Below are 57,671 nucleotides of genomic sequence, written 5' to 3' on the forward strand. Positions count from 1 at the left end.
TATGATCATTGATTTACAGGGGAATTATGGCCTTCTCTTGCTCGGTTCTTGAGTTTCTTCAATCATATCACATCAAGATTTACAGGGGAATTATGGCTCTTGATCTCGTTTAACTCACGCTTGAGATATCATATCACATCAAGATTTACAGGGGAATTATGGCCTTTCATAGATCCCACTCGTCCTTATAATATCATATCACATCAAGATTTACAGGGGAATTATGGCCAAGGATGAAGGTTATACTTGGGAAGAAATATCATATCACATCAAGATTTACAGGGGAATTATGGCGGGCGCATTGTTCAGACGCTTAAAAGGTTGATCATATCACATCAAGATTTACAGGGGAATTATGGCCCCATTGAGCGCCACCGATTGGCTTTGCTTATCATATCACATCAAGATTTACAGGGGAATTATGGCAAATCCACGACGCACCACACGTTTTCTATTATCATATCACATCAAGATTTACAGGGGAATTATGGCCAGGCATCATGAATAATGCCTCGAATTTGATCATATCACATCAAGATTTACAGGGGAATTATGGCCTTCCCCTGATGTCTAACTATAGTATAATAATCATATCACATCAAGATTTACAGGGGAATTATGGCCAGCGGAAACTAATAACAACAGTGGATTTCATCATATCACATCAAGATTTACAGGGGAATTATGGCAGCACTAGCGGCGGCCAGTATATCAGCCAAATCATATCACATCAAGATTTACAGGGGAATTATGGCTTAACCAGTAGTATCTTTTGGACAACGTAATCATATCACATCAAGATTTACAGGGGAATTATGGCTTTTCCGCAGCAAGTCTTAACGTTTCATGAATCATATCACATCAAGATTTACAGGGGAATTATGGCTCTTGATCTCGTTTAACTCACGCTTGAGATATCATATCACATCAAGATTTACAGGGGAATTATGGCCTTTCATAGATCCCACTCGTCCTTATAATATCATATCACATCAAGATTTACAGGGGAATTATGGCCAAGGATGAAGGTTATACTTGGGAAGAAATATCATATCACATCAAGATTTACAGGGGAATTATGGCGGGCGCATTGTTCAGACGCTTAAAAGGTTGATCATATCACATCAAGATTTACAGGGGAATTATGGCCCCATTGAGCGCCACCGATTGGCTTTGCTTATCATATCACATCAAGATTTACAGGGGAATTATGGCAAATCCACGACGCACCACACGTTTTCTATTATCATATCACATCAAGATTTACAGGGGAATTATGGCCAAGAACATCTTTAACTTTTAACTCATTCAATCATATCACATCAAGATTTACAGGGGAATTATGGCAGTACCAGAGCAAGGGAAACCTTATCGGCAATCATATCACATCAAGATTTACAGGGGAATTATGGCTATATTTGTGTTTGTAAGGTTCATAGTTTCATCATATCACATCAAGATTTACAGGGGAATTATGGCGCGTTATTCGCTATGCGCTCAACGTACCCAATCATATCACATCAAGATTTACAGGGGAATTATGGCCCGATAGAACTTGCCCCGTTGTCCGGTTAAATCATATCACATCAAGATTTACAGGGGAATTATGGCTTCTTCATTGCCTTTAGCTTGATCTGACAAATCATATCACATCAAGATTTACAGGGGAATTATGGCAAAACTTTATGAATGAAAATGGCATTGATTATCATATCACATCAAGATTTACAGGGGAATTATGGCAGCGGCACTGCCATTCCATTCAAATTAATAAGCATATCATATCACATCAAGATTTACAGGGGAATTATGGCCAATCCAAGACGTTTAAGTCTAAGCAATCAATCATATCACATCAAGATTTACAGGGGAATTATGGCACGACAAGAAGTCATCCAGCCCGCAATCGGATCATATCACATCATGGTTCATAGTGTTTTTATGACTGTCTTTTAGTGGTTTATTTTCGGAGGTTCTTTTATCTCATTTGCGATTCCTAAATCCTATCACTATCTAACCCCCTTCTTTACAGAGGTTTTAAGTGACATTAAATTAAACTAACTATATACTTATATATAATAATGATTTTAGTGTGAAGGGGCGATTACAAAATGATTGATATTTCGCTCTGGGAACGAGACACTAAAAGTCAGGCCTCAGGTACGCGGACAAAATACTGGTTATTGGAACCAGGAACGGATTCAGAGCATGCTGCAAAGTATCTCTTTAAAATACCTGTTGAAGGAACTGGTGGCCATTGGGCGGAATATATTGCGAGTAAAGTGGGCTCAGAACTAGGTTTTAATACGGTTGAAGTAGAATTAGCTATAAATAACGGAGTTGTGGGTACTATTTCAAAGAATTTTCGTGCCACAACTGAAGAATTTTATGAGGGTGGCGACTTATTTTTAGCACGATTTGAAGACTTTAATCGTCACTCATTAAGGTATTATGAATTGCCTCATATTATTGATATCCTTTCTGCATATAGTTTAGAAAAGAACTTTATAGCATTTCCTTTCTTTGATGCCTTGATTGCGAATAATGACCGACATTGTGATAATTGGGGTGTTCTAAGTGGTCCTAGAGGAATACAATTATCGCCTATTTACGATAATGGGTCTTCCCTTGGTTTTAATGAAGTCAATCTCAAAAAGAGGAATATGCTGACTGATATGCGTATGCTGGAAGGCTTTTGTAACAGAGGGAAGTCTAGTATTGGTTTGCCAGGTAGAAAAAAGCCGAGGCATCTAGAATTATTGTCTTTTTTGTATACACACTTTCCTCATGAGGTCAGTATAATAATGACGAAATTTGATAAATTAACCAGTGAACTGTTATTAGACATCGTTGAGGATATTCCAAGTGAAATAATGAGTGATTTAAGTAAAGATTGGGTGGTCCATCTTTTAATATATCGAAAGAAGTGGATTAAAAGCTGGTATGAAAGGAGTGTGAGGTCATGAAAAAGAGGCCGTTTGAACTATGGTTGATCTGGCAAAACGTCGAGACGCGACAACGATACCACATTGGAAGGTTGCTTCATCAAGATGATGTTTACACTTTCTCTTATGAAAATAGCGGCTACAGAAGGAAGCTACAAGAAGCAATGGATAATGGCTATCATCCCCATTTAGCCTTTCCTGATACGGACAAATTGTATACTTCTAGTAAACTTTTTGGTCCTTTCGCTCGGCGTTTACCTGATCCTAGGAGACCTGATTATCAACAAGTTCTAAAAGAGCTAGGTCTCTCACTTGATAGTACTGATATGGATGTCCTGAGAGCTACAGGTGGGATGTTGGCAACCGATTCTTATGAGTTTGTTTCGCCTGTATTTGTAGAGGGCGACCATTTTGATTTAGACTTTTATGTAGCTGGCTGGCGTTATTACGATGGAGAAAATGTAATCGATCAGCTGCAAAAAGGAGATCATGTCAGATTCACCTTGGACCCTGACAACCCGGAGGATCATAAAGCAGTTGTGGTGATGACTGTAAACGGAAAAAAACTGGGCTACATTCCTGCGTTTTACAGTGGATGGATGTTTGAAATTATTAGAAGTGAGTGTAACTATAGAGCCAGAATTGAAAGCATTCATCCCGAAGCTGTACCACACCGAAAAGTTAACATTTCAATCGTAGGTGAGTTAAATCATCCGATTAACTTTGATAGCGTATTAAACGATAAAGAGCAATTGCGATTGGTGATGTGCTAAGCAAACTAATTAGTGCTTTATAGAGGTGGAGTTGATAATAATGGGGGTCTTTTGGGAGAATAAAATCGCTGAAAGGATAAAATATGCTGACGAGAATCCTGAAGAACGTTATTCAATAGACCAAGTGATGTCAGCAGAAGAATATGAAAGTTTTCGGCGGATTGAACCAGACTCTATAGCCGACGAAGATTTTTTTGAAGATGAGTAAAGGACTGCATATATGCGGTCTTTTTCATTTTGATCAACTAAATCCCACTTCTATATGCTAAAATAACTATAAAACAACAATTCGGCTCAAGGGAATGGTAGAAAATGACAAATCAACTGCAATATCGGTCGACCATTAAATCCCGACCATTTCTTTACATAGAAACAAAAAAGCTTGCAGAGCTGATGCTGCAGGGGTTGAATGACTTGGAGATAAAGGAGCAGGTCATCCACCAAAATATTTTCCAGGTGAAGTCTGAAACCAGGAAACGTGATATTGCCGCAGCGGTTCGAACCAGATTGCAATCACTTGATGACTATTTGCTTGAGCGGATTGTTAAAGCACATACCAATACGAGCAAATACATCGTTTTATATGCTATTGCTAAAACGGACCGTCTGTTCTATGAATTCTTGCTGGAAGTGATTGGTGACAAGTTTGTATATAAAGACCTCATCCTTCAGCCGGGAGATTTTAATATTTTCTTTGAGGCTAAACGCCAGCAGAGTGAACATATGGCCTATTGGAAGCCCTATACATTCTACAAGCTGCAGCAAGTATATACCCGCATACTATATGAGGCTGGGCTGATAAAAAAAGACCACAATCAACTTGAACTCGTTGTGCCGTTTGTAGAGCCAGATGTAATTGAGCATTTACGGAAAATAGGATCAGAGCGTTTTCTTGAAGCGACAATGCAGGGGGGAACATCGTGAAGACCATTCATGAAAGATTGGACGCCATCTTACCGAAAATTAAAGATCCATCATTCAGGCAAAATCGGGGATTGGGTAATGAAATCGGTTATCATATTTTTGATTACGAGCCGCAGTATGAAATGCTCGTCAGGGATCATATTGCCTATTTAAAAGATCAAATTAACAATGATCCTTCATCTTCCCAGCGTATCACTGAATTTGACCTCTATGAAATGGTACTCGAGATTCTTGATGAAAAAGGGTACTTGGAAAAGAATTTCGTCATGGAGGAGAAAAAAGGCAGTCAATATGTGCTCAATGCCACAAGAAAGGCGTTGCGTCTGACGCTGAACAATGATCAGATCATACGCTATATGGCAGAACGGATTGAACCTCATGATATTGTATTCATTACAGGCATCGGGAAAGTGTTTCCAATTATCCGTTCACATGTCGTTTTGAATAACCTGCATCATGCAGTTGGGCAAGTTCCAGTGGTGTTGTTTTTCCCAGGTCGTTATGATGGGCAGGAACTTGTCTTGTTCAATGAGATTAAAGATGACAACTATTACAGGGCTTTTCAGCTCGTAAGTGATTAACTTTTAAAGGAGGATCACCATGCAGATTAAAGACATGTTTAAGCGGCGCATTAACAGAGATATTAAAGGCGTCATAAAGATTGGACAGGATGACGATGCGAACATGTATCAGGAGCTTGAGGAATATGTGGTGACAAATGAGCTGCATAAACATATCGGCTCCTTTTTTGAAGCGTATGCAAAAGGCATTGAGACGCCGACGGATAAGATTGGGGTATGGATTTCCGGCTTTTTCGGATCTGGTAAATCACATTTCCTTAAAATCCTTTCTTACCTAGTGGAAAATCGCGCTGTTCAAGGCAAGCAGGCCATTGATTTTTTCGAGGATAAAATCCATGATCCAAAGACGGTTGACCATCTTAAAAAAGCAGGCAGCATTACGACCGATGTCGTCCTGTTTGACATTGATGCTAAAAGTGAATCAGATTCAATGGCTGATAAGGAATCCATTGTTAAAGTGCTGAACAAAGTCTTTAATGAAATGCAGGGGTTTTGCGGTGCGATTCCGTGGATTGCCGAAATTGAGCGGAACATGCAGAAAGACGGTACATACGAAACCTTCAAGAAAACATTTCACGATATTGCCGGCACGTCTTGGGTAGAAGCACGTGAGGATTTTTATTATGAAGAAGATGCGATTATCGAAGCGCTGAGCAAGACAACACAGATGAGTGAAGCGTCTGCCCGGAATTGGTTTGAGCGAGCAGAAGAAGAATATACGATTAGTATCGAGCGTTTCGCAGGCCGCGTGAAGGAATACATAGACGACAAAGGTCCAGACCATCATGTAGCATTTTTCATTGATGAAGTGGGTCAGTATATCGGTGACAATTCCCGCGCCATGCTCAACCTGCAGACCATTGTGCATGAACTTGGGCGGCAGTGTAAGGGTAAAGCCTGGATCATTGTGACATCTCAAGAAGACATCGATTCCGTCCTGACTGTTAAAGGCAATGACTTTTCCAAGATTCAAGGGCGTTTTGACACGAAACTGAGCCTCTCCAGTGCGTTTGTCGATGAAGTGATTAAGAAGCGTATTTTAGAAAAAAACGAGCCTGGCGCCCAGACGCTTGATGAAGTGTATCGGAAGAAAAATTCGATCCTTCAAAGTGTGCTTTCATTTACCCAAGACAGTGCAGAGATGAAGACATATGCAAATGCGGATGATTTTATCGATGTCTATCCGTTCATCCCGTATCAGTTTAACTTACTGCAGAATGTTTTTACCGGGGTGCGGATTCATGGCGCGGCAGGAAAGCACCTAGCAGAAGGTGAACGTTCCCTGTTAAGTGCTTTTCAAGAATCAGCGATCCAGTATGGAAATGAGCAAGAAGGGACGCTTGCGCCTTTCTCAGCATTTTATGAAACGATTGAGGCGTTTCTTGATTCCAGCATTCGAACGGTGATCATCCATGCCTCACAAAATGAAAAGCTTGAGGAATTTGATATTAATGTCCTTAAACTATTGTTCCTGATTAAGTACGTGAAAGAACTGCCAGCCAACATGGAGAACATTGCAACGCTCATGATCGACCACATTGATGTTGATAAAATTGAACTCAAAAAGCGAATTGAAACAGCGCTCATCCGTTTAACAAAACAAACCTTGATTCAGCGTAATGGTGATGCTTACATTTTCCTCACCAATGACGAACAGGATGTAAACCGCGAGATTAAACATATGCACGTGGAAACCTCTGAAGTCGTCCAGAAAATAGGCAACGAGGTTTTTGAAGGGATCTATACAGATAGAAAATACCGTTATTCCAATAAGTATCACTTTGCGTTCAACGCCTACATTGATGACCGGCCAGTAAGGACACAGGCAAGCGACTTGGGGGTCAGAGTGCTGACGCCGTACGCAGATGAAGCACTTGATTTTAATGCTTCCGAACTCAAGATGGTCTCACTTCGGGAAAACAACGTCATTTTGAAGCTGCCTCAGGATACGTCCTATCTTGAGGAGATGGATGAAATTCTGCGTATCCAGGCTTATTTAAAATTAAAAAGCGGTACAGCAGTCTCCCAGGCAGTGGAAGATATTAAAACGCGGAAGTCCCGTGAAGTAACAGAGCGGCAGGAACGCATCCGCACATTTCTGACTGAGGGCTTAAAATATGCCGAGATCTATGTTAATGGCCAGCAGATGGATATTGGACCTAAGAACCCGGTGGACAGGATAAATGATGCATTAAGAATGCTTGTCAGAGCGGAATATAACAAGCTCGATTATGTCACTGAATTTGTCGATACAGTAAAAGATTTGCAGAACTTTGTAACAGAACCGGAGCAGATGGCTCTAGAAGGTGTCAAGCAACCAAATGCCAATGCATTAAAGGAAGTGATGGTTTATATTGATCGCCTTGCAAACCGCAATCAAAGCATGACTGTGAAAGATCTTCGTGATTACTTTTCTGCAAAACCTTATGGTTGGCTTGAACTGGATATCACAGCACTTCTGGTTCAGTTGTTCAAATCACAAGATATCCACTTCCGGCTGAATACGAAAGAGTTGCAGCTGGACGATCCGAATCTCGTCAACTACCTGACCAAGCGGGACAATATCGATCGCGTCATTGTGAAAAAGCGGGAACGTGTTTCCCCAATTCTCTTAAAAACAGTCCGTGATGTGAGCAAGGATCTGTTTGGCATCTCAGCCCTGCCAACAGACGAAGACGGTTTGAGAAATCGTTTCACGGAATTGTTGCAAAGTGAACGGGAAGTACTGATCGACCTTTTGGCAAACTACCGCCAGCATGGTGTGTATTATCCTGGGGAAAATGTGCTCAGAAAAGGCAAAAAGTTGATTGATGATTTGCTGGAAATCGGGGACACGGCGACATTCTACAAAGCCGTCCGGGAAATGCGCCGCGATTTGCGAGCCTATGCCGAGGATTCCAAAGAAGTGAAAAGCTTCTTTAAGAATCAGCAAGAAAAATTTGATGAAGCGGTTAAACGGTTGCAGATTTTTGATAAAAACCGAACTTATGTGACAGATAAAACGATTACCCAAACGGCCCACCAAATGGAGAGAATCGTTAACAATACCCAGCCATATGACATGATCCAGGAACTTCCTGGACTGTATCAAGCGTTTGACAATCACTTTGTTGATTTGCTTGAAGAGGAATGCAAACCCGTGAAAGCATCCATCCAAGAGGATATGGCTGAAGTTGAAACAGAACTGGCCAAAGATGACGTTCTGAAAGACAAACTCTTGCTTGATTTCAGGGAAGCCTTTCGCACTTTGGAGGACCGTCTTGACCGTGTCAATGACTTGTATGAGGCGATTGCCATGCAGGTAGAAAGCGACCGGTTGAAGGTTAGATGCATGGAAACGATCAACAGGGAGCGGGACAAACAGCACATCCCTGAGCCAGACCCAGATACGGATCAGCAAGCACCAGAAAAGCCGAAACCGAAACCTGTTCGCAAAACGAAGACCTTAAGCAAAAACATGATGATCAAAGGCACACGCACATTACAATCAAAACATGATGTCGACAATTTTGTAGAAGAACTTCGGAAGCAACTACTGGATGAGCTTGATGAAGAGACGACCATTCATTTGGTGTGAATCGGAACAGACGGGTCTTTGTGATGACCTGTCTGTTGCCATAAAAAGGAGGAATGCAGTATGAACAAAGGTGCGATAAAGCGTTTTGCCACCACGGCCCGACGAAAACTGATTGCGGACGTGGGTCAGAAAGCGTTTGAACTCGGCATCTCGCCTGATCATGTGAAGGAAGCGGAGATCTATGAAGACGGGTTTATGATCAACGGCCAGTTCTATAGTCAGCCTGAAATACGCCGGCGGGACAGACTAATTAATGAGATTGAGCAAAAAGGGTATGGCCAGGTGATTGATGAAGTGGCCTATACGTGGTTTAACCGGTTTATTGCCTTACGGTACATGGAAGTGAATGATTATCTGCCGAGCGGGATTAGAATCCTCTCTTCAATCGAACCTGATAAAAAGCTGCCAGATGCTTTGAGTGAGGTCATGCTGTTAATCGATGACCTCGGCCTTGATGAAGAAACAGTTTTTGGCCTTCAGGACGTGAATGATGATGAAGGCTTGTTCAAATACATATTGGTTAAACAATGCAACCAGCTCGGTGAATGGATGCCGGTCATGTTTGAAGAAATTGCTGATTACACAGAACTTCTTCTCCCAGGTAATTTGCTTGCCGACACGTCTGTGATCCGGGATATGGTGTCATTGATTGAAGAAGATGACTGGACAAAGGAAGTCGAAATCATCGGGTGGCTGTATCAGTACTATATTTCCGAGAAGAAGGATGACGTCTTTGCAGCCCTCCGGAAAAATAAAAAAATCACGAAGGAGAACATTCCGGCCGCAACAGAATTGTTTACGCCAAGGTGGATCGTTCAGTATATGGTCGATAATTCCCTGGGCCGCCTATGGTTGGAATCCCATAAAGACGAAGCGTTCAAGCAGACACTGCCCTATTACCTTGAAAGCGCAGACCAGCCAGAAAATGTTAAAGTTCGTCTGCAGGACATGAAGGATTCAAACCTTGATCCGACATCGATCACCTTCCTCGACCCATGCATGGGATCGGGTCATATCCTTGTCTACGCCTTTGAAGTTCTGTTCGACATTTACAAATCAGTAGGCTACCGTGAGCAGGATATCCCACATTTGATCCTAGAGCACAATCTCTATGGCCTTGACATCGATCCACGTGCCGGTCAGCTCGCCTATTTTGCCGTGCTGATGAAAGCCATGCAATATAATTACCGTTTGTTCGAACGTCCAATCAAGACAAACCTGTATTGGATTGAAGAAAGCAACACCCTGACCGAAGATGATATAGACGTTTTTGCAGGAGAATCAGGTCTGAAAAACGATGCTGCATTACTCGTACAGACCTTCAAGGATGCAAAGTTATATGGTTCTGCTGTCATCATGCCTGATTTGGATCTTTCTGGTTTAAGAGAGCGACTCGATGAATTGAAGCAAGGGCAGGGAGATGACATGTTTTCCATTGCCTTTCAGGAAGAAAAGATTGAGTTGGTTGAACAACTGATTAATCAGGCAGAGGTTATTACGCGTCAGTATCAAGCCGTTGTAACCAACCCGCCGTATATGGGCCGTAAAGGTATGAACGCCGAACTGACGACGTATTTAAGGAAGCATTATAAGGATTCGAGTGCTGATTTATACGCCGTCTTTATGGAAGTAGCCAGCCGAGCTGTAAAAGATAATGGGTTTATAGGCTTAATCAACCAGCACTCATGGATGTTCTTATCATCATTTGAGAAACTGCGCGAAAAAATGCTCAAATCTCACCAGATCTATTCCATGGCACACCTTGGCACACGCGCCTTTGCAGAAATCGGCGGAGAAGTCGTACAAACGACAGCCTTTGTCTTGCGGAAAAAGGTCATACCAAAATTTGTTGCGACGTTTGTAAGGTTGGTAGATGTGAATAATGCTGAGGGAAAGATGGAACGGTTCTTTGATAAGAGTCTAAGGTATGAACGGACACAGAATGGATTTTCGGATATACCTGGATCACCTGTGGCTTATTGGGCGAGTGAGCGGGTTAGAAATATATTTAAAAATGAAAAATTACTGCAAGATATAGCAGAACCAAAAGCAGGATTATCTACTGGTAACAATTTATTGTTTCAAAGGGTATGGACAGAAGTAGATATTTTAAAAATTGGATTTAGATATAAATCAGACAGTGATACAACAGATTTAAAATTTAAATGGTTTCCTTGTGAAAGTGGGGGAGATTACAGGAAATGGTATGGAAATAGCAATGTAATTTTAAACTGGTTTGACAATGGAACAGATATTAAGAACTTTAGAGATAAGCAAGGAAAACAAAGGTCGGCAGTTCGTAATTCAATGTACTATTTTCAAGCAGGGCTTACCTGGAATAAATTGAGTTCTAGTAAATTTTCAATAAAACTTAAAAGAGATGATTCGATATTTGATGACACGAGCAGGTCTGCTTTTCCTATCAATAGATCTCAAACTAAATATTTACTGGCAATGTTGATATCAAAACTATCTACATACTTTATTTCTTACTTGAATCCAACTCTTAGCTTTACTAATAACGATATTAAGAGAATTCCAGTTGTACTATGTAAGGGCGATCTGTTAAAGCGTGTTAATTCAATAACTGATAATAGCATTTCGATTTCCAAATCCGATTGGGACTCTTTCGAAACCTCATGGGATTTCAAAAAACATCCGTTCCTTGAATTCCAAAACGGAGCAGCAAAGCTATACGAGGCGTTTGATAATTGGGCGTATGAGGCAGATGGACGATTCTGTCAGTTGAAAGAGAATGAAGAGGAATTGAATCGTATTTTCATTGAATTATACGGTCTGGAGGATGAGTTGACACCGGATGTGCCGGATGAAGAAGTGACGGTGAACAAAGCTGATCAGGAAAGAGACGTCAAATCATTCTTGTCCTATGCTGTTGGAGTTATGTTTGGTCGTTATTCACTGGATGAAGAGGGTCTTGCATTTGCTGGAGGCACATTTGACCCGGATCAATATCACACATTTCAACCCGATCAGGAGAATGTCATTCCGATAACAGATGATGTGTATTTTGAAGACGATATTGTCACACGGCTGATCACGATTCTCAAATTGACGTTTGGGGAAGAAGATCTTGAGGCAAACCTGGACTTTATCGCAGACACGCTGAAAAAGCGTGGGAGCGAAACATCAAGGCAACGAATTCGTCGTTATTTCTTGAAAGAATTTTACAAAGACCATGTCAGAACCTATCAAAAACGGCCCATCTACTGGCAGTTTGAGAGTGGAAAACAGGACGGGTTTAAGGCGCTCGTGTACTTACATCGGTATGATCCGGGCTTGGTGGCACGTGTCCGTACACAATATCTTCATGCCCAGCAGCGGAAGTACGAGGATGAGATCCGCCGGCGTGACGATGTGCTCGAATCCGATGCATCACGTCCGGACAAGACTCGTGCCGCCAAAGAGAAAGAGAAACTGCAAAAACAACTGCAAGAATGCCGACAGTACGATGAAATCATCGCACACGTCGCAAACCAGGCCATTGATCTCGATCTTGACGACGGCGTCAAAGGTAACTACGCCAAATTTCAAAATATCCAAGTCCCACAAGGAGAAGGCAAAAAACCTCTCCAAGCCAACCTGTTAACGAAAATTTAATCGTTTAAAATTGTATTTAAATATTATGGCAGGATATTTTTGTGTTTGTTATAGAAGAAAGATGCTTGCTTACCAGCAGTGGAAATATACGGAGACACCAGTGGGAGGAAAAGATTTGTCCCAAATGATCCTAAGACCATTATCTAGGAACATCACGCAGCGTCCAACCATTTGGCATAAGATGCAGGTTAACTTATTTATGAAATAGGCGCACATACTAAGTTACCTGGAACGGAAGGCGGCGACTCCAGCGGGAACAGCACGAGTCCGAAGACCCCGCAGAGGTGGTCTTCCTCGAGGAGGCTGAGGCCGTGCCCGCGGAAAGCGACCGCCTGCAGTGAAAGGTAACGGCGTTATGACCGGTTGTTTGCTTAAAGAACCTTTAGAATAAATAGGCTTAAAATAAAGCCTAAGCATAATATACAAGGAGGGCAGTCATGAATTTATCCGAAACACAGCGCGTATTGGCAGATTTTTTCCAAAAAGAACTGACTCATAACAAGAAACGCCATCTCGTCTTCTGGTATGACGAGAGCGGCGAATTCGCTGAAGACATCGAACAGATCGACATCCCAGGCGTCCGCAAGTGGATCATTCGAAAAGACAATTTGTTCGCAACGAAATACGAACTTGAAAAGCGCGATCCTGACTCTCATTTCTTGCTATACGCCAATATGCCAAAACCGATACCGCGAGAGGACTGGCTGTATGATCAATTTTGCATGGGACAGGAATTCGCGACAGACAAGATCACGGTCATTATGCGCGAGTTGGGCCTTACTGACGACGCCCTTAGAGAAACGTTTAAAACGTTTCAGTCATTTTTTAACAACAAGGAACGGCTCAGGGCCTTCCGCAAATATGATGTGCATGATTGGACGGAAGAGGCCATTGAACTAACGGTTCTTGCTGCTCTGACTAAGAGCAAGACAAATACCATCGATGATATTATCAAAGCCCTCATGCATGAACATTCAGAGGATAGGACTCAGCTGTGGGAAGTTATGGATAAATATGCCGGGTCAGATGTGTTTTGGCAGTTGGTTGAAAAATACTATGGCTATATGTATCCTGACAAGTCACTTGAAAGTCTTGCTTTGTCTTTTATCATGACATACATGGCAGAAGCAGCCGAGATGATTGAAGTGCCTCAAACATGGAAACCATTCATTAGCGGCCGGACCGCCAATGTGGTTGTGTTCATGGATCAGTGGATGAATCACCGTGAAGATCGTCATGTGTACGACAAAGTGGCCGGACAATTGGAACGGCACATTGATATGGAAGCATTGCTCGCACAATGGGACGTGCGTGAACGTTTGGCATTTGATGCTTTCCGTATATTCGATAGAACGACGATTGATTATGTGGTTCATCAGCTGATATCGGGCATGACGTATTTCAAAGCATATGCTGACATGCTTGAAAAGCGCCGGCACAGTCATTGGTATTCTGAGTTCGAACAGGAATATGGGGCGTTATCGGGGGCTATAGAGCTGTTACAGCTCGTTCATGAGGAACTTGCATACATCCCTGAAATGACAGGTTTTGATCTTTTTACCACGTATGAGAAAAATTATTATCGGCTTGATACGGCTTACCGAAAATTTTACGTGCATTACGACAGGGTAAAAGATAAGGATGATTTACTTGGTCTGCGCGATTATGTTGAAAAGGTCTACACCAACCAATTTATGAATGAGCTTGCTATTAAGTGGGCCCATGCGCTTGAAGCAACGGAGAAGGAAGGATGGCCGATTCCTGGCATTTCCCAGCAAGGTGATTTTTACAGGGATTGGGTGATGCCGTATCAGCATAACAATGAGCGTGTGTTTGTCATTATTTCCGATGCACTTCGCTTTGAGGTGGCGAAAGAGGTCATGAATGCGTTAAACCATGAAAGAAAGGCGTCTACGGAGCTCAAAGCAATGCAGGGTGTCCTGCCGTCATTCACAGCGCTTGGAATGGCCGCACTTTTGCCACATAACACGCTGGCGCTGACTGAAGACGGCAAAGTACTTGCAGACGGTAATAGCACGGTAGGTCTGAAGAACCGTGAAATGCTTTTGCAAACAAGGACGCCTGAAGCTATGGCCATATCATTTGATGAGGTTGTCGAAATGAATCGTGGCATGATGCGTGAGGCGTTCCAGGGGAAAAAGATGATCTATATTTATCATAATGTGATCGATGCTACTGGAGACAATGCCTCGACAGAGCAAGATGTTTTTCAGGCAGCGGAAACGGCGGTTGATGACATTACACAGCTCGTTAACCAGCTGGTGGTGAATCTAAGTGTCTCCAACGTCCTAATTACGGCTGACCATGGTTTTATTTACCAGAGGGACAACATCGCCGAAAGCCAGAAGACACCGCGTTATAAGGGGGAGTCGTTACTGTTAAAGCGCCGGTTTATGTTGACGGACGGGCCTATTAATGTGGAAGAGACGCTGTCATATGAGATGAACCAAACAAATGGGGGCAAACCCTTATTCATTACGGTTCCCAAAGGCATAAACCGCTTCCCGATTCAGGGGGCAGGAGCGAATTTTGTTCATGGGGGTGCCATGCTGCAAGAAATTGTCGTTCCGGTGATTAAATTTAAAAACGATCGCAGCCGTTCTGATGAGAATGCGGTGAAACAGGTCATTGTCCGTTTGACGACACCTACCCGGAAAATTACGCATGAAGTGACCTACCTGACTTTCCTGCAAACCGAACGTGTTGATGATAAACGTCGGCCATTAAGATTAAATGCTTATTTTGTTGATGAAGCTGGTATGCGTGTTTCCAATGAAAATGTGATCATCGCCGACCGGACAGCAAATCACCCAGCTGAGCGCACATTCCGTGAGAAGTTCGTGTTTAAACGGATGAACTATGACAAACGTAAAACCTATACACTTGTACTGGAAGATGAAGAAGACAAAGCAGGTGCTGCTTACGAACGCTATTCGTTTACGATTGATATAATTGGGTAGAAGAAAGTATACGAAACAGAGACTAGCAAAAGGGAGGTCAATGATATGCAATACGTAACATTAAATAACGGTGTAAAGATGCCGCAGCTTGGGTTTGGCGTTTGGCAGGTAGAAGACACGCAGGCTGAGTCGGCTGTTGCAAAGGCGCTTGAGACTGGTTACCGGTCCATTGACACGGCAAAAGTTTATGGTAATGAAGCAGGTGTTGGACGGGCGATTGCACAAAGCGGTATTCCGCGTGAAGAACTTTTTGTGACGACGAAAGTCTGGAATGCGGACCATGGCTATGAAGAGACGCTGGCTGCTTTTGAAGCGAGTCTTGAGCGGCTCGGGCTCGATTATGTGGATTTGTATTTGATTCATTGGCCAACGCCTCAGTTTGGGCAGTATATTGAGACTTACAGAGCATTAGAAAAACTGTATCAGGATGGGCGCGCGAAAGCGATTGGCGTGTGTAATTTTAATGTGGAACATCTGGAACGCTTGCTGGAGGAGTGCGATGTGGTGCCTGCTGTAAATCAGGTAGAATGTCATCCATACTTGCAGCAGAGAAAGCTTAAGCAATTTTGCAGTGAGCACGAAATTCATCTTGAAGCCTACAGTCCACTTATGACAGGGGGCGCTGTGCTTGAAGATGCGGTCATCGGTGAGATTGCGCGTGAGCATGGAAAGACGGCAGCCCAGGTGATTTTGCGCTGGCATTTGCAATATGGCAATATTGTTATTCCAAAATCCGTCACACCTGTACGGATTGAGGAGAATTTTGAGGTCTTTGACTTTGAACTGAGAGTGGACGCGCTTGATAAAATCGCGGATCTTAACCGTAATGAGCGAAAAGGTCACGAACCGAATAACATGAATATACGCTAGATGGAGAGGTTATGTATGCTGCACAGCATACACGTTTACTCCCCAAAAACACGTTTTACAGCTTTTTGAAAATCATGAAAAAACCCAGGTCTGTCTTCTGAAGCCAGGCCTTTTTCCATGTTCATGGCAATGGATTCGTTGTACCACTTTTGCTCATCAAAGCCAGCGTTAAAGTGGCGCCATACATTGTCACCTTGCTCGCTTAATTCTTTTTCCAGTTCAAGAAGATTATCGAGCTTGTCCGCTACGATGAGATACTTTACCTCTTTACTGGCAGTACGGATCGTGTCGATGGTGTGCTGTTTCCGCTCATGCCATGATTTGGATTTATCTTCTGTATGGGCAGCCACAATCTGGGCAATGTGTTCTCCAAAGTGTTCAGTTATATCTTCTATTTCAACAAGGGTATCTTCAACGACATCATGCAAGTAGCCGGCACAAATCACTTCCTCAGAACAGCCGGATGCTTCCAGCCGCTCAGCCACACGAATCGGGTGGGTGATATAAGGTTCCGCACTGCTTTTTCTTGTCTGGCCGTCATGTGCTTTTGCAGCAAATGCTTTAGCGTGTGCTTTCATAATAAAGACTCCTTTCGTGTTGGGGTATAAAGTCTATATTAACATAATGGAAAGGAAGATACCTTATCTGAAAACTTTATCTTGCTCATCGTTGAACAATTTCAGGATATAAGGTAAAATATAAGTATCACACATTGGAGGTGCTTGTTGATGAAACTGAAAGACAAAGTTGCAGTTATAACAGGTGCAGGTTCAGGTATGGGAGAAGCCATCGCGTTATTATATGCCAAGGAAGGTGCTAAGGTTGTTGCAGCGGACTTAAATGCTGACACCGCAGAAAAAGTGGCTGATGACATCAAAGCTGCTGGTGGTGAGGCCACTGCAGTTACTGCAAACGTCGCTAAAGAAGACGATGTGCAGAAGATGATTGACACTGCCGTTGAAAAGTATGGAACGGTTGACATTCTGGTCAATAACGCTGGCATAATGGACAATTTCGTACCTGCAGGCAATGTAACAGATGATCTTTGGAATCGCATCTTGGATGTCAACTTGACTTCGGTCATGCGCGCAACACGTAAAGTCTTGCCGATCTTTTTGGAAAAAGAAGGCGGCGTTATCATCAACAACACGTCATCCGGAGGGCTTTATGGTTCACGATCAGGCGCAGCGTATACGGCTTCTAAACATGCCGTAACCGGATTTACGAAAAACGTGGCTTTTATGTATGCAGAAAAAGGCATCCGTTGTAATGCCATTGCGCCAGGCGGTGTCGATACAAATATCAACACATCGATCGATAATCCAGATGAATTTGGCATGAGTCGGGTGATGAGCGGTGCCAATAACACACCTCGCAGCGGTAAACCGGAAGAAATTGCAACCATTGCGTTATTCCTCGCTTCAGGTGATTCCAGTTTCGTTAATGGCGTCAGCATTGAAGCGGATGGCGGTTGGACCGCTTATTAATCGACAGCATATAGCTTGGGAAAAATGGCCGCGGCGCTCTCTTACCGCGGCTTCTAATTTTTCTAATCAATATCCTTCCATATCGATTCAAAAAAAGATAAAGTAGAGGTAGTTGACAATGATGAAAGGTGTGCTCATATGACTCAAGAGATTAACAAACGCAAAACGGAACATATACGGCTTTGTCTGACGGAAAATGTGGAAGGCGTCAATAAATCAACTGGATTGGAAGGCATCTCGTTTATACATAATGCGCTGCCGGACGTGAATTTTTCTGAAATCGACTTAAGTACGTCTTTTCTTGGCAAAACGCTCAAGGCCCCGTTTTTAGTCAGCTCAATGACGGGCGGCTCCGAACTGGCGACAACGATCAATCGCAATTTGGCTCAGGCAGCTGAAGAAAAAGGCTGGGTCATGGCGCTGGGTTCGACACGTGCGTTCGTTGAAAGTGATGCCCACCGTGATTCATTTGCTGTCAGGGACTTGGCTCCAACAGTTCCGTTGATTGCCAATCTTGGGGCGGTTCAGTTGAATTACGGTTACGGTGTTGAAGAATGCCAGACCATTATTGATAAAACCGGTGCAGACTCACTCGTGCTGCATTTGAACAGTCTGCAGGAAGTGGTGCAGGACGGCGGGGATCTGAACTTTGCCGGCCTCTTATCCAAGATTGAAAAGATCTGCTCAGCCCTTGATGTACCAGTGGGTGCGAAAGAAGTCGGCTTTGGGATTGATGGAACTGTCGCCAAGGATTTATTTGAGGCTGGCATTTCCTATGTTGATGTTGCTGGTGCTGGGGGGACGTCATGGAGCCAAGTTGAAAAAATGCGCTCGGAAGATCCATTAAGAAAAGCAGCGGCAGAAGCATTTAACAGCTGGGGCATTCCAACAAAAGATTGCATCGTATCGGTCAAAAATCATATCGACGGCATTCCGGTTGTAGCGAGCGGCGGTATGAAAACGGGTCTCGATGCCGCCAAGGCGATTACAATTGGCGCGGACGTCGTCGGTTTTGCCCGGCTGCTTCTTGAAGCCGCAACTGAATCGGTAGAAAAAGTTGTTGCAGTGATGGACCAAATTGAATTTGAATTGAAAATGGCGATGTTCGGCATTGGAGCGGGAACATTGCAAGAATTAAAAGACACCCGTCGAGTGGAAATAATGGGAAGATCTTTGCTGGAAGAAAAAAGCTGAGGCCTGTGCGCTTCAGCTTTTTTTAATTCATACTCTAATCTGTTGTTGGGATACTACCTAATGACGGAAAGGAGTATGATTATGGATCAACAGTATATGCAAGAAGGAAAAGACAGTAAATTTATCCCGATGACCTCTATTATGAGCGGTGTGGAGAAGGAGGTCACTGAAGATATTTCCTACTACACTGATCAAATTGCTAACGTCATTATGATTGGAGCCCCAGATGGCAATGGCTGGGTGCTGGCAGATGCAGGGTTGCCGTACGGTGCAAAGCAAATTAAACGTGCTGCTGCCGAGCGATTTGGTGAAGGGGTGCCGCCACAGGCCATTATTTTGACGCATGGCCATTTTGATCATGTTGGAAGTCTTGTGGAATTGCTTGATGAGTGGGACGTGCCAGTGTATGCGCATGAATTGGAAATGCCTTATTTAACCGGAGAAAAAAGTTATCCGATACCAGATGGTTCAGTAGAAGGGGGCTTTTGGCAAAAATATCCCCAATGTATCCGAATGATCCAATTGATCTTGGAGATTCGGTCCGCGTTCTGCCATCCGATCATTCCGTACCAGAACTACCCGGGTGGAGATGGGTGCACACGCCAGGTCACTCACCAGGCCATGTGTCTTACTTTCGTGAAGATGACCGTGTGCTGATTGCAGGGGATGCATTTATTACAGTGCGCCAGGATTCTTTCTATAATGTTCTGATACAGAAAGAAGAGCTCAACGGCCCGCCGCGTTATTTAACCACAGATTGGAAGGCGGCTAAGCAATCCGTTGAAAAGCTGGCAGCATTAACGCCTGAGGTCGTCATAACCGGGCATGGAGTTGCGGTGCGGGGTCAACATCTGAAATCGGGATTGAAAGAACTCGTGAAAAACTTTGACGATGTGGCAGTCCCTGATTATGGACGTTTTGTTGATAAACAAAATCACCATTAAATGCGTGAGTAGATACATTTCCTGCATAAGCACAATATTTTTTGAAAAGGCGACTTTATGCTAAAATGACAGTCAGAAAAGAGGTGCTTATGAATGAAAGTAGAAGTATGGTCTGATTTTGTCTGTCCGTTTTGCTATATGGGCAAACGCAATCTTGAAACAGCTTTGGAGCAAGCGCCTGAGCTCGATGACGTGACCATTGAATATAAAAGTTATCAACTTGACCCAAATTCTGAAATTGCTCCAGGCAAAAGCATGCACGAAGCTCTAGCGGAGAAATTCAATACAACTATAGACGAAGCGCGCCAAATGAATGCGCAAATTGCCGCACAAGCAAAAGAAGTCGGATTGAATTATGATATGGACGGCATGCAGCCTGCAAATACACTTGATGCTCATCGTCTGGCCAAATATGCTGAAAAGCACGGAAAAGGGCCGGAGATGGCCGAGCGGTTGCTAAGTGCTTATTTTACTGAAGCTGAGCTGATCAGTGATCACAACACTTTGGCAAGATTAGCTGCTGAAGTTGGGCTTGATCCCGAAGAAGTGCTTACAATGCTGAAATCTGATAAGTTCACGTCAAAAGTGCATGCGGATCAGCTGACTGCCCGCGAAATCGGTGTACAAGGCGTGCCTTTCTTTGTATTCAATGAAAAATACGCGCTATCAGGTGTACAGCCGGCAGATGTTTTTCAAGAAGTGATTAATACTGTTATGGAAGAAGAAAAAAAGAGCCTAAGTTGAAATCCATGAACCCTGAGTCATCGAAAACAACTTATTGCACTGATGACAGCTGTGAAGTCGAAAAGGAAGAATAGTTTTTGTAAAATTATTGGCCAGTACTCCGGGAAGGGAGTGCTGGTCTTTTTTATGCGTGCGAAATAACCGCCGTTCAGGCCGAGAAACCGCCGCTCGTGCGTAGGAACCGCCGTTCAGGCTGAGAAACCGCCGCACGCGCGCAATAACCGCCGCTCAAAGTGAGAAGTCACCCCTCGTAGCTCCACCGCCTCCCCCCATTTCAAAGCTTTTTCAATAAAAACGCCTTTTGTCTATTGCAGACCCCTCGCCCATATGCTATACTCTAAACTGAGTTAATTGATAATGAATCTCATTCTTAATTAGACTCAGTTTTACTTTAAACATATTATTAATAGTTGTTGAGGATGGTTGTTAGTCTATGAAAATACGATATTTGGCTCCAATATTGATCATTCTTTCTGTTATATCGGTTTTCATAGGTGTATCCAATGTCTCACCGCTTGACATGTTTCATCTCACCGATACTCAGAAGCAGGTAATTCTGGTCAGCCGGATTCCGCGGTTGCTGAGCATTTTAATTGCAGGCATGAGCATGAGCATTTGCGGTTTGATTATGCAGCAGCTGTCACGTAATAAATTCGTTTCTCCTACAACGGCAGGGACAATGGACTCGGCCCGGCTTGGAATTCTGGTCGCACTCATGGTGTTTACATCAGCGACTCCATTGCAAAAAATTCTCATCTCATTTTTGTTTGCGCTCGCAGGAACATTTATCTTCATGAAGATTTTGGAAAAGATCAAGTTTAAAGATGCGGTCTTCATTCCGCTGGTCGGGCTGATGTTTGGGAATATCATCAGTTCCATTGCGACCTTCTTTGCATACAGAAATGACTTAATTCAGAACATGTCCTCGTGGATGCAGGGCGATTTTTCAATGATTATGAGCGGCAACTATGAAATTATGTACATCAGCATTCCGATTCTCATTTTTGCATATGTCTATGCCAATAAATTCACCATAGCCGGCATGGGAGAGGATTTTTCCAAAAACTTGGGGCTGAATTACAGGCAAGTTGTCAATCTGGGTTTGATGATCGTGGCACTGGTTACGGCATCAGTCGTACTGACAGTCGGGGTTATTCCGTTTCTCGGTTTGATCATCCCGAACATCGTCACGATTTATCAGGGGGACCATTTAAAGAAGAGCCTGATTCACACAGCACTGCTTGGTGCAATCTTCGTGCTGATCTGTGACATCCTTGGGCGACTGGTTATTTATCCGTACGAAATTCCAATCAGTTTGACTGTTGGTGTCATCGGGAGCGCCATCTTTATGTACCTGCTCATTAGGAGACGGAAGTATGGGTTATAAGAAAAAAACAATCGCGCTTGTCGTGATCACCGTTGCACTCGCCTTTCTTTATATATTTTATGACTTAACCGGCAATATTGACTACATACTCCCGAAACGCATCATTAAAGTAGTTGCCATTATTTTGACTGGCGGGGCGATCGCCTTTTCGACAACGATATTCATGACCATTACGAACAATCGGATTCTGACCCCGAGCGTCTTGGGACTTGACTCACTTTATATGCTGATTCAAACCGTAATCATCTTTGTTTTTGGCTCACGGTCTCTTGTGATGATGCATGGGGAAATCAATTATTTGTTATCAATCGTTATTATGGTACTCTTCTCACTGCTTTTGTACCAATTTTTGTTCCGCGGGGAAGGCAATAACGTTTACTTCCTTCTGTTGATCGGGATCATTCTTGGAACTTTTTTCAGCAGCTTCACTTCATTTATGCAGGTTCTGATCGATCCTAATGAGTTCATGATCGCACAGGATAGGATGTTTGCAAGTATTAACAACGTCAACACCGATCTTGTTTACTTATCAATCGGGTTGGTATTCCTTGTAACACTCTATTTTATCAGGTTTTATAAGTATCTGGATGTCATGCAGTTGGGCCGGGATCAGGCTATTAATTTGGGAGTGCCGTATGACCGAGTCGTAAAACACTTGCTGATTATCGTGGCGGTGCTCATCTCAGTTTCCACAGCACTAATCGGCCCGATTACATTTCTCGGTTTGCTTGTGGTCAACGTCGCTTATGAATTTATGAAGACTTATCGGCACTTCTATTTGATCATCGGTTCGGTCTGCATCAGCATCATCGCACTTATAGGCGGTCAGTTTATCGTTGAGAAGATCTTTACGTTCCATACAACGATCAGCGTGATTATTAACTTTGTCGGTGGTATTTACTTCATCTATCTTTTGTTAAAGGAGAATAAGTCATGGTAGATATTAAAAACGTATTTAAATCGTTCAATGAGAAACCGGTGATTGAGGATGTTTCAGTGTCGATTGAAAAAGGGACGATCACCTCGTTTATCGGTCCGAATGGGGCGGGGAAAAGTACGTTGATCTCTATGGTCAGCCGGCTGATCTCCAAAGATAACGGGGACATATCGATTGATGGCAAGGATATTATGAAAACAAAAAACAACGAGCTCGCCAAGAAAATTTCGATCCTTAAACAATCTAATGCGATTAACTTAAAATTAACGGTACGTGAACTCGTTGCCTTTGGACGCTTCCCGTATTCACAGGGAAAGCTGACCACTCAGGACGAAAAGAAAATCGACGAAGCCATCGATTATATGGAATTGCACGAGATGGAGAATAAGTATTTGGATCAATTAAGTGGTGGTCAGCGGCAGCGGGCACATATTGCAATGGTCATTGCTCAGGATACCGAATACATCATGCTTGACGAACCGCTGAACAACTTGGATATGCGCCATTCCGTGCAGATTATGAAGACCTTAAGACGCCTTGTTGATGAACTTGGCAAAACAGTCATCATCGTCATTCACGACATCAACTTTGCTTCCTGTTATTCCGATAACATCGTCGCTCTTAAAGACGGCAGAATCATCAAACAAGGAAGAGCCTGTGATGTGATTGACGAGTGTGTCCTGAAAGACATTTATGATATGGACATTGATATCAAGCATGTCGATAACAAACGCATTTGCGTATATTTTTAATCCCTGGCAGGCACAGACATCGGGTTTCTGGCAAAAAAAGGGGTCCCAGCGAGATGGTCATAGCCGCACAGCTCAAATCCATCCCAATGGAACCTTCATAACCTAGTGTAACCTATTTTAAAGAGAAGGTAAATAAAGTCGTTTCGTTCAATCATACACGGGAGGTGACAGTTCTTGAATAAGAACAAAAACGATTTACACACACATGAATTGTCTGAACCCGATAGTGCACATAACCAGTGATCATATATTCTAAAAGAAAAGGGAGTTTTCATAGATGAAAAAACTTATTTTGACAGTATTACTTGTAAGTCTCGCATTCTTCGTGGTGGCTTGTGGAAATTCAGATAATAAAGATGCCGAGGATACAACATCAGGCAATGACAATACAGCAGAGGAAGCCAACAACAGTTCAGACAATGCAGCAAATAACGCTGACCAAGAAGAGACATCCGGCACGCTGACTGTTGAGCACGAATTAGGAGAAACCGATGTTCCTGTCAATCCGGAGAAAGTTGTGGTCTTTGACCTTGGTATCCTTGATACAGTTGATAAATTAGGCATTGAAGTAGCAGGTTTGCCACAAAAGATTCTGCCTGAATACCTGGAGAAGTATGGTTCTGACGACTATGCCAATGTGGGAAGTCTAAAAGAGCCTGATTTTGAGAAGATCTCTGAAATCGACCCTGATCTGATTATCATTTCCGGCCGTCAGTCTTCCGTGTATGATCAATTGAGTGAATTGGCTCCGACCGTTTATTTGGGTGTTGACTCGACGCGCTATATGGACTCCTTTAAAGAAAATATGCAGACTGTAGGGAAGATTTTTGACAAGGAAGATGAGATTCAAGAAGAACTTGATACGATTGACCAGTCTATTGCTGATCTAAATGAAAAAGCTGAACAATCAGATGAAAACGGTCTTGTACTCTTGGCCAACGACGACAAAATCAGTGCATACGGTTCAAACTCACGTTTCGGCATCATTCATGATGTGTTTGGTGTGAAGCCTGCTGATGAAGACATTGAGGCTTCAACGCATGGCATGAACGTCTCGTTTGAATATGTGATGGAACAAAATCCGGACAAATTGTACGTGATCGACAGAACAGCTGCCATCAGTGATGATACAGCAGCCAAGCAAATTGTAGAAAACCAGCTTGTTCAAAATACCGATGCTTATAAAAATGATGATATTACTTACTTGAGCCCAGACGTCTGGTATCTGTCAGGCGGCGGACTGCAGTCCGTCAGCATGATGATTGACGAAGTAGCAGCCAGCTTTAAATAATATAGCTTTTCGAATAAAAGCAGTCCACGCCCCCCCTGTGGACTGCTTTCGTTTCGTCCAGCTCCAACGCTTACCCCCGAGTCATAGCAAGAACGCTACGTGGCAAAGGTCGCCACTAGACGTTCTTGCTTATGATTTTCGGGGTTGACCAAGGCGTTTCCGCTTTTGTTTTGTACGTTCCTTGATTTTCTATCGGGTCATGTGTTTGAATAAAGAGACACCATTTTGAAATGAGGTTTATCAGTGATGAAAAAGTGGATCATAACGTTGCTTGTCTCTGTGCTTCTTGTAGTGCTTGCTGCCTGTGGGGACGATGAAGCAAACAATGACAACGCGTCAGAAAACAATAATGAAACTGTTACGAAAGAAGACCCTGTTGAGATCAGTGAGGAAGAAAAAATGGATCCATCTGAAACGGTTGTCAAGATCAATGAAGAGGAGATAAAAGGTGAAGCCTACAACGCTATATATGCTCAGGTTAAAACATTATATGGAGCGAATATTAAAGAAAAGTCCCAGTTGAAAGAGCTGACACTGGACCTTCTGACACAGCAGGAACTGATTAATCAAGAGGCTGAAGAACTTGGTATTGAAGTAACCGAGGATGAAGTGGAAAAAGAATTAAACGCCTATAAAGAACAGCAGCCGGAGAAATTCCAATCCACTCTGGAACGGTTTCAGCTGAGTGAAGCAGCTTTAAAAGACCAGTTAAGAGATGACCTTATTCGCGAAAAATATATTGAAGACCAATTTGATATTAATGTAACAGAAGATGACGTCAAAACGTTTTATGAACAACAGTTCAAAGAGAATCAAGAAGGAGACGTCCCAGAGTTTGAGGAGGTCCGTGAAAGATTGAAAGAGGGCTTAATCAAGCAGGAAGAACAGAGCAAAGTTCAGAAACGGGTAAAGGAACTTAAAGAACAGGCTGATATAGAAGTTTTAATAGAAGCCTGAGATACGGCACACAACGCCACATGAAGCTGGCGTTGTGTGTTTTTTGTAACGGATTTGTTAAATGGGCATAATATAATTTAACCTGCATAAACACCATTTCCCCGGGTGTTAAAAGACATCTCGTGTTATAATGATGAAAGACTTCTGTGTATTGAATTCAACTAAAGGAATGATTGATCGTGGCTGATAAAATTTTACAAGAACTGATCGGTTTGGTCGGCAAAGATAATGTAACGGCCGATAAACCGTTAAAAAATCATACATATACGAGGCTTGGCGGAAATGCGGATTATTTTGTTACGCCGGATTCTTATGAACAGGTGCAAGCGATTGTTCGATTTTCCAATCGGCGGGAGGTGCCGTTCACCTTATTGGGGAATGGTTCCAATCTGATCATTAAAGATGGCGGGATTCGTGGGATTGTTTTATACCCCGGCAAACTTGCCAGCATTCAAACAGCAGATACAACGATTATTGCTCAAAGCGGTGCTCGCATTATTGATGCATCCCGTGAAGCCTTAAGCCATTCACTTTCTGGCCTGGAGTTTGCGTGTGGAATTCCAGGATCTGTGGGTGGTGCACTCTTTATGAACGCTGGCGCATATGGTGGCGAAATTAAAGATGTCCTGAAAGAAGCGGTAGTCGTTGACCGTGAAGGGAATCTGCTGACTTTGACACCTGAAGACCTTGATTTGTCCTACCGTACGAGTAACATTCCTGAGAAAGGATATATTGTTCTTGAAGCAACATTTCGTTTGGAACCAGGTGACTATAGACATATCAAGGCGATTATGGATGACCTCACATATAAACGGGAATCCAAACAGCCCCTTGAATATCCGTCTTGTGGCAGTGTGTTTAAACGTCCGCCGGGATATTTTGCCGGAAAACTGATTCAGGATAGTGAACTTCAGGGACAGCAGGTAGGCGGAGCTGAAGTGAGCACCAAGCATGCCGGTTTTATCGTGAACAAAAACAACGCGACAGCTGAAGAATACATTGGACTGATTGAGCATGTTCAGAGAACGGTTATGGATCGTTTCGGTGTAAAACTGGAGCGGGAAGTGAAAATTATCGGAGAAGATCCGGAGAAAGAAATGACGCAAGTGCTCAGCAATAAGCTGTAAGCAAAAAATGAGGCTGGGACATAACTAGCCTTAAATGAAAGAAAAAGCATTTGATTGCCGTTTTTTGGTGATCAAATGCTTTTTTGTCCTTGCCTTTTTGATTGTGTGGAATCTGCCCGTTCTCCATGGCAGTGTATTTCCTCAAGTTCACTGCCATTAATACAAAACCCATTTCGTTTTTCACCCTCTCTTTTCCCCTGACGGAGAAACGTGTGAACGCTAAATTAGCCTTCAGAAATCCGAAGACTGGCTCCACGTCGATCTTTCGTTTGCCGTAAATCTCACCAGTTTTCTCCTCTGAAAGCTTCTCACGGATATATGCTTTTTGATGCTCCCATGTTTCATTGATATACAGTCTACGGTTACTTCCTTCTTTTGCCTTTGTACACTGAGCACGCAGGGGACAATCGGAACAATCTTCGCATTCATATACCTTAAAGTGGCGCACGAATCCATACCTGTCTTTTCTTGACGAAGTGTGGCTGAACCAGAGCCTGCGGCCATTCGGGCAAGTAAATGTGCCTGCTTCCTCATCATATGCCCAATTGGCTGTGTTGAAAGGGTCATCTTTAAATTTCCTTTTCTTCTCTTTGCGGTACTGATTGTAAGTGATCAAAGGAGTGCAACCGCGGTTCTCCACCACATCCATGTAGTTTTGCTCACTGCCATAACCGGCATCCGCCACAATATATTCAGGCAGTTCGAAGAAGTGCTTTTCGATTGTATTCAGGAAAGGGATGAAGGTGCGCGTATCCGTCGGATTTGGAAAAATGTCATAGGCGAGCGCATACTGACCTTCAGTTGCGACTTGTATATTATAGCCGGCCTTGAGCTGGCCATTTTTCATATGATCGTCTTTCATGCGCATAAAGGTGGCATCATGGTCGGTTTTGGAATAGCTGTTCCGGTTGCCGAAGATCTCCATGTCTGTACGGTATTTCTCCTTGCGCTCTACAAAGTCCCGGAATTGCTTACGGTACTGCTTTGGTTCCTTGCGCTCTGAACGCAGCTCTTTCCGTGCAGCTGCATCCTCAGTTGACTCAATCTTCTCATCATATGCTTGGACTGTTTCATCCAAACGCTCAATAATGCTGGACAGTTCCTGTTCAGAAAGTTCGTCCGAACTTTCCCGTTTAATCTCCGGGATGATTTCCTTTTCCAAGAGCTCCTCATACATGCGGTTCGATCGTTCAACCAAACCAGCGCTGTATCGCTCAACCGACTTTTTCCAGACGAAGGTGTACTTGTTTGCGTTCGCTTCAAGTTTCGTACCATCTATGAAAATCGCTTCTTCCTCAATCTGTTTCTCCTCGACAAGCTTACACCGGAACTGTACAAAGCACTGGCGCAATAATTCTTTTACTTCAGGGTGGACCCGGAAACGATTGATAGTGCGGTAACTCGGCTCATAACCCTGCGCTAACCACATCATACGTACACTGTCTTTCAACAAGCTTTCGATCTTTCGTCCGGAGAAAACAGACTGCGTGTAGGCACACAGAATAATTTTAAGCATCATGCGCGGGTGGTAGGCAGGACAGCCTGTCGCACGCGAAAAACTTGCGAAGGCTTCATCGGGAATCGATTCTGTTAGTTCGTTCACAGCGTAGGCAATATCATTTTTATCCAATTTCATTTCCATATCGAGCGGCAAAACAACCTGATTCATGTTATAATGTTTAAACATAGGGAAACCTCCTCTGATTAGGTTGTGGTGACTTTAATTTTAGCAGAAGGTTTCCCTATTTTCATGTTTAAAATGGTAAAAAAACGGATCCGAAGGAGATTTCCTCAGGATCCGTTCTTTTTTCGTTTACTGGGGTTTTGTCCCAGCCTCATTTTTATATGTTATCCAAGGAAGCGGTGCAGGAATTCCTGCAGGCGTTCGTTTTTAGGGTTTTCGATGACTTCACTTGGTGGGCCTTCCTCAGCAATGACACCCTCATCCAAGAATAGCACACGGTCTGCAACATCAATGGCAAATTCCATTTCATGTGTGACAAGGACCATGGCCATTTCACCTTCTTCAGCAATATCGCGGATGACTTCAAGCACTTCACCGACAAGTTCGGGATCAAGGGCTGATGTCACCTCATCAAACAACATGACTTTAGGGCGCATGACCAATGCACGTGCCATGGCTACACGCTGTTTCTGACCGCCTGAAAGCTGGTTGGGATAGTTATCAAGCTTATCACCCAGACCCACCTTTTCAAGCATCTGTATTGAGAGCTCTTTGGCTTCCTTCTTCTCTACTTTTTGAACATGAATAGGCCCCGTCATACAATTTTCCAAGATGGTCATATGAGGGAACAGATTGAAGTGCTGAAATACCATGCCAATGTCGCCGCGGACTTCACGAAGATGCTTTTCATTAGCTGGCACGAGTTCACCATTCTTCTCCATCTGCCACAAATTCTTGCCATCCACAATAATGTGGCCGGATGTCGGCTCTTCAAGTGTCATTAACATACGGATGATTGTTGTTTTCCCAGACCCACTTGGTCCAATAACGGCTACTTTTTCACCTGGCAAAATATCCAGGTCAATTCCTTTTAATACTTCGACGTCGCCGAATGATTTATGCACGTCTTGATAATTGACAATGGGTTTAGCGCCATTGACGACATGAGATTTTTTGTCTTCGCTTGCAACCGTATCTGCCATTATGAAACAGCTCCTTTCGATTCTTTAAGTGGTTTTTTGCCATTTGGTGACTTTTTATCAAATCTGTAGTTGACCTTCTTTTCAAGCTGTTTAACGAGCAAGGCTGATGGGTAGCTCAACAGAAGGAATAAGAGTGCAACAACCGTGTAGGCTTCCAGAAATCTGAAGTTTGCTTGACCAAAGTCATCCGCAAGATGAAGAATGCCTACCACACCGATCACTGCCGCGAGTGGCACTTCTTTAAATAGAATGATCAAGTAGTTCCCCAGCATTGGAATGGTCGGGGGGATCGCTTGTGGCAAAATAATCTTCGTCCATTTTTGTCTTGTTGAAAAATTGAGTGCCGTCGATGCTTCCCATTGCCCCTTGTCGACGCCTTCAATACCAGAACGATATACTTCACTGATATAGGTACTGAAGTGAATGCCAAGGCCGATTACAGCACTTGTAAACGGACTGAGAGTTGCGCCAATATACGGGACTTCCGGCCATGCATAATAAATGAAATACAATTGTACCAGAGGTGGCGTTGACCGAATAAATTCCATTACCCACGTGACGACCCAATTAAAAGCCTTATTGGGAACGCGCTTCAGAAATGTCCAGCCGAAACCGAACACAAGTGCAAAGATATAACATACAATTGTGAGTGATAATGTGACCCAAATCCCTTTTGCAACAAAGGGCAGGGCTTCAAAGAATAATTCGCCTTTCCAATTCCAATCCATTAACTAGCCACCCCTTTCTTAGAGATTTCTTCCATTTTACGTGTCAGGAAGATCAGAGGCAGCGCAATGATGAAGTAAAATATAAGCACCATTAAAAAGACAAGCGGTGTCATGGAAATATCACTGAATCTAAACCGGTCTCCATAATAAAGAATATCTTTCATTCCAATTAACGACACAAGTGACGTTGCCTTAATCATTTGAATCAAATAGTTTCCAAACTCAGGAAGCATCATTCTTACAGCCTGCGGGAAAACCACAAGCCGCATGCGCTGAAAACGCGACATGTTGAGAGCAGTAGCTGCTTCACGCTGCCCTTGTGCCACCGATTCAATTGACCCGCGCACAACCTCAGCCATATAAGCGCCGTAGTTTAAGGAAATTGCCAGCACACCTGCCAGGTAATTACTGCCTAGATCAAAATTGAATAACATTGGCAGCGCATAGTACAACAAGAATAATTGAACGATTAGAGATGTACCACGGAATATTTCAATATAAAATCTGGTGATCAAGCGGAGAACAATGTTGTTTGAAAGCAGGCAAAATCCGGCAATGAACGCCATTAAGTAGCCCACGACAATGGATCCGAGAAGAACTGTTATGGTGATTTTTACCCCTTGAAACAAAACGGGAAAAATATCTATTAAAGCACTCATGTTACTCACCCTCTCTAAAATAAAATAAGGTCTGACTCCCGGCCGTGGGAGCCAGACCCTATGGAGTCAAATTGCAAATACATACTGACATACAGCCAGTTTTAGTCTTCGTAAACTTCCCCGCTGCAGACAGACTCAGTCGTAATGCTCGGGTCGACAGAGTTCCCTTCTGCGCTGAAGTAGTTGTCTTCAAGCAGTTCGCCAACAGTTCCATCTTCTTTAAGTTCTTTCAGCTTTTCGTTATAGGCTTCAAGTAAATCAGTATGATCCTGTTGGAAGGCAGCTGCGCCGTAACTAGGGACGCCTTCGATATTAGGCTGCTCAAAGTCTTCAACGAATTCGAGGTTGTCGTTATCCGCTGATTCGAGTGCCATTTTCACCGTCATCTCTGTGCCTGTTGTTGCATCAGCACGACCTGATGAAACAGCAGAGAAGCTAGCTGGAATATCTGGTACACTTTGAATTTGTCCTTCGTCAACGCCTTCTGTTTGGACATAATCATTCTCCGTGGCACCAGCCATAATGGCAACAGAGACATCTGGATTTTCTGCAATATCTTTATAGCTTTTTAGGTTTAGAGGGTTGCCTTTTTCAACGATTAACCCTTCACCATATTTCATTTCCGGTTCACCGAATGCGACGTTTTCACACCGTTTAGGCATAATTGCCATACCCGCTGTAATCGCATCGAACTTTCCAGCGTTCAAACCTGATACAAGACTGTCAAACTCAGACAAGTGACCTTCGACTTCTTCGATACCAAGTTCTTTAAATACAGCTTTTGCGATATCAACCGCTGCACCTTTCAGTTCTCCATCTTCCTCATATGCATACGGTTTTTCGTCTGCGAAACCAACCGTTACTTTGCCGGCTTCTTTCAGTTCATCCAATTTGCTGGATGACCCTTCTGCATCGGCATCATCGTTTGATCCACATGCAGCCAGTGCAATCATGGACAAAATTAAGACTGAAGTAAGTAATAACTTCTTCATTTAAAAAAATGACCTCCCTTTGTTTTAAACCAGTTTGTCGGCTTTATTTGCAGCTTATATTTATTTGGCATGCAAAAACCGCGCCTCAAACAGGCATACTATAATAGTACCGATATATAAAATCTCATTCAAACTCGAGATTTTTAGATAATTTGAAATTAATATTGATATATCCAAATCTCAGGAGTTAAGCGCTTGTTTACCAATAATTGCTGTGACATCTTCTGATTTGCTCGTATATACTTTAAAAAAGGTTGTTTAGAATTCCTGAACGTAGGTAATTGGTCTGAAAAACATCAGTTTATCGACCTTTTCCCTTGCTTCATGATAAAATAACGATAATTAAACATAAAGATTTTATGGAGGTGTAACAATGGGCTTTTACACGATGGTCGTCATGATCGCTGTGATTACCATATTCGTTCTGGGGTTGTCTCTTTTAACCATTTCAAAAGGTTATGCACACAAACATACAATTGATCCACTGCCTGATGATTCTCCGAGTAACAAAAAAGACAATGAGGGGCTGTAAATGGACATTCTCTTAATCATATTAATCGGTTATCTGTTTGGAAGTATCCATGGCTCGCAAATTATTGGCAAACTCAGGAAGGTCGATATCAAAGGGACTGGATTGAAAAATGCCGGCGCCTCCAACACAACGATGCTGTTGGGCTGGAAATATGGCATTGTTGTCGCATTGATTGATATATTAAAAGGGACTGCGGCAGTCTTGCTTGTTCAGTATTTGTTACCTTCGTTCAATGTGTCAGATAGTATGGGCGCGTTCTTCATTTACCTAAGTGCTCTGTCTGTGGTGGTTGGTCACAATTTCCCTTTCACCATGCGTTTCCAGGGCGGCAAGGGGACGGCATCGGCTGTTGGTGTCATGTTTGCCATTCATTGGCAGCTTGCGCTCGTCTGTATCGGATTTTTACTCATCGGTACATTTGTCTCGAGCTATCTTGTACTCGGTGTGTTATTGATGTATGCTGCTTTTCTTGCCGGTACGTTTCTGTTGTATGGGCTCTGGCCAACCATGATTGCACTCATTTTATTTTTACTAAGCCTATATATGCATATGGAAAATTATCAACGTATTTATTATAAACAGGAAAAGAAGGTCTTCAGTTTTTTTACAAAACGTGTCGATTAAAGGAATTTAGGTGAAAAGATATGATCGATGTCATAATATGGATCCTTATTATTGCGATGTTCGTACTGAGTTTTGTCGGAATTCTATACCCGATTATTCCGTCTGTACTTGTGCTGTGGATTGGCTTTGTGCTGTATCATTTTGGCATTAATGGAGATGAGCTTGGTTTCTTGTTCTGGTCTGTCATGGTTGTGTTTACAGTCATTTTGATCGGTGCAGACATCATCGCTAACAGTTATTTTGTGAAAAAGTTTGGCGGCAGCAAGTGGGGCGAGCGCCTGGCAGGTGTAGCCGTCATAGTTGGTTCATTTATTTACCCGCCTTTTGGCATACTAGTGGTGCCGTTTGTTGTAGTGTTGGTTGTGGAAATGGTTCAGAAACGGACACTCCAGGAAGCTTTTCGCGCTTCGATTGGATCACTGATAGGGTTTCTGAGCGGGGCCCTGGCGAAAGTCGTGGTACAATTTATCATGATCATCGCGTTTTTTCTGGGGATTATATTTTAGGTGACAAAGGAGTATGTTTGTATGAAGCCAGCTCGTGTATTGACGATTGCAGGGTCTGCCGCCGGTGGCAGCGCCGGGATTCAGGCCGATTTGAAAACTTTTCAGGAACTTGATGTATATGGAATGAGTGTGGTCACGGCAATTGTTGGCCGCCATCCAAGAACACATAAAAACGTCCATCCTCAAACATGGGAAGCAATTGAAGCACAGTTTGCGACTGCTTTAGACCAGGTGGGTGTTGACGCCATGAAAACAGGGATGCTTTTTTCCAAAGATGTAATTGAAAAAACAGCTGACATGGTGGCTGGTTCAGACATTCAGGACATTGTAGTCGATCCGGTCATGGTGGGAAAGCTTGATTCCAAGCTTTTGGCTGATGATGCGATTGATGCTTTGGTGGACAAGCTCTTTCCTATGGCAACAATTATTACACCGAATATGCCTGAAGCATCGATTTTGCTTAATGATCGCCCGCTCAAAACGGTGGATGATCTGAAACAGGCCGCGGTCGATTTGCATAAACTCGGACCGGCGCATGTTCTGGTTAAGGGAGGGCGACTCGAAGGCCCGGCTGTTGACATTCTTTATAATGGAGAAGACATGACCATGTTCGAAGCACCGCGTATTGATACTTTGAATACAAGTGGGGCGGGATGCAGCTATTCAGCGGCCATTACGGCTTACATGGCTAAGGGTGAAAGTGTGCAGGCTGCCGTCCATAAGGCAAAAGAATACATTACCGCAGCTATTGATCACAGCTTCACCTATACGGATAAAGTGGGCCCGACGTATCATGCGGCCAGACGGCTGTTTGGGTCCTCGCATTCACTCAAGGTTGAAGCGACCTCCCTTTAAAGCTGGGCTATATTTTCAGTGGGCGCTTAAGTTTGCTATAATGGTAAGAAAAGGGTTTCACAATTATAGGGGGGCTAACTTATGGGGAAACGTGCACTGTTGAACATTGATTACACGATTGATTTTGTAGCAGAAGATGGCAATTTGACATGCGGTGAGCCTGGTCAGAAGCTGGAAGAGAGCATTGCCCGGATTACCGAAGATTTTATCGAAGCCGGCGACGAGGTGTTTTTTGCCATCGATGCCCATGTTGAAGGAGATGATCTGCACCCAGAGTCCAAGTTGTTTCCACCGCATAATATAATTGGAACGAGCGGGCGTGAGTTATATGGAAGACTGGCAGATGTTTATGAAAACAATAAACATCTGTCACATGTCCATTATTTTGACAAAACACGGTACAGTGCCTTTGTCGGAACGGAGCTCGAACTTAAACTGCGAGAACGAGGCATTACGGAACTCCATCTTGTTGGCGTCTGTACCGATATTTGTATCCTGCATACAGCGGTTGACGCCTATAACAAGGGCTTTGATATTGTCGTGCATAAAAACGGTGTGGCCAGCTTTAATGCCGCCGGTCATGACTGGGCGCTTGGGCATTTTGAAGCGACGCTGGGCGGGAAAGTCGTCTAAAAAAGAAGCCGGGCACCAGTCCCGGCTTGACTTTACTGCTTGAACGTTTTATATTTAAAGGGATTATATTAGAAACGATGACGAGGAGCAGTACATTCAATTGTCTTTTTAAGAGAGGAAGTGGCCGGTGCAAATTTCCAAAGACAAGAATTGGAACCCACCTCATGAGTTCGCCGTCGGAAGGGTATGCCTGAAAGACGTGCGCGGTACATGACCGTTATCATGCCAAGTGTGTAGTCTGACGTGTGTGGAGCGTTCAGTCTGCAAACAAGGGTGGTACCACCAGTCAACCTCGGTCCCTTTTCGGGCGGAGGATTTTTTGTGTTTAAAAGTTGCTAAAAAGACCGCTCCGGGAAAATACTACGCTTTCCGTGGGCGCTGCTGAGCCTCGGGCCCACAGGACGTGGGTCATGAAGGCGTTGCGACAGGACGTCGCGAAATTAGCCTTCCATTCCCCAGTACCGCACTCCGGGGTCTCATCGAGGCTATTCCTCCCACAGGAGTCTCCGTATTTTCCCTCCGCTAATATGCTCTTAACACAACTTGTGCTAAGTTGATTTAATATAAGAATACAAAGAGGTGTTGTTGGTGAGTAAGAAGAATAAGCAGTTTGTTGAGAAGGTTACCGCGATGGAGGATGATTTTGCTCAGTGGTATACGGATGTTGTAAAGCAGGCAGAGCTCGTTGATTATGGCCCTGTGCGCGGAACGATGATCATCAAGCCATACGGATTTGCCATTTGGGAGAATGTGCGTGATGAACTGGACCGTCAGTTTAAAGAAACGGGTCACTCCAATGTTTCTTTTCCTTTGTTTATCCCTGAAAGCATGCTTCAAAAGGAGAAAGATCATATAGAGGGATTTGCGCCTGAAGTAGCTTGGGTGACGCATGGCGGTGAAGAAGAGCTGGCGGAACGGATTTGTGTGCGTCCGACGTCAGAGGTTTTGTTTGCCGAGTATTATGCTAAAAACATCAATTCTTATCGTGACCTGCCGAAGCTTTATAACCAGTGGAGCAACGTGGTTCGTTGGGAAAAAACGACGCGCCCGTTCCTGCGCTCACTTGAATTCCATTGGCAGGAAGGTCATACATGTCACGCGACTGGCGAGGAAGCGGAAGAGGAAACGCGCCGTATGCTCGATATATATGCCGATGTTTGTGAGAACTATCTTGCCATTCCGGTTATTAAAGGCCGTAAAACGGAGAGTGAGAAATTTGCCGGGGCTGAGTACACGTTGACAATCGAAGCTTTGATGCATGATGGTCGCGCATTGCAATCAGGCACGTCCCACTACTTTGGAACAGGATTCGCCGAGGCGTTTGATATCCGTTTTCTTGATGAGAATGGCGAGCAGACCCCTGTTCATCAGACGTCATGGGGGATGTCAACACGGATCATGGGTGGCTTGATTATGGTTCATGGGGACAATCGCGGGTTGGTGATCCCACCGCGTATTGCGCCGACTCAAGCGATGATTGTTCCGGTTGCTCAGCATAAAGAAGGGGTGCTTGACAAGGCCTATGATCTGCGTGATCAGCTGCAAGAGGTCGCCCGTGTAGATATTGATGCGAGCGATAAAATGCCGGGCTGGAAATTTAATGAGTATGAAATGAAGGGCATGCCTGTCCGGATTGAGCTCGGACCAAAAGATATTGAAAAGGATCAAGTCGTATTGGTTCGCCGTGACACAGGGGAGAAAGAATTTGTTCCAATGGATGAAGTGAAGAACCGCTTGACAGGTCTATTGGAAGAGATTCAGCAAAATCTGTACGATCAAGCTTTGGCGCACCGTGCTGAGAAGACATTTGTCGCAACGACTTATGATGAATTCAAACAAACAATTGATGAAAAAGGCGGCTTTGTGAAGGCAATGTGGTGTGGCGACGAAGCTTGTGAAGATCAGATTAAAGAAGACACAGGCGCCACCTCACGCTGCAAACCATTTGAAGAAGAAAAAGTAGCAGACACATGCATCTGCTGCGGTAAAAAAGCCCAAGACCTAGTGTACTGGGCCAAAGCCTACTAACAACGGTGCCACAACCACAGTGGTGCCTGTCACTTCCCGGTTTTTGTCGAAAGGTGTCATAAGAAAAACGAGCGCTTTGTGAGCGCTCGTTTTTTATAATGCTTTTTCTACGTCGGCCTTGAGGTCTTCTGGTTTGGTCTTTGGTGCATAACGCTCTATGACATTGCCATCGCGGTTGACGAGAAATTTTGTAAAGTTCCATTTAATTTGTTTGGTTAAAACGCCTTTTGCTTCGTTTGTCAGGTACTTAAATAGTGGGTCGGCATCAGCGCCATTAACGTTAACTTTACTGAACATCGGAAATGAGACGCCATAATTAAGTTGACAGAAGTCAGCAATTTCTTCATCTGAGCCAGGATCTTGATTGGCAAATTGGTTACAAGGAAAACCTAGCACGGTGAACCCCTGGTCTTTATAGTCGTTATATAGCTGCTCCAAACCCTCGAATTGAGGGGTGAATCCACATTTACTTGCTGTATTGACAATTAACAAAACATCTCCCTTATAATCAGAGAGAGACTGCTCACTACCGTCCATTTTCTTAACAGAAAAATCATGAACATTCATTAAAATCAACCTCCTCTACCCAAAACTACTAAAAACCCCCTTCAAAGTCAAAACAGGTGCCTGTCACTTCCCGATTTCTGTCGAACATCATGATAACGACAGGTTTCGACATTTTTCGGGGAGTGACAGGCACCTTATATGAATTACTGTTTGACTTTATTTTCTTCTTCGATTACTTGGAGGCGCTGTTCAATTTCTTCAGCACTCAAGCCGTGTTCTTTAACATACATGTTGCGCGGGCTTACTCGGCATTCATGTGTGCAGCCGCGCATATATTTATGCTCGTTTTCTTCTGAGGATAGGATCTGTTTGTTACAGTCGGGATTGGCGCAGTTCACATAACGCTCACACGGTTGCCCGTCAAAGTAGTCTTTGCCGACAACGACGTGTTCTTTTTGGTTGATCGGCACGGATATTCGCTCGTCAAACACATAGCATTTACCGTCCCAAAGCTCTCCTTGAACTTCAGGATCTTTACCATATGTGACAATACCGCCGTTTAGCTGGGCTACATCTTCAAACCCTGCTTTAATCATCCAGCCGGTAAACTTTTCACAACGGATGCCACCGGTACAATAGGTCAACACGCGTTTACCTTCTATCAGATCGCGGTTCTCCTCCACCCATTCAGGCAGGTCGCGAAATGTTTCAATGTCTGGCCGAATCGCACCCCTGAAATGCCCGAGGTCATATTCATAGTCATTTCGCGTATCGAGAATGACCGTGTTCTCATCTTTCATAGCCTCATAAAATGCCTTTGGATCAAGATGCTCCCCTGTAATTTCCCGGGGATCGTGGTCGTCCTCAAGCCGTAATGTTACCAGCTCAGAGCGCGCTCGACAATGCATCTTCTTAAACGCGTGTCCGTCATGCGGATCCACTTTAAATACAATGCCATCAAATGCAGGATCCTGTTCCATAGCTGCCATATAGGCATTTGTCTGTTCAATCGTTCCTGAAACAGTCCCGTTAATGCCTTCTTGGGCAACGAGAATACGGCCCTTGAGCTCAAGTTCTTTACAGAATTCGAGATGCTCAGCGGCAAATGTTTCCGGATCCTCGATGGTTGTATAATGATAATACAACAATACTTGATAATCTTTCTTTTCCTCCATGGTTCATAACCACCTGTCCATCTATATTTGCAAGATATAAATGAAGGTGAACTTATAGTAAGATACATCTTGCACAAAAAACATTATAACAATTTCTGCGGTGCCTGTCACTCCCCGGAATTTGTCGAATTGTCCGAGCATTATCCTTCGACATAATTCGGGAAGTGACAGGCACCATCAAGGCACCATCATTGTGATATAATGATGGAAAATATTGAAAAAAGGGGAGGGGTATGATGGAAGAGCGTGTAATTGGTGTGGAGCGAGAGCCTGTTAAGGGGCGGCGGTGGTTGAAGTGGCTATTGGTGATTTTGGGAGTTTTATTGGTTGTGATAGCGGGTGGTGTTATTTTTGGGAAGTCATACATAAATAAGTCCCTTCCGCAGCTTGAAGGAGAAATTCATCTCCCGGGGTTACAGGAAAATGTATCCGTTAACACAGATCCAAATGGCGTTCCTCATATACAAGCAGCCAATGACCATGATTTGTATATGGCTCAAGGCTATGTGCAGGCTCAGAATCGCATATTTCAAATGGAATTGTCACGACGTCAGGCTTCGGGTACGTTAAGCGAAGTTGTCGGGGCAGATGCAATCGATCAGGACAAATACTTCCGGACACTTGGTTTAAGAAGAGCTGCCGAGGCGTCCTATGATCTGTATTCGGAGGAAGCAAAAGCTGTTTTGAATGCGTTTGCAGATGGGGTGAATGCATACATTAAGGAAGCAACCGAGGCAAACACCTTGCCAGTTGAATTTACTCTAATGGGGATTGAACCGACGGAATGGACTGTGATTGACTCTCTAACCATTGGAAAATATATGGCGTTTGACCTTGGTGGACACTGGGAGCGCCAGGCGTTTAACTATTATGCTTTGCAGCATTTTCCGGAAGATAAAGCACTTGAATTATTCCCGCGTTATCCTGAGGAAAAGCCTACCATAATTGGTGATGGTGAGCTTGATATCGCTGCAAGCTTTGATAAGGCTGTCATCCCCCATGACTTCAACGGCAGTAACAATTGGGCCGTCAGTGGTGAAAAGACCAAAAGCGGGATGCCCCTTCTGGCAGACGATCCGCATCTCGGACTGGCTACCCCTTCTATCTGGGTTCAAATGGTCCTAGAAACAGGTGACATGAAAGTAGACGGGGTTATTTTTGCTGGTATTCCAGGAATCATTTTAGGACACAACAATCATGTTGCCTGGGGTGTCACCAATGTTGGTCCCGATGTTCAGCAACTTTATATAGAAAAACAAAACCCGGACAACGCTGATGAATATTTGTTTGAAGATAAATGGGAAAAAGCTGAAATAATCGATGAACCCATCCACGTGAAAGATGGTGACACTATTGATTACGAGGTTGCGGAAACGCGACACGGACCAATTTTAAGTGAATTCACCAAGAATAGCGGGAGAGGTGAAGTCATGTCACTCCGGTGGACGGCTCTTGATCCCACAACAGAACTTGAAGCTATCTTAGAAATTAACCGTGCGACAGATTGGAATGAATTTGAAACAGGACTAGAAAAGTTCCTCTCCCCAGCGCAGAATTTTGTGTTTGCGGCAAAAGACGGAACGATTGCTTATAAAGCAAACGGTAATATCCCGATTTACGAATCAGCCGACGATGCCCTCCTTCCACTGCCGGGATGGGAGGCTGACAAGGAATGGCAGGGGTTTATTCCATTCGATGAACTGCCCAGGGTGGTCAATCCCGAAAAAGGCTTTATCGCTACGGCAAATAACAAGATCGTCGGGGACGATTATCCTTACCATATCAGTAACGTCTGGGCCCAGCCGTATCGTTATGAGCGTATTGCTGAGGTGCTGGACTCAGGGGAAGATTTAACAGTGCAAGACATGCAAAACCTGCAGATGGATGCAACCAATCTGCAAGCGCGGGAATTTGTGCCATTGTTTGAACAAGAGTTAGTAGATGTTTCGTTGACGGATGAGGCCGAGCAAGCATTGAAGCAGTTAAAGAACTGGGATTTTGTTGATGACAAAGATGAAGCAGCCCCCTTAATCTTTCATCATTGGTACAGTGAATTGGAAGATTTGATTTATGGCCAACAGATTCAGCAGACCATGATGGAAATGTTTAGTGTGAAAGGCCAAACGACGGACGAACTGCTAAGGACCGCTTTTAACGGGGGAAATTCAATTTGGATTGAAGAAGCAGGGGGGATTGAAGATATTCTACAGCGCTCCTTGGAAAAAACGGTCACAGATTTGGCAGATGATTATGGTAAGGATATAGAAGATTGGGTTTGGGGCGACTACCACCAGGTCCAGTTTAAACATCCGCTCTCAGGTGTGAATCCAATCTTGGCTTACTTTTTCAATAATAAAAAACCGCTACCTGTAGACGGCAGCAGTGTGACCCCAATGGCAGCGGCTTATAAAAGCAAGACCGGCGAGGTAAATCATGGCGCATCATGGCGTTTCGTCATTGACACAGCAAACCTTGATACCGGCTATCATATCGTCGGCCCTGGTCAATTCGGTCATTTCCGAAGTGAGTGGTATGATGACCAAGTCGAGGACTGGGTTGAAGGACATTATCATGAAACCACATTTAACACACATGAGGGGAAAAAACTTAAATTGGTCCCTTAAAAACATGAAAAACGAGGCACCCTGTTATACCAGGGCGCCTCGTTTGCTGTGATTATAATTTCTTAAGTTCGTTAATCAATTCTTTTTCTCCATCCCAAAGATATGAATTTTCATCTGCATATGCGATCGCTTCATTTTTGTCTCCGGAACCGATTTTGTCAGGTGGCACAAGTGGTATTTTCTTGCGTCCAATTAAATATTCTTTTACATGCGGATTGAATGTGTTTGCTTCTTTGAGCAATGAGCGTGTTGTGTTGGTCATGCCTTTTGTAAAATATGAAATGAGCACTTTGTTAAATAAAAATGCTGCGGAAGTTTCACTCTCATATTGTTTAAGAAGCTGTTTAGCCGCATCAAAACGTTCTCCTTCAATATATAAGGTCAGCAAGTCATATCTTACACCCTGATTGTCGTTCGGATTTAGCTCCAGCATTTCCTCGAATTCCTGAATGGCGCGCTCGGTATCGCCTAAAAGGTCGATTACTTTTGCCAATGCTGCCTTGACACGCATGTAAGGCCTGGTTTCAATCATACTCCAGAAATGTCCTTTGTTTTCCTCGAAAAATTCGGGGCCAAGATCCTTTTTCCCGGCTTCAATGCCCTTTAAAAGCAACTCATACTGTTTAACAAGTGATGTCTGATCTTCTGCCATAAGGAAATAAGCATCTGGACTGTTGGGGTACAACTTAAAAGCTTCCTCGATCAGCTTTTGGCGTTTTTCTCCGGAAGTTTGGGCGGCCTCATACAGCTTGTCCTGGGCCTTGTCCCGATCGGTATGTGATTGAGCTACAATCTCATCCTGGTTTTGCAGAAGATGATTGAGAAACGCGTTAACTTCTTCCTCAGTTTCAAATTCCTGTTCACTCAACATCTGTTGAATGTTGTTCATCATCTGTTCCATTCCCATCCTGGGGTCTGCTGACTGCTGTTCATTATCCAGATCCATTTCGGATAATTCCTCACCAATGGCCTCATCAATTTTCCGTACGTTTTGGGAGATGGTCGAAGCAGAGGTGTCATATTCTTCTGCCAGCTCCTTCTGCGTCATTGGTGGTTCCAGGTCCTGAGTTAAATAATCTAGTGTCGCAGCGTATGGTCCCGCTTTTCTTATGAGAGGGTCTTTGAGTTCACAGTATTGATACCATAGAAAAGCGCCAAAGTTGATCGCTTCGTCACTTGCTGATTTAGTTCGCATGTGCTGTTCATAAAGCTGGAAAACAGCCAGGTGGACAGGATTGTCAAATGAGGCATCTGTACGTTCTTCTGACTCATCTACCAACAAGGCTTCTCCCAAAAACGCCGGAAAATCATGCACAAACTGGTTGTTGCGATGATAATCAACAGCCAAATCTGAGATATAGTGCAAATCCTCCGGAAACATGAGAGGTGAAACAAAAAACTTATAGTAGTTTGTATAAGGGAATAAAAAACCAATTGCATACATATTATCTGTGAGTTCCGGTTCATATACCGTAAAGGACTCATTTGATATGAGATCAACTGCTTGGACATAGTCGTCCTTCGCCTCAGATATTTTGTAAATACCCGGCTTCGTATGGCGCCATTGGTCGAACAAATCTCTAACACGAGGCAATTTGATTTTTGATTTTTGCTTCGTGGAAAAGGCCTCGAAAATGGTGTTTCCACCTTGGACAGATGGCGTACCATGCAAAATATGCCACAAAGTAACCCCAGTGAAAACGCATCGATGGAAGCCTCGTCGACATCATGGATGGCTGGAAGATGCTGACTCACAACGCTATTTAACTCATCTTCATAATTATGAAAGGCATAAGTAGCAAGCGCCGACTCCAAATTGTCCAGCTCTACATTGTAGCGCTCAGTATTAAAAGGTATAACATTAGAAGCACCACAGCATTTTTTATACTTTTTGCCGCTCCCACACGGACAAGGATCATTTCGATTAATTTTAGCCATCTTACCGCCACCTTTAAAAAGTGTATAGTATCATTATGTATAATATCTCAGTATGATTCAAGCATTGTCCCGTTTATACGCTTAATTATAGGCGCGAAGGAAGAAAATTTCTTCCGAGCGCCGATATCCCAGCCCGAGCGCCGATATCCCAGCCCGAGCGCCGATATCCCAGCCCGAGCGCCGATATCCCAGCCCGAGCGCCGATATCCCAGCCCGAGCGCCGATATCCCAGCCCGAGCGCCGATATCCCAGCCCGAGCGCCGATATCCCAGCCCGAGCGCCGATATCCCAGCCCGAGCGCCGATATCCCAGCCCGAGCGCCGATATCCCAGCCCGAGCGCCGATATCCCAGCCCGAGCGCCGATATCCCAGCCCGAGCGCCGATATCCCAGCCCGAGCGCCGATATCCCAGCCCGCCTAGCATCATCCTCTTTTATCCATTAAAATCATCTTTTTCTTTTTTGTAAAAAAACTTCTTAAAATGCTTGCAATTGCCCCTGATTTAGAGTAAAGTAGTCCTTAGCAAAAGAAAATTGAAGTGCCGTAATACTTTACGATCTCTTATCAAGGTGAAGTTAAAGTATTCATGTTTCAATTACTTTGCAAGCTTTTGAATAAGGAGGTCGTAAACATGAATGGTAAAGTAAAATGGTTCAACGCAGAAAAAGGTTTTGGTTTCATCGAGCGTGAAGATGGTGACGATGTATTCGTACACTTCTCAGCTATCCAAGATGAAGGTTTCAAAACTCTTGAAGAAGGCCAGGATGTTGAATTCGAAATCGTCGAAGGCAACCGCGGTCCACAAGCTGCTAACGTTGTTAAACTATAATTTAACCTATAAAAGCCTGTCTTCTGTTAATCGGAAGGCAGGCTTTTTCCGTATAATCAGAAACTAAAAAGGAGACCAAAAGCATGACAGCAAACTTCAACTGGCGCCACCAAACAGAAAAGTCCTGGAATCAAATGGCCCCGTCCTGGCACGAGCGAAGCAAGCAGATGTGGGATCACGGAAGCAGAAAAGACATCATTCCGTTTATAAAAAAACACTCCCAATCAGATGAAAAAATGCTCGATATCGGTGCAGGGGACGGTTATGGTTCATATAAATTGCATCAATCAGGCTACAAGGTAACAGGAATGGACCTTTCATCTGAAATGGTGCGTCTGGCAACTCAATCACATGAAGATATCGCATTTCAGCAAGGGGATGTGAATGACTTGCCCTTTGAACCGGAAACGTTCGATGCGATCATGTGCATCAACGTGCTTGAGTGGACGGAACAACCGCTGCACGCTCTGAATGAAATTGCACGAGTTTTAAAGTCAGAGGGACGCTTATTCGCCGGTATTCTCGGCCCGACAGCTGCCCCTCGGCGGCACAGTTATCCCAGGCTGGAAGGCCAATCGGTTATTTGTAATACAATGATGCCATGGGAGTTCCAGCAACTTGCCACAGAACATGGTTTTATGTATGAAAATGGTATGGGTGTGTTTAAAAAGGACGTGGATCAAAAAATGCAGAATGCGCTGCCGCTCGACCTCCAGCAGGCTCTGACCTTTATGTGGGTGTTTTCACTAAGAAAGCGAGGGAATAAATATGAATGATCAATCAAGGGAAAATCATATTATTGAAAACTATCAAAACGACGAGAAGATGATGATTCTGATTTATGCCCAGTGGTGTATCAATAATGACCTCGATCCAGAGGCACTATACAAAGCGGCCTACCCGCACCAGCCTAATAATAACGCTTTGACCGAGGCCCTTGAACTTACGATTCCCCGAAAAGAATCTGACCCTATTTCGAACGAGACCGTTATAGGCGCGCTTCAGCTTTTTGGTAATGACGATCTCGCATTCACCGTCCAGCAAAAAATCGATCAATTGAACAGTGAAAAACGATCACATCTCAAATAATTTAATCAATGCTTGTGTGCCGCTGTCTTCCTCGCCAAGTTCAGCCAATTGCTTGTATAAATCAAGCGATAACTCCAGTCCGGGGGTTGCCAGACCCATTTCACGTGCCGATTCAATGGCGATGGTCATGTCCTTGATAAAATGTTTGACATAAAATCCTGGAGCATCGTCGCCTTTAATCATGCGCGGTGCCAGGTTTGACAACGACCAGCTCCCGGCTGCCCCTGTTGTGATGCTGTCCAGTACGCGAGTAGGGTCAAGGCCCGCCTTCTTTGCATAAACAATGGCTTCACAGACACCAATCATGTTTGATGCAATGGTGATCTGATTACAGAGCTTAGTGTGTTGGCCCGCACCGGATTTCCCTTGGTGAATAATATTTTCTCCCATTAATTGAAACAGCGGAAGAATCGTCTCGAAATCTTCCCGCTCCCCACCAGCCATTATGGAAAGCTTCCCATTTCTTGCACCAATATCTCCACCTGAAACGGGCGCATCAATCGCGTGACACCCTCGTTCTTTTGCCTGTTGAAAAATAGCTTCAGCCAGAGCAGGCTTTGAAGTTGTCATGTCGATTAAATAAGCGTCTTTTTTGGCATGTGCCAAAATGCCTTCTTTACCAAAATAGACGGACTCCACATCAGATGGATATCCAACCATCGTAATCAGAACGTCAACTTTCTCTGCCAATTCGCGAACAGAAGGCTGCCATACAGCCCTTTATTCAATAAAGGTTTTGCCTTTTCTTGTGTACGGGTATAGATATGTATTGGATAACCATCTTCCAGAAGATGCTCTGCCATTGATTTTCCCATCACGCCTGTTCCAATAAATCCAATAACCGTATCTTTCGTGATTTTTACCAAATAGACCCGCTCCTTTTTATAAAGATGCAATATCTTTCTTAAGCATAGCGGGTATAATGACACGTGACAATATGTTTGCTAAAATTAACGAAAAAAAGGCGTGATGATATGGAATGGCATTTGAAGACATTTGAAGAATTGACGACAAGTGAATTATACAAAATCATGAAGGCGAGGACAGATGTGTTTGTCGTGGAGCAAACATGTCCATACCCTGAACTGGACGATTATGATCAGCCGGCACTTCACCTCTATTCTGAAGAAAACGGGCGCATTGCGGTATATGTTCGCCTGCTTCCGTCAAACAGCCGATATGCCGAAGCATCTATTGGAAGGGTACTTGTAACACAACCGTTCAGGGGAAAGGGATATGCCAGATCTATTATGAACAAAGCCATCACTTATATTACAAGCGAATGGCAGGAACAAACGATTAAACTTCAAGCACAAAAGTACTTGCAAGGCTTTTACGAATCACTTGGTTTTGAACAAATTTCAGACGTGTATATAGAGGATGATATTCCGCATATTGATATGATTTGGCAACAGAAGTAACGCATTATTTTGAGCGACTGGCAAATAGTAGGACTAGCAACGACGCTTTATAATGGAGGCTGATTTTCATGTTAACTAAAGAACAATTAACTGAAAGCAAGCAACGACTGCAGAAACGCAAAAAAGAACTGCAGGAACAGTTAGAGGACCATTTCGGAAAACCGTATGAGCAGAACAAAGAAACAACGGGCGAATTATCCAACTATGATAACCACCCAGGTGATCACGGAACAGAGTTGTTCGAACAGCAAAAAGATCTCGCTCTTAATGAACATGCAGAAACTGAATTGGAACAAATTGATGAAGCACTGCAGGCAATAGACAAAGGCACTTATGGGGTTTGTGCCGTATGCGGAAAAGACATCCCTTATGAAAGACTAGAGGCTGTCCCCACTGCTTTAACTTGTGTAGACCATGCTGGTGACACCATTTATGAAAGCAGCCGTCCTGTGGAAGAAGAGGTGATCAGTCCTAACATCAACCCTGAGATTGAAGAAGAGCAGGTGGAATATGATGCAGAGGATGCTTGGCAGGAAGTCGCCAGGTACGGAACAAGTGAAACACCTTCCGATTTCTACGAGGACAAAGAAGACTATGATGAGATGTATCCAAACAGTGATGAAGAAACAGGGGGCACAGAGAACCCTGAGGAGTTCCTCTCGTCTGACATTGAGGGGGATTACTCCGGTGTCACCCCTAACCATAAGAAATATGAAGAGGATTATGACAAACATCGGTAGCTTAAATTTGGAACCTGCCCCCATCTTTATCCGTAAAAGAACAAAGGGGGAATAAACATATGAATGAACAAAAAGGCTGCATCAAATGCGGCAGTACAGAAGCAGGCACAAAGGATGTGTCCATGACAGGATCAGGACTTTCAAAAATGTTCGATGTCCAGCATAATCAATTCACAGTAGTTTACTGTGAAAACTGTGGTTACTCGGAATTCTATAACCGCAATAGCTCAACTGGCAGCAATATATTTGACCTGTTTTTCGGTGGCTAAAAAATAAAGCATTTCTCGCTTTCAAACGAGAAATGCTTTTTTAATTTGCTTAGGAAATTATAAAATATCCGAGCTGTTCATAAACATTGCCAAAGGCCACGTCCAGCTCCAACGCCTACCCCCTCGAGTCATAAGCAAGAACGTTTCGTGGCAAAGACCGCCACTACACGTTCTTGCTTATGATTTTCGGGGGTGAGCAAGGCGTTTCCGCTTTTGTTCTGTTATATATAAAAAACAGACTGCCAGGGAGGAAGCAGTCTGTTTGTGACTGCCGGATTATTCCTGGCGTTGATCTAATTTCAGTTCAACGTTTTCTGGTTTGCCATTACGGTAAACCTCCATCTTAACAGTGTCACCAATGTTGGTTTCTCTGTATAGATAGGTGCGCAGATCCACTACATTTTTAACATCGTTGCCACCGATCTTGGTAATCACATCAAACTGCTGAAGATCTGCTTTTGCAGCAGGGGAACCTTTCTGAACCTGTGCAATCACAACTCCGCTTTCCATATCTTCGGGAAGTTGGATATTACCGCGGTATTGGGCTGGTACCTGGTTGATCGGAACCATCGAAATACCGATAAATGGCCGGGCAACTTCACCTTTTGTTTCAAGCTGTTCCATGATAGGCAGTGCTGTATCTATTGGAATGGCGAAACTCATGCCTTCCACTGTTTGCTGGGCAATTTTCATGGAGTTAATACCGATAACTTCGCCTTTTTCATTGACAAGTGCACCACCGCTGTTGCCAGGGTTAACGGCAGCGTCTGTCTGAATGACTTCTGAGACCCAGTCAGGCTGTCTGTCTCCGTTTGTATCCACACTTACAGATCTGTTCAAGCCGCTGATAATGCCTTTGGTCAATGAATTGGCGAATTCCATGCCGAGCGGGTTTCCGATTGCAAGAACCGTCTCTCCAACCTTCAGATTACTGGAAGATCCAATTTTGGCCACTGTATCGACTTGAGCGCCATCGATTTCCAGAATGGCAAGGTCTGTCAAACTGTCTGTGCCAAGAACCTTTGCATCGATGCGTTTTTCGTCATTAAGGACGACTTCCACTTCTTCGGCTTTGTCAACGACATGGTCGTTTGTGACAACATAGGCTTTGCCGTCTTCCTTCTTATAAATGATTCCAGATCCTGTGCCTGCTTCTTGACTTTGTGTCCAAATATCCTGTTGCTGTAAATTGAGGACACCGACAACAGCATCTGCTGCCTCATCGACGCCTGAAGCTACATCTGAGCCATCAGAGACGGTTTTAACGATGTTCGGTTTGTCTGAACCCGAAGTTTGAGTCGATTCAGAGTTGCTATCTGTACCTTGTTCTGCAATGGTGATTCCCGGAATTAAATTGTTCATAAGCAGAAGCAGTACCAGTGCTACCGAAACTAGCCCGCCGACAAAACCGCCAAAGAACCCGGCCCCTGCACCCGATTTCTTTTTTTGAGGCTTTTGGGGGCGGTTGCTGACATAAACCGTTTCCCGATCAGGTGCTGATTGTTCATTTTGAGCTTCCGTTGTTGATTCCTCTGTGCGCGTTTCTTCTGAATTATGTTCGTTATAATTATCAGTTGGATGGCTGAAGTCGTCCCTCTGAGATCTGTTGTTTTTGTTTTCTTGATCATCGTTATAATCCATATTTAATCACTCCCACTTTCTTTATTACACATTTCATGATATCTAAAACATTTGGCACGCCTTTGGTATAAATATGTAAAAACGATGGAAACGCCTTTTTGTTGTCGGGGGTTGTAAAGTTGTGTAAAAATAGAAGAAACGACAATACAGGAGGATTCGTACGATGAAAAAACAAATTGGCATCGTTGAAGATGATCCAAACATTGGAAACATCGTGTCTGCCTATCTAAAGAAGGAGGGCTTTGACGTCAGTCTGTCACAATCGGCAGAAGCGGCATGGACCCTGTGGGAAACGAATCCCCCTGATATGTGGATACTCGATATTATGCTGCCGGGTATGGATGGCTATGAGTTTTGCAAACGCGTTCGGCAGTCCAGTGAAATTCCCATTATTATTATATCCGCTAAAGACGAAGAAATTGACAAAATCCTTGGTCTTGAACTGGGCGGGGACGACTATATGACTAAGCCGTTCAGTCCGAGAGAACTTGTCGCGCGGGTCAAACGATTATTTAAACGCACCCAGGCAACTGCTTCTTCATCAGATTCTGAAGGAGAAAAAGTTTCCGCTGGTCCTTTGGTCATTGATTTAAACGAACGACTGGTGTTTTGGTACGATGAAGAGATCGAAATGACAACAAAAGAGTTTGATTTGCTCACATTGTTTGCTGAACATCCCAACAGGGCCTATTCTAGGGAAGAATTGCTATATAAGGTGTGGGGGTCTGATTACTTTGGAAGCGACCGGGCTGTGGATGATCTTGTGAAACGGCTGCGCAAGAAGCTTCCTGAGGTGACACTTGAAACGGTGTGGGGTTACGGGTACCGGCTCAGAAGCGAAGAGGACTAGCCTGTGAAATTGAAATATCAGTTGAATCTGGCTTTTACCACATTGCTCCTCGTGATCTTGACAGTGACTGGATTTGTTATTTATTCAATGATTCTTGATACGCTTGTGGAAGATGAACAAAGACAGTTGAAGCAAAAGGGCGAAATACTCGTTAATATTTTGAATCAGCAGTATGACAGTCGTAATGTACAGGCCTTCAGCGATTTTTTGGAATCCCAGGACTTGCAGCTATTTTTATATGACCGAACGTATAACCGCATCCTTTATACCTCACTGCCAAGGGAAGTGGCGCAGGGCGTGGTTTCAAATAATGACATTCAAGCCTCTGAGGAAACGCTGTGGACCTACGACGGAAGCACATTTGTCACATCGCGCATCCGGTTTTATCCGGCGGAATCAGGTCTTGAACTGATTTTGCTTACACCGATGACAGATCTTCAAGCTGTTCAGCAAAATTTTATTGAACAGCTTATGATAGTATTTCTCATTGGTGCTGCTGTGGCTATTGCTTTGAGTTATTACTTAACCAACAAGCTTGTTACGCCGCTTACAAAACTCAAGCTCGAACTGAAGAAAATTGAAAAGCGTCAGTTTGACGAGATTAAACCCATTGAAGCCACAGGGGAAATAAAAGAGGTTGAGAACAGCGTCCATGACATGGCTGATGCACTTCATAAGTATATGGCCTCCCAGCAGGCGTTTTTCCAAAATGCGAGTCATGAGCTGAAGACCCCGCTGATGTCCATTCAAGGTTATGCAGAGGGAATCCGTGATGGTATTTTTGATGAAACAGATACGGAAAAGGGTCTTGATGTGATGGTTATGGAAGTAAAGCGGCTGAAGAAGATTATTAATGAAATGATTTTATTGGCCAAGCTGGATAGCGAGCCATCCATTTATGAACAAGATCTTGTAGATGTAAAAGAATTACTCGTCCAGGCGATCGACCGGACCAAACCGCTCGCCCATGAGCAAGGAATAGATGTTCAGCTTTATGCAGACACTGAGACAACGATCTATGTGGACGGTGAGAAGTTTCTCAGGGCCCTATTAAATCTGTTAACCAATGGCATTCGACATGGAAAAGCTCACGTTCGACTGACGCTTTCCAAGTCAGAAGAAGACGTATGGATTACGATTGAAGATGACGGAGAAGGTATACCAGAAGACCTCATTCAGCATATTTTCCAGCGGTTTGTCAAAGGGAAAACAGGTGAGACCGGTCTCGGGTTGTCGATTGCCCGTGCCATCGTGGAACAGTCCGGGGGCAAGATCACAGCTGGACAATCTGAATTGGGAGGAGCAGCGTTCACGATTACACTGCATAAACATCATCCAAGTGATAAAATTAATGGCTCTTGAAATGTCTATATCATTGTGATATAATTGGATGGTTTTAGTGCAAGTTTTACACGAAGGAGCGTACTTGAATGCAATTAAGAGAAGACATTCGCAATATCGCCATTATCGCACACGTTGACCACGGAAAAACGACATTGGTCGACCAGCTGCTGAAATATTCCGGGACCTTCCGGGCAAATGAACACGTCGATGAACGTGCCATGGACTCCGGAGACATTGAACGGGAACGCGGCATTACGATTTTGGCCAAAAACACAGCGATTCATTATAAAGATACAACGATTAATATTCTTGATACTCCAGGACACGCAGATTTTGGCGGCGAAGTTGAACGGATTATGAAAATGGTTGACGGCGTATTGCTCGTTGTCGACGCCTATGAAGGCACCATGCCGCAAACCCGCTTTGTGCTTAAAAAAGCGCTTGAACAGAAATTAACCCCTGTTGTGGTGCTGAACAAAGTAGACCGTCCAAACGCTCGTCCTGAAGAAGTCATTGATGAAGTACTTGATTTGTTTATTGAACTCGGAGCAGACGATGAACAGTTGGAATTCCCAGTTGTATACACGTCAGCATTGAACGGCACATCGTCATATGAACCGGAGATCGAAGCACAGACGGAATCAATGGATCCGATTTTCACAACTATCCTTGATCATATACCAGCACCTCCGGACAACCATGAGGAACCGTTGCAATTTCAGATTACCTTGCTGGATTACAACGAATATGTCGGCCGTGTCGGCATTGGTCGTGTCTTCCGCGGTAAGATCAGTGTCGGGCAGCAGGTTGTATTGTTGAAAAAAGACGGCACAACCAAGTCATTCCGAATCAGTAAATTGTTTGGGTTTATCGGATTGAAACGGACGGAAATCCAAGAAGCCAAGGCTGGCGATATAATTGCCGTTGCAGGGCTTGAAGACATCAACGTTGGAGAAACAGTTTGTCCGGCAGATCATCCGGAACCGCTTCCGATGCTCAGAATTGATGAACCAACCCTGCAAATGACTTTTCTTGTGAACAACAGTCCGTTTGCCGGTCGCGAAGGTAAATATTTAACCTCTCGTAAAATTGAGGAACGTTTAATGACACAGCTTGAGACAGATGTCAGTCTGCGGGTAGATCCGACAGAATCACCTGACGCATGGATCGTTTCCGGCCGTGGTGAATTACATTTGTCCATATTAATTGAGAATATGCGCCGTGAAGGCTATGAGTTGCAGCTGTCGAAACCGAAAGTTATTCTTAAAGAGGTCGACGGTGTTCTATGTGAGCCAATGGAGCGCGTACAGGTCGACGTGCCTGAAGAATACACAGGTGCTGTCATGGAAACCCTTGGTGAAAGAAAAGGGGAAATGCTCGACATGGTCAATCAGGGAAATGGCCAGGTCCGTCTCGAATTCAAGGTGCCATCACGCGGCTTAATCGGCTACACAACAGAGTTCATGTCTCATACAAGAGGTTATGGTATCTTAAACCACACGTTTGATGCGTATGAGCCGGTTGTTAAAGGTCAGGTCGGCGGCAGACGTCAGGGTGTACTCGTTGCGCTTGAAAAGGGGAAGGCTTCCACTTACGGTATCATGCAGCTTGAAGACCGTGGTGTCATTTTTGTTGAACCTGGTACAGAGATTTACTCAGGCATGATTGTTGGCGAACATAACCGGGAAAATGATTTGACCGTTAATATTACAAAAGAAAAGCATTTAACCAACGTTCGTTCTGCAACCAAAGATCAAACAGCCACTATCAAGTCAACACGTAAAATGTCACTTGAAGAAGCTCTGCAGTATCTTGACGACGACGAATATTGTGAAGTTACACCAGAAACCGTTCGTCTGCGCAAAAAGATTCTGAACAAAAACGAACGTGAAAAAGCCGCTAAAAAAGCGAAAACAAACTAACCAACTTAAAAACGGCAAAAGACATTCATGTGCTTTTGCCGTTTTTTTAACTCCTTTTTCATTCAACTTGTTACTTGAGCACAATATCCGTAGACTGTGAACTAAGCGAGGACGTTATGACTGCCTCGTCCACCGATCTCCGGGAAAACACTGCGCTTTCCATGGGCGCTGCTGAGCCTCCTCGCGCTGCGCGCTGTGGGGTCTCACCGAGGCTTTTGCTCCCATAGGAGTCTCCGTGTTTTCCCGGAGATCGGTGAAAATAAGTATTATACATTTTAATTGAGCACGTAATTTTCCACGATAAAAATTAGGTGTATTTAAAGCGAAAAAGTTATACTACAGGAACGAGACGCAATGTTAATGCAGGACAGGACTGATTGAGAGAGTGTAATGGTTCAAATGCAATTATGTACAGAGCAGTCCAAGCCATATTATTAAATAGGGTGATTGAAGCGAAGGACAGTCGACTCCTGCGGGAATAGCATGAGTCCGAAGACCCCGCAGTGAGCGGTCTTTGCGAACGAGGAGGCTGAGGCCATGCCCCATAGCCGTCAAGCTAAGCAGGATATTTTAAAACCCAAAAAGTTATCCGTTATTCTGACATTATAAATGGAATAATTTGGAGGTATTACGGATGGCTAAGCAATATTATTTTGACTCGTTTGTGAAAAGTGTGCTCGATATTTTATCAATATCTGAACTTCGCAATGTTGCTCAAGAAACAGGTTTCGTACAACGATTGAAGAAGATCAAGCCGGAAGATTTCTTAAGTATATGTGCCTTCTTACATGAAAAAGTTGGTACGGAGGGATTAGGGCAACTCTGTGCCTCCCTTTCTCGTGAATCAGACATATCCATATCTAAACAAGCCTTACATCAACGATTAGACGAGAAAGGAGTAGCTTTTTTAAAGCAGGTTTTTATGCAGTTAGCGGAGAAACAACAGATGTTGTCGTTACCTTCTCCATCTGATTATCCATTTTCTCGGATCCGCATCTTAGATGGCACGTCCTTTCAAGTAAAGAAGAAATCCCCGAGCTATTGGGATGGAGTAAAAATCCAATTAGAGTATGAGCTGTATCAAGGGAATTTTTTGCATACGTTGTTCTATGGACCGAGAGACAGTGATCACGATGCTGCTGAAGAATTGGCAGATACAATAGAAGAAGGGGACCTTGTCCTGCGTGACCTCGGCTATTTCTCGGGAGAACACTTTAAAAAAATAGATCAAGCCGGAGGCTTTTATATTACTCGCGTTCCTGCCAATATGACCTATTGGACTTTGGATGACAAGCAACGAAAAATCCAAATAAAGCCTGAAGAAGATGCTATGCACCTAGCCCCAGGCGAGATAAAGGATTATGGGTTCGTTCAATTAGGTGTTAAGGGAAAAAACACATTCCATGCACGTGTAGTCGTACAACGGTTAACTGAGGAGCAACAAAAACAGAGAGATACCTATTTAAAAGAAAGAAGACGGAAAGGGGGGTATACCCAATCCGCCAACAAGAAGAATCATATCCAAATCCTTGCCACAAATATAACACAAGAAGAAATGGATGAGCAAACCTTGTATCCTATCTATTCCTTGCGTTGGCAAGTGGAGATTCTCTTTAAAACATGGAAATCACTATTTGAAATTGATGATGTGCAGGCAATGAATACTGACCGCTTTTACTGTCATTTGTATGGGACTTTAATTCATATTCTTCTTTCATCGATGATAACTTTTCAGTGTCGTTACAGCCTTTACGAAAGGTATCAACTAGAAGGGAGTGAGTACAAATGTATCAACCATGCGAGAAACGCAATAGTAGAGACGAAGGGGTATTCACTCTATCACCTTTCTTCTTTGAAAGCTCTAATTGATAATATTTACCAGAACATATACCGGCATGGAAGGAAAGATCACCGTTGTCGACATAAAAGTCCTTTTGATGTCTTAAACATTGCATATAAGGAGCACTTCCGTGCCGCGTAAGTAAAAATGTAAAGATGAAAGCAAGCACCCAAAAAGAATATGAAATAGGCTGGAAAAATATGTTTGTATTTTCATTGCGCTATACTACTTTTTTCTTAGCTTGACGGCTATGGGCCATGCCCGCGGAAAGCGAACTGTCCGTAGCGGAAATCACCCTACGCTTGTCACGCACATTGACTTGTCTTTTCACTTAACAGCCAGAACGAGTTTTCTATACGTCGCAGTTTGTGTCAATTGTTCCTTAGTGTTATAACTAAAAAAGCAGTAAGTTATGGAAAAAAGTTTTTGGTAAAGGAGAGTGACAGGGATGCGAAGGTGGTTTAAACGGGTATGGTTTTTGCTTCGGTTTCATAAGTCTGTGCCGTTTTTAATCGACTATTTCAAATCCGGGGAAGTGGGTCTGTTTAAAAAGGTTATATCCATTTTGTTGATTGCGGGATATGCCATATTCCCCTTTGACATTATACCGGACTGGCTTTTTGTATTTGGCTTCCTGGATGATGTCGCTGTTGCAGCCTGGATCCTGCAATATATTGTTAAAAAAGCACCTCAGCCACTTCGAGAAAAACATGGTTTGAACAAATAGAAGCTGCTCAGTGCAAATTCTTGCATTGAGCGGTAAATTTTTATACGATATATAAGCAAATGCTTATATATTGGGGTGAAGTGATGCTGGAAACGAAACCTTCTAGGGATGAAATTATTATGTTGTTTAAACTGCTGAGTTCTGATGCGCGTCTGTCGATTATGAAGCTGTTGCAAAGGCAGGAGTGCTGTGTATGTGAATTAACAGCTGCCCTTGAAATGACGCAGCCCGCCATTAGTCAGCATCTGAAAAAACTTAGAGAAGGCGGTCTTATTATAGAAGAGCGTCGCGGGCAGTGGATCTATTACCAAATGAATCAATCAAGCCCATTGCACCAAGTGCTCACCGTTCTGCTGAATGAGGTGCCTGAAAGTGAGCGTCAGATTGAAAAGATGGAAACAAATGCTCAATGCTGACTGATAAACGCTTCAACCAAGCAAAGACATAACAACCAGGGGGATTTCGTTTTGGATAGCATGACTTTTTTAGCACTGGGAATATTCATTATTACACTCGTTTTAATTATATGGCAGCCCAAAGGTCTTGGTATCGGCTATACTGCAATCGGCGGGGCGATCATTGCGTTGTTGTTTAATGTTGTGACAATTGGAGATGTTGTTGATGTGACGGGTATTGTTTGGAATGCCACCCTTGCTTTTGTGGCCATCATCATTATTTCTCTAATTTTGGATGACATCGGGTTTTTTGAATGGGCAGCCCTTCATATGGCACGTATGGCTAATGGGCACGGTCTACGCATGTTTATTTACATATCTTTACTTGGTGCCGTTGTTGCGGCTTTATTCGCCAACGATGGTGCGGCACTTATTCTGACACCTATCGTTCTTGCGATGGTGCGCGCACTAAAATTCAAAGATGCACTTATCTTACCGTATATCATGGCAAGTGGTTTTATCGCCGATACGACTTCTTTGCCGTTTATCGTGAGTAATCTTGTGAATATCGTCTCTGCAGACTTTTTTGATATCGGTTTTCTGGAATATGCATCACGTATGATCATTCCAAATCTGTTTTCACTTATCGCAAGTATTACGGTACTATATCTCTTTTTCCGGAAAGATATTCCGAATAATTATGATGCCAAAGAGCTGAAAAACCCGCAAGAAGCTATACGTGATCTGCGGATGTTTCGTCTGTCATGGGTCGTTTTAGGGGTGCTGCTTGCAGGTTACTTTGCCAGTGAATTTATTGCAGTACCGGTTTCAGTTATTGCTGGAGCTGTGGCCATTATATTTCTGCTGCTCGCTCAGAATAGCCCTGCTGTCCAGACAGCACAGGTGGTCAGAAACGCACCATGGGCCATTGTGTTTTTTTCAGTGGGAATGTATGTAGTCGTCTACGGTCTGCGCAATGCCGGCTTAACGGATTTGCTCGCCCAAGTCATTGAATACGGAGTCTCTGGAGGGTTATTTGCCGGCACT

Annotated in this window: 48 protein-coding genes, 3 pseudogenes, 1 CRISPR repeat array and 1 other annotated feature (1 of these 53 running past the window's edge); of the genes and pseudogenes, 39 read left to right on the plus strand and 12 right to left on the minus strand. The window is 43.7% G+C overall.

Annotated elements, in window-relative coordinates:
* Nucleotides 1-61: 61 nt before the first annotated feature.
* A CRISPR array of direct repeats spans nt 62-1,880; the repeat unit is 36 nt; unit sequence ATCATATCACATCAAGATTTACAGGGGAATTATGGC.
* A 231-nt stretch (nt 1,881-2,111) separates the two neighbouring features.
* The 9 genes from JNUCC1_RS10400 to JNUCC1_RS10440 all read left to right on the plus strand — a co-directional run bounded on the left by JNUCC1_RS10400 (nt 2,112) and on the right by JNUCC1_RS10440 (nt 16,269).
* Nucleotides 2,112-2,966 carry a HipA domain-containing protein gene (locus JNUCC1_RS10400; protein ID WP_156645482.1) on the plus strand — a complete coding sequence of 285 codons (855 nt, stop codon included), beginning with the start codon at nt 2,112-2,114 and terminating at the stop codon, nt 2,964-2,966.
* On the plus strand, nt 2,963-3,718 hold the full coding sequence (locus tag JNUCC1_RS10405; RefSeq protein WP_156645483.1) for an HIRAN domain-containing protein: 756 nt from the start codon (nt 2,963-2,965) through the stop codon (nt 3,716-3,718). Before JNUCC1_RS10400 ends, JNUCC1_RS10405 begins: the two co-directional genes overlap by 4 nt.
* 40 nt (nt 3,719-3,758) lie before the next feature.
* Nucleotides 3,759-3,926: a hypothetical protein gene (locus JNUCC1_RS10410; RefSeq protein ID WP_156645484.1), complete on the plus strand. Its 168-nt coding sequence runs from the start codon at nt 3,759-3,761 to the stop codon at nt 3,924-3,926.
* Between the two features lie 104 nt (nt 3,927-4,030).
* Complete coding sequence (locus JNUCC1_RS10415) at nt 4,031-4,642, plus strand: DUF1819 family protein (protein ID WP_156645485.1); 612 nt, start codon at nt 4,031-4,033, stop codon at nt 4,640-4,642.
* A complete protein-coding gene (locus JNUCC1_RS10420; protein WP_331713742.1) occupies nt 4,639-5,223 on the plus strand; it encodes a DUF1788 domain-containing protein in 585 nt (194 codons plus the stop codon). The genes JNUCC1_RS10415 and JNUCC1_RS10420 overlap by 4 nt, the downstream gene beginning before the upstream one ends.
* 19 nt (nt 5,224-5,242) lie before the next feature.
* Nucleotides 5,243-8,800 carry a BREX system P-loop protein BrxC gene (brxC, locus tag JNUCC1_RS10425; protein ID WP_156645486.1) on the plus strand — a complete coding sequence of 1,186 codons (3,558 nt, stop codon included), beginning with the start codon at nt 5,243-5,245 and terminating at the stop codon, nt 8,798-8,800.
* Nucleotides 8,801-8,860: 60 nt separating this feature from the next.
* On the plus strand, nt 8,861-12,418 hold the full coding sequence (pglX, locus tag JNUCC1_RS10430) for a BREX-1 system adenine-specific DNA-methyltransferase PglX (RefSeq protein ID WP_156645487.1): 3,558 nt from the start codon (nt 8,861-8,863) through the stop codon (nt 12,416-12,418).
* Nucleotides 12,419-12,855: 437 nt separating this feature from the next.
* The gene (gene pglZ, locus JNUCC1_RS10435; RefSeq protein WP_156645488.1) at nt 12,856-15,399 is read left to right on the plus strand and encodes a BREX-1 system phosphatase PglZ type A; all 2,544 of its coding nucleotides are present in this window, start codon (nt 12,856-12,858) and stop codon (nt 15,397-15,399) included.
* 45 nt (nt 15,400-15,444) lie between these two features.
* Nucleotides 15,445-16,269, plus strand: coding sequence for an aldo/keto reductase (locus tag JNUCC1_RS10440; protein ID WP_156645489.1), 825 nt, complete (start codon nt 15,445-15,447; stop codon nt 16,267-16,269).
* 35 nt (nt 16,270-16,304) lie between these two features.
* Here JNUCC1_RS10440 and JNUCC1_RS10445 read toward each other — a convergent pair whose 3' ends face one another.
* The gene (locus JNUCC1_RS10445; protein WP_156645490.1) at nt 16,305-16,847 is read right to left on the minus strand and encodes an HD domain-containing protein; all 543 of its coding nucleotides are present in this window, start codon (nt 16,845-16,847) and stop codon (nt 16,305-16,307) included.
* Nucleotides 16,848-16,997: 150 nt separating this feature from the next.
* Between JNUCC1_RS10445 and JNUCC1_RS10450 the strand changes: the two genes are divergently transcribed.
* The 10 genes and pseudogenes from JNUCC1_RS10450 to murB all read left to right on the plus strand — a co-directional run bounded on the left by JNUCC1_RS10450 (nt 16,998) and on the right by murB (nt 27,089).
* On the plus strand, nt 16,998-17,756 hold the full coding sequence (locus tag JNUCC1_RS10450) for an SDR family oxidoreductase (protein WP_156645491.1): 759 nt from the start codon (nt 16,998-17,000) through the stop codon (nt 17,754-17,756).
* Nucleotides 17,757-17,894: 138 nt separating this feature from the next.
* Nucleotides 17,895-18,950: a type 2 isopentenyl-diphosphate Delta-isomerase gene (fni, locus tag JNUCC1_RS10455; RefSeq protein ID WP_156645492.1), complete on the plus strand. Its 1,056-nt coding sequence runs from the start codon at nt 17,895-17,897 to the stop codon at nt 18,948-18,950.
* Nucleotides 18,951-19,031: 81 nt separating this feature from the next.
* A pseudogene (locus tag JNUCC1_RS10460) lies at nt 19,032-19,894 on the plus strand (MBL fold metallo-hydrolase).
* A gap of 93 nt (nt 19,895-19,987) precedes the next feature.
* Complete coding sequence (locus JNUCC1_RS10465; RefSeq protein ID WP_231784188.1) at nt 19,988-20,638, plus strand: DsbA family oxidoreductase; 651 nt, start codon at nt 19,988-19,990, stop codon at nt 20,636-20,638.
* Between the two features lie 433 nt (nt 20,639-21,071).
* Nucleotides 21,072-22,025: an ABC transporter permease gene (locus tag JNUCC1_RS10470; RefSeq protein ID WP_156645493.1), complete on the plus strand. Its 954-nt coding sequence runs from the start codon at nt 21,072-21,074 to the stop codon at nt 22,023-22,025.
* The gene (locus JNUCC1_RS10475; RefSeq protein WP_156645494.1) at nt 22,015-22,965 is read left to right on the plus strand and encodes an iron chelate uptake ABC transporter family permease subunit; all 951 of its coding nucleotides are present in this window, start codon (nt 22,015-22,017) and stop codon (nt 22,963-22,965) included. The genes JNUCC1_RS10470 and JNUCC1_RS10475 overlap by 11 nt, the downstream gene beginning before the upstream one ends.
* A complete protein-coding gene (locus JNUCC1_RS10480) occupies nt 22,959-23,714 on the plus strand; it encodes an iron ABC transporter ATP-binding protein (RefSeq protein WP_156645495.1) in 756 nt (251 codons plus the stop codon). Before JNUCC1_RS10475 ends, JNUCC1_RS10480 begins: the two co-directional genes overlap by 7 nt.
* 277 nt (nt 23,715-23,991) lie before the next feature.
* Nucleotides 23,992-25,005: a siderophore ABC transporter substrate-binding protein gene (locus JNUCC1_RS10485; RefSeq protein WP_156645496.1), complete on the plus strand. Its 1,014-nt coding sequence runs from the start codon at nt 23,992-23,994 to the stop codon at nt 25,003-25,005.
* 246 nt (nt 25,006-25,251) lie between these two features.
* On the plus strand, nt 25,252-25,962 hold the full coding sequence (locus tag JNUCC1_RS10490; RefSeq protein ID WP_156645497.1) for a SurA N-terminal domain-containing protein: 711 nt from the start codon (nt 25,252-25,254) through the stop codon (nt 25,960-25,962).
* A 173-nt stretch (nt 25,963-26,135) separates the two neighbouring features.
* Nucleotides 26,136-27,089, plus strand: coding sequence for a UDP-N-acetylmuramate dehydrogenase (gene murB, locus JNUCC1_RS10495; protein WP_156645498.1), 954 nt, complete (start codon nt 26,136-26,138; stop codon nt 27,087-27,089).
* Here murB and JNUCC1_RS10500 read toward each other — a convergent pair.
* The 5 genes from JNUCC1_RS10500 to ehuB all read right to left on the minus strand — a co-directional run bounded on the left by JNUCC1_RS10500 (nt 27,073) and on the right by ehuB (nt 32,135).
* Nucleotides 27,073-28,776, minus strand: coding sequence for an IS1182 family transposase (locus JNUCC1_RS10500; RefSeq protein ID WP_156645499.1), 1,704 nt, complete (start codon nt 28,774-28,776; stop codon nt 27,073-27,075). The two genes, murB and JNUCC1_RS10500, sit on opposite strands and share 17 nt — an antisense overlap.
* Nucleotides 28,777-28,937: 161 nt before the next feature.
* Nucleotides 28,938-29,756, minus strand: a complete 819-nt coding sequence (ehuA, locus tag JNUCC1_RS10505; protein WP_156645500.1) for an ectoine/hydroxyectoine ABC transporter ATP-binding protein EhuA — start codon at nt 29,754-29,756, stop codon at nt 28,938-28,940.
* Nucleotides 29,756-30,484 carry an ectoine/hydroxyectoine ABC transporter permease subunit EhuD gene (gene ehuD, locus JNUCC1_RS10510; protein ID WP_156645501.1) on the minus strand — a complete coding sequence of 243 codons (729 nt, stop codon included), beginning with the start codon at nt 30,482-30,484 and terminating at the stop codon, nt 29,756-29,758. Before ehuD ends, ehuA begins: the two co-directional genes overlap by 1 nt.
* The gene (locus tag JNUCC1_RS10515) at nt 30,484-31,143 is read right to left on the minus strand and encodes an amino acid ABC transporter permease (RefSeq protein WP_156645502.1); all 660 of its coding nucleotides are present in this window, start codon (nt 31,141-31,143) and stop codon (nt 30,484-30,486) included. Before JNUCC1_RS10515 ends, ehuD begins: the two co-directional genes overlap by 1 nt.
* 101 nt (nt 31,144-31,244) lie before the next feature.
* On the minus strand, nt 31,245-32,135 hold the full coding sequence (gene ehuB / locus JNUCC1_RS10520) for an ectoine/hydroxyectoine ABC transporter substrate-binding protein EhuB (RefSeq protein WP_156645503.1): 891 nt from the start codon (nt 32,133-32,135) through the stop codon (nt 31,245-31,247).
* 373 nt (nt 32,136-32,508) lie between these two features.
* Between ehuB and ytzI the strand changes: the two genes are divergently transcribed.
* From ytzI to proS, 6 genes are all read left to right on the plus strand, one after another.
* Nucleotides 32,509-32,667, plus strand: a complete 159-nt coding sequence (gene ytzI / locus JNUCC1_RS10525; protein ID WP_156645504.1) for a YtzI protein — start codon at nt 32,509-32,511, stop codon at nt 32,665-32,667.
* The gene (locus JNUCC1_RS10530; protein WP_156645505.1) at nt 32,668-33,291 is read left to right on the plus strand and encodes a glycerol-3-phosphate acyltransferase; all 624 of its coding nucleotides are present in this window, start codon (nt 32,668-32,670) and stop codon (nt 33,289-33,291) included.
* Between the two features lie 20 nt (nt 33,292-33,311).
* On the plus strand, nt 33,312-33,797 hold the full coding sequence (locus JNUCC1_RS10535) for a DUF456 domain-containing protein (protein ID WP_156645506.1): 486 nt from the start codon (nt 33,312-33,314) through the stop codon (nt 33,795-33,797).
* Between the two features lie 21 nt (nt 33,798-33,818).
* Nucleotides 33,819-34,652 carry a bifunctional hydroxymethylpyrimidine kinase/phosphomethylpyrimidine kinase gene (gene thiD, locus JNUCC1_RS10540; RefSeq protein ID WP_156645507.1) on the plus strand — a complete coding sequence of 278 codons (834 nt, stop codon included), beginning with the start codon at nt 33,819-33,821 and terminating at the stop codon, nt 34,650-34,652.
* Between the two features lie 81 nt (nt 34,653-34,733).
* Nucleotides 34,734-35,285, plus strand: a complete 552-nt coding sequence (locus JNUCC1_RS10545; RefSeq protein ID WP_156645508.1) for a cysteine hydrolase family protein — start codon at nt 34,734-34,736, stop codon at nt 35,283-35,285.
* Nucleotides 35,286-35,353: 68 nt separating this feature from the next.
* Nucleotides 35,354-35,589: a binding site (T-box leader), on the plus strand.
* Between the two features lie 284 nt (nt 35,590-35,873).
* Nucleotides 35,874-37,313, plus strand: coding sequence for a proline--tRNA ligase (gene proS, locus JNUCC1_RS10550; protein ID WP_331713744.1), 1,440 nt, complete (start codon nt 35,874-35,876; stop codon nt 37,311-37,313).
* Between the two features lie 93 nt (nt 37,314-37,406).
* Here the strand turns inward: proS and JNUCC1_RS10555 are convergent, their stop codons facing one another.
* Both JNUCC1_RS10555 and trhO read right to left on the minus strand, forming a co-directional pair.
* On the minus strand, nt 37,407-37,880 hold the full coding sequence (locus JNUCC1_RS10555) for a glutathione peroxidase (protein ID WP_156645509.1): 474 nt from the start codon (nt 37,878-37,880) through the stop codon (nt 37,407-37,409).
* Between the two features lie 143 nt (nt 37,881-38,023).
* Complete coding sequence (trhO, locus tag JNUCC1_RS10560) at nt 38,024-38,995, minus strand: oxygen-dependent tRNA uridine(34) hydroxylase TrhO (protein ID WP_156645510.1); 972 nt, start codon at nt 38,993-38,995, stop codon at nt 38,024-38,026.
* A gap of 236 nt (nt 38,996-39,231) precedes the next feature.
* On the opposite strand from trhO, the gene JNUCC1_RS10565 reads away from it, so the two are divergent.
* The gene (locus tag JNUCC1_RS10565) at nt 39,232-41,619 is read left to right on the plus strand and encodes a penicillin acylase family protein (RefSeq protein ID WP_156647078.1); all 2,388 of its coding nucleotides are present in this window, start codon (nt 39,232-39,234) and stop codon (nt 41,617-41,619) included.
* Nucleotides 41,620-41,671: 52 nt separating this feature from the next.
* Here the strand turns inward: JNUCC1_RS10565 and JNUCC1_RS10570 are convergent, their stop codons facing one another.
* Together JNUCC1_RS10570 and JNUCC1_RS19510 are read right to left on the minus strand one after the other, a co-directional pair.
* A complete protein-coding gene (locus tag JNUCC1_RS10570; protein ID WP_231784189.1) occupies nt 41,672-43,303 on the minus strand; it encodes a tetratricopeptide repeat protein in 1,632 nt (543 codons plus the stop codon).
* A gap of 185 nt (nt 43,304-43,488) precedes the next feature.
* Nucleotides 43,489-43,557, minus strand: a pseudogene (locus JNUCC1_RS19510) (SEC-C metal-binding domain-containing protein); the annotation flags it as partial.
* 631 nt (nt 43,558-44,188) lie between these two features.
* Here JNUCC1_RS19510 and cspD point away from each other — a divergent pair.
* The 3 genes from cspD (at nt 44,189) to JNUCC1_RS10590 (ending at nt 45,475) form a co-directional block, all read left to right on the plus strand.
* Nucleotides 44,189-44,386: a cold-shock protein CspD gene (gene cspD, locus JNUCC1_RS10580; RefSeq protein WP_156645513.1), complete on the plus strand. Its 198-nt coding sequence runs from the start codon at nt 44,189-44,191 to the stop codon at nt 44,384-44,386.
* 83 nt (nt 44,387-44,469) lie between these two features.
* Entirely contained in the window at nt 44,470-45,162 is a 693-nt protein-coding gene (locus tag JNUCC1_RS10585) for a class I SAM-dependent methyltransferase (RefSeq protein WP_156645514.1), read from the plus strand.
* Nucleotides 45,155-45,475, plus strand: coding sequence for a hypothetical protein (locus tag JNUCC1_RS10590; RefSeq protein WP_156645515.1), 321 nt, complete (start codon nt 45,155-45,157; stop codon nt 45,473-45,475). The genes JNUCC1_RS10585 and JNUCC1_RS10590 overlap by 8 nt, the downstream gene beginning before the upstream one ends.
* On the opposite strand, the pseudogene JNUCC1_RS10595 reads toward JNUCC1_RS10590, so the two are convergent.
* Nucleotides 45,461-46,290, minus strand: a pseudogene (locus tag JNUCC1_RS10595) (NAD(P)-dependent oxidoreductase). The gene JNUCC1_RS10590 and the pseudogene JNUCC1_RS10595 sit on opposite strands and share 15 nt — an antisense overlap.
* A gap of 159 nt (nt 46,291-46,449) precedes the next feature.
* On the opposite strand from JNUCC1_RS10595, the gene JNUCC1_RS10600 reads away from it, so the two are divergent.
* From JNUCC1_RS10600 to JNUCC1_RS10610, 3 genes are all read left to right on the plus strand, one after another.
* A complete protein-coding gene (locus JNUCC1_RS10600; RefSeq protein WP_156645516.1) occupies nt 46,450-46,896 on the plus strand; it encodes a GNAT family N-acetyltransferase in 447 nt (148 codons plus the stop codon).
* Nucleotides 46,897-46,964: 68 nt separating this feature from the next.
* Nucleotides 46,965-47,636, plus strand: a complete 672-nt coding sequence (locus tag JNUCC1_RS10605; protein ID WP_156645517.1) for a TraR/DksA C4-type zinc finger protein — start codon at nt 46,965-46,967, stop codon at nt 47,634-47,636.
* Nucleotides 47,637-47,695: 59 nt separating this feature from the next.
* Nucleotides 47,696-47,905 (plus strand): zinc ribbon domain-containing protein, encoded by a 210-nt coding sequence (locus JNUCC1_RS10610; protein ID WP_156645518.1) that lies wholly within the window; start codon nt 47,696-47,698, stop codon nt 47,903-47,905.
* Nucleotides 47,906-48,181: 276 nt separating this feature from the next.
* On the opposite strand, the gene JNUCC1_RS10615 is transcribed toward JNUCC1_RS10610, so the two are convergent.
* Nucleotides 48,182-49,546, minus strand: coding sequence for a S1C family serine protease (locus tag JNUCC1_RS10615; protein WP_156645519.1), 1,365 nt, complete (start codon nt 49,544-49,546; stop codon nt 48,182-48,184).
* A gap of 163 nt (nt 49,547-49,709) precedes the next feature.
* On the opposite strand from JNUCC1_RS10615, the gene JNUCC1_RS10620 reads away from it, so the two are divergent.
* The 7 genes from JNUCC1_RS10620 to JNUCC1_RS10650 form a co-directional block, all read left to right on the plus strand.
* Entirely contained in the window at nt 49,710-50,396 is a 687-nt protein-coding gene (locus JNUCC1_RS10620; RefSeq protein ID WP_156645520.1) for a response regulator transcription factor, read from the plus strand.
* A 3-nt stretch (nt 50,397-50,399) separates the two neighbouring features.
* Nucleotides 50,400-51,758, plus strand: a complete 1,359-nt coding sequence (locus tag JNUCC1_RS10625) for a sensor histidine kinase (RefSeq protein ID WP_331713745.1) — start codon at nt 50,400-50,402, stop codon at nt 51,756-51,758.
* Nucleotides 51,759-51,826: 68 nt separating this feature from the next.
* Nucleotides 51,827-53,662 carry a translational GTPase TypA gene (gene typA, locus JNUCC1_RS10630; protein WP_156645521.1) on the plus strand — a complete coding sequence of 612 codons (1,836 nt, stop codon included), beginning with the start codon at nt 51,827-51,829 and terminating at the stop codon, nt 53,660-53,662.
* Between the two features lie 634 nt (nt 53,663-54,296).
* Nucleotides 54,297-55,643 carry an IS4 family transposase gene (locus JNUCC1_RS10635; protein ID WP_156645522.1) on the plus strand — a complete coding sequence of 449 codons (1,347 nt, stop codon included), beginning with the start codon at nt 54,297-54,299 and terminating at the stop codon, nt 55,641-55,643.
* Between the two features lie 307 nt (nt 55,644-55,950).
* Complete coding sequence (locus tag JNUCC1_RS10640) at nt 55,951-56,229, plus strand: YkvA family protein (RefSeq protein ID WP_156645523.1); 279 nt, start codon at nt 55,951-55,953, stop codon at nt 56,227-56,229.
* A 59-nt stretch (nt 56,230-56,288) separates the two neighbouring features.
* A complete protein-coding gene (locus JNUCC1_RS10645) occupies nt 56,289-56,645 on the plus strand; it encodes an ArsR/SmtB family transcription factor (RefSeq protein WP_156645524.1) in 357 nt (118 codons plus the stop codon).
* A gap of 60 nt (nt 56,646-56,705) precedes the next feature.
* A protein-coding gene (locus tag JNUCC1_RS10650) for an arsenic transporter (RefSeq protein ID WP_156647080.1) crosses the window boundary here: on the plus strand, nt 56,706-57,671 show its 5' portion. The gene runs 324 nt beyond the window's last position; only the first 966 of its 1,290 coding nucleotides appear in the window; the start codon lies at nt 56,706-56,708; its stop codon lies beyond the right edge, outside the window.

It is taken from the genome of Lentibacillus sp. JNUCC-1 (assembly GCF_009741735.1).
In the GTDB taxonomy this organism is placed as follows: domain Bacteria; phylum Bacillota; class Bacilli; order Bacillales; family Amphibacillaceae; genus Lentibacillus_B.

Excerpts from the sequence above, each read along its gene's own strand:
- JNUCC1_RS10400 (WP_156645482.1), top strand. The coding sequence starts at position 2,112 with ATGATTGATATTTCGCTCTGGGAACGAGACACTAAAAGTCAGGCCTCA.
- JNUCC1_RS10405 (WP_156645483.1), top strand. The coding sequence starts at position 2,963 with ATGAAAAAGAGGCCGTTTGAACTATGGTTGATCTGGCAAAACGTCGAG.
- JNUCC1_RS10410 (WP_156645484.1), top strand. The coding sequence starts at position 3,759 with ATGGGGGTCTTTTGGGAGAATAAAATCGCTGAAAGGATAAAATATGCT.
- JNUCC1_RS10415 (WP_156645485.1), top strand. The coding sequence starts at position 4,031 with ATGACAAATCAACTGCAATATCGGTCGACCATTAAATCCCGACCATTT.
- brxC (WP_156645486.1), top strand. The coding sequence starts at position 5,243 with ATGCAGATTAAAGACATGTTTAAGCGGCGCATTAACAGAGATATTAAA.
- pglX (WP_156645487.1), top strand. The coding sequence starts at position 8,861 with ATGAACAAAGGTGCGATAAAGCGTTTTGCCACCACGGCCCGACGAAAA.
- pglZ (WP_156645488.1), top strand. The coding sequence starts at position 12,856 with ATGAATTTATCCGAAACACAGCGCGTATTGGCAGATTTTTTCCAAAAA.
- JNUCC1_RS10440 (WP_156645489.1), top strand. The coding sequence starts at position 15,445 with ATGCAATACGTAACATTAAATAACGGTGTAAAGATGCCGCAGCTTGGG.
- JNUCC1_RS10445 (WP_156645490.1), bottom strand. The coding sequence starts at position 16,847 with ATGAAAGCACACGCTAAAGCATTTGCTGCAAAAGCACATGACGGCCAG.
- JNUCC1_RS10450 (WP_156645491.1), top strand. The coding sequence starts at position 16,998 with ATGAAACTGAAAGACAAAGTTGCAGTTATAACAGGTGCAGGTTCAGGT.
- fni (WP_156645492.1), top strand. The coding sequence starts at position 17,895 with ATGACTCAAGAGATTAACAAACGCAAAACGGAACATATACGGCTTTGT.
- JNUCC1_RS10465 (WP_231784188.1), top strand. The coding sequence starts at position 19,988 with ATGAAAGTAGAAGTATGGTCTGATTTTGTCTGTCCGTTTTGCTATATG.
- JNUCC1_RS10470 (WP_156645493.1), top strand. The coding sequence starts at position 21,072 with ATGAAAATACGATATTTGGCTCCAATATTGATCATTCTTTCTGTTATA.
- JNUCC1_RS10475 (WP_156645494.1), top strand. The coding sequence starts at position 22,015 with ATGGGTTATAAGAAAAAAACAATCGCGCTTGTCGTGATCACCGTTGCA.
- JNUCC1_RS10480 (WP_156645495.1), top strand. The coding sequence starts at position 22,959 with ATGGTAGATATTAAAAACGTATTTAAATCGTTCAATGAGAAACCGGTG.
- JNUCC1_RS10485 (WP_156645496.1), top strand. The coding sequence starts at position 23,992 with ATGAAAAAACTTATTTTGACAGTATTACTTGTAAGTCTCGCATTCTTC.
- JNUCC1_RS10490 (WP_156645497.1), top strand. The coding sequence starts at position 25,252 with ATGAAAAAGTGGATCATAACGTTGCTTGTCTCTGTGCTTCTTGTAGTG.
- JNUCC1_RS10500 (WP_156645499.1), bottom strand. The coding sequence starts at position 28,776 with ATGTTTAAACATTATAACATGAATCAGGTTGTTTTGCCGCTCGATATG.
- ehuA (WP_156645500.1), bottom strand. The coding sequence starts at position 29,756 with ATGGCAGATACGGTTGCAAGCGAAGACAAAAAATCTCATGTCGTCAAT.
- ehuD (WP_156645501.1), bottom strand. The coding sequence starts at position 30,484 with ATGGATTGGAATTGGAAAGGCGAATTATTCTTTGAAGCCCTGCCCTTT.
- JNUCC1_RS10515 (WP_156645502.1), bottom strand. The coding sequence starts at position 31,143 with ATGAGTGCTTTAATAGATATTTTTCCCGTTTTGTTTCAAGGGGTAAAA.
- ehuB (WP_156645503.1), bottom strand. The coding sequence starts at position 32,135 with ATGAAGAAGTTATTACTTACTTCAGTCTTAATTTTGTCCATGATTGCA.
- ytzI (WP_156645504.1), top strand. The coding sequence starts at position 32,509 with ATGGGCTTTTACACGATGGTCGTCATGATCGCTGTGATTACCATATTC.
- JNUCC1_RS10530 (WP_156645505.1), top strand. The coding sequence starts at position 32,668 with ATGGACATTCTCTTAATCATATTAATCGGTTATCTGTTTGGAAGTATC.
- JNUCC1_RS10535 (WP_156645506.1), top strand. The coding sequence starts at position 33,312 with ATGATCGATGTCATAATATGGATCCTTATTATTGCGATGTTCGTACTG.
- thiD (WP_156645507.1), top strand. The coding sequence starts at position 33,819 with ATGAAGCCAGCTCGTGTATTGACGATTGCAGGGTCTGCCGCCGGTGGC.
- JNUCC1_RS10545 (WP_156645508.1), top strand. The coding sequence starts at position 34,734 with ATGGGGAAACGTGCACTGTTGAACATTGATTACACGATTGATTTTGTA.
- JNUCC1_RS10555 (WP_156645509.1), bottom strand. The coding sequence starts at position 37,880 with ATGAATGTTCATGATTTTTCTGTTAAGAAAATGGACGGTAGTGAGCAG.
- trhO (WP_156645510.1), bottom strand. The coding sequence starts at position 38,995 with ATGGAGGAAAAGAAAGATTATCAAGTATTGTTGTATTATCATTATACA.
- JNUCC1_RS10565 (WP_156647078.1), top strand. The coding sequence starts at position 39,232 with ATGGAAGAGCGTGTAATTGGTGTGGAGCGAGAGCCTGTTAAGGGGCGG.
- cspD (WP_156645513.1), top strand. The coding sequence starts at position 44,189 with ATGAATGGTAAAGTAAAATGGTTCAACGCAGAAAAAGGTTTTGGTTTC.
- JNUCC1_RS10585 (WP_156645514.1), top strand. The coding sequence starts at position 44,470 with ATGACAGCAAACTTCAACTGGCGCCACCAAACAGAAAAGTCCTGGAAT.
- JNUCC1_RS10590 (WP_156645515.1), top strand. The coding sequence starts at position 45,155 with ATGAATGATCAATCAAGGGAAAATCATATTATTGAAAACTATCAAAAC.
- JNUCC1_RS10600 (WP_156645516.1), top strand. The coding sequence starts at position 46,450 with ATGGAATGGCATTTGAAGACATTTGAAGAATTGACGACAAGTGAATTA.
- JNUCC1_RS10605 (WP_156645517.1), top strand. The coding sequence starts at position 46,965 with ATGTTAACTAAAGAACAATTAACTGAAAGCAAGCAACGACTGCAGAAA.
- JNUCC1_RS10610 (WP_156645518.1), top strand. The coding sequence starts at position 47,696 with ATGAATGAACAAAAAGGCTGCATCAAATGCGGCAGTACAGAAGCAGGC.
- JNUCC1_RS10615 (WP_156645519.1), bottom strand. The coding sequence starts at position 49,546 with ATGGATTATAACGATGATCAAGAAAACAAAAACAACAGATCTCAGAGG.
- JNUCC1_RS10620 (WP_156645520.1), top strand. The coding sequence starts at position 49,710 with ATGAAAAAACAAATTGGCATCGTTGAAGATGATCCAAACATTGGAAAC.
- typA (WP_156645521.1), top strand. The coding sequence starts at position 51,827 with ATGCAATTAAGAGAAGACATTCGCAATATCGCCATTATCGCACACGTT.
- JNUCC1_RS10635 (WP_156645522.1), top strand. The coding sequence starts at position 54,297 with ATGGCTAAGCAATATTATTTTGACTCGTTTGTGAAAAGTGTGCTCGAT.
- JNUCC1_RS10640 (WP_156645523.1), top strand. The coding sequence starts at position 55,951 with ATGCGAAGGTGGTTTAAACGGGTATGGTTTTTGCTTCGGTTTCATAAG.
- JNUCC1_RS10645 (WP_156645524.1), top strand. The coding sequence starts at position 56,289 with ATGCTTATATATTGGGGTGAAGTGATGCTGGAAACGAAACCTTCTAGG.